This window comes from Dokdonella sp., assembly GCF_019634815.1.
In the GTDB taxonomy this organism is placed as follows: domain Bacteria; phylum Pseudomonadota; class Gammaproteobacteria; order Xanthomonadales; family Rhodanobacteraceae; genus Dokdonella_A.
Genome location: NZ_JAHCAP010000002.1, coordinates 112,487 through 169,088, shown reverse-complemented (window position 1 = coordinate 169,088; position 56,602 = coordinate 112,487). Strand labels below are relative to the sequence as shown.

At 65.0% G+C, this 56,602-nt stretch carries 53 protein-coding genes, 1 tRNA gene and 1 pseudogene (2 of these 55 cut by a window edge); 19 read left to right on the top strand and 36 right to left on the bottom strand.

Annotated elements, in window-relative coordinates; genetic code table 11:
- From bamB to ndk, 6 genes are all read right to left on the bottom strand, one after another.
- Positions 1 to 751, bottom strand: the 5' portion of a protein-coding gene (gene bamB / locus KF759_RS02210; RefSeq protein ID WP_291222765.1) for an outer membrane protein assembly factor BamB. 449 nt of this gene lie to the left of the window's left edge; 751 of the gene's 1,200 nt are visible here — the first part of the coding sequence; the start codon lies at positions 749 to 751; its stop codon lies off the left edge, out of view.
- On the bottom strand, positions 748 to 1,410 hold the full coding sequence (locus KF759_RS02205) for a tetratricopeptide repeat protein (protein ID WP_291222763.1): 663 nt from the start codon (positions 1,408 to 1,410) through the stop codon (positions 748 to 750). The genes bamB and KF759_RS02205 overlap by 4 nt, the downstream gene beginning before the upstream one ends.
- Before the next feature lie 126 nt (positions 1,411 to 1,536).
- The gene (locus tag KF759_RS02200) at positions 1,537 to 2,514 is read right to left on the bottom strand and encodes a helix-turn-helix domain-containing protein (RefSeq protein WP_291222761.1); all 978 of its coding nucleotides are present in this window, start codon (positions 2,512 to 2,514) and stop codon (positions 1,537 to 1,539) included.
- A 156-nt stretch (positions 2,515 to 2,670) separates the two neighbouring features.
- The gene (pilW, locus tag KF759_RS02195) at positions 2,671 to 3,447 is read right to left on the bottom strand and encodes a type IV pilus biogenesis/stability protein PilW (protein ID WP_291222760.1); all 777 of its coding nucleotides are present in this window, start codon (positions 3,445 to 3,447) and stop codon (positions 2,671 to 2,673) included.
- Entirely contained in the window at positions 3,437 to 4,570 is a 1,134-nt protein-coding gene (gene rlmN, locus KF759_RS02190; protein ID WP_291222812.1) for a 23S rRNA (adenine(2503)-C(2))-methyltransferase RlmN, read from the bottom strand. The genes pilW and rlmN overlap by 11 nt, the downstream gene beginning before the upstream one ends.
- Positions 4,571 to 4,625: 55 nt before the next feature.
- The gene (gene ndk / locus KF759_RS02185) at positions 4,626 to 5,051 is read right to left on the bottom strand and encodes a nucleoside-diphosphate kinase (protein ID WP_291222758.1); all 426 of its coding nucleotides are present in this window, start codon (positions 5,049 to 5,051) and stop codon (positions 4,626 to 4,628) included.
- A 217-nt stretch (positions 5,052 to 5,268) separates the two neighbouring features.
- On the opposite strand from ndk, the gene KF759_RS02180 reads away from it, so the two are divergent.
- The 4 genes from KF759_RS02180 to KF759_RS02165 all read left to right on the top strand — a co-directional run bounded on the left by KF759_RS02180 (position 5,269) and on the right by KF759_RS02165 (position 10,579).
- Positions 5,269 to 5,892, top strand: a complete 624-nt coding sequence (locus KF759_RS02180) for a TetR/AcrR family transcriptional regulator (protein ID WP_291222756.1) — start codon at positions 5,269 to 5,271, stop codon at positions 5,890 to 5,892.
- Between the two features lie 54 nt (positions 5,893 to 5,946).
- The gene (locus KF759_RS02175; RefSeq protein ID WP_291222755.1) at positions 5,947 to 8,322 is read left to right on the top strand and encodes a 3-hydroxyacyl-CoA dehydrogenase/enoyl-CoA hydratase family protein; all 2,376 of its coding nucleotides are present in this window, start codon (positions 5,947 to 5,949) and stop codon (positions 8,320 to 8,322) included.
- Between the two features lie 114 nt (positions 8,323 to 8,436).
- Positions 8,437 to 9,633, top strand: a complete 1,197-nt coding sequence (locus tag KF759_RS02170; protein WP_291222754.1) for an acetyl-CoA C-acyltransferase — start codon at positions 8,437 to 8,439, stop codon at positions 9,631 to 9,633.
- Between the two features lie 13 nt (positions 9,634 to 9,646).
- Positions 9,647 to 10,579 carry an MBL fold metallo-hydrolase gene (locus tag KF759_RS02165; protein WP_291222753.1) on the top strand — a complete coding sequence of 311 codons (933 nt, stop codon included), beginning with the start codon at positions 9,647 to 9,649 and terminating at the stop codon, positions 10,577 to 10,579.
- A 3-nt stretch (positions 10,580 to 10,582) separates the two neighbouring features.
- Here the strand turns inward: KF759_RS02165 and KF759_RS02160 are convergent, their stop codons facing one another.
- Positions 10,583 to 10,915 (bottom strand): tRNA-binding protein, encoded by a 333-nt coding sequence (locus tag KF759_RS02160; RefSeq protein ID WP_291222752.1) that lies wholly within the window; start codon positions 10,913 to 10,915, stop codon positions 10,583 to 10,585.
- 65 nt (positions 10,916 to 10,980) lie between these two features.
- Positions 10,981 to 11,886, bottom strand: a complete 906-nt coding sequence (locus KF759_RS02155) for a hypothetical protein (RefSeq protein ID WP_291222751.1) — start codon at positions 11,884 to 11,886, stop codon at positions 10,981 to 10,983.
- A gap of 112 nt (positions 11,887 to 11,998) precedes the next feature.
- Here KF759_RS02155 and KF759_RS02150 point away from each other — a divergent pair, with 112 nt between their 5' ends.
- Positions 11,999 to 12,424, top strand: a complete 426-nt coding sequence (locus KF759_RS02150) for a hypothetical protein (protein ID WP_291222750.1) — start codon at positions 11,999 to 12,001, stop codon at positions 12,422 to 12,424.
- 4 nt (positions 12,425 to 12,428) lie between these two features.
- On the opposite strand, the gene KF759_RS02145 is transcribed toward KF759_RS02150, so the two are convergent.
- The 14 genes and pseudogenes from KF759_RS02145 to serC all read right to left on the bottom strand — a co-directional run bounded on the left by KF759_RS02145 (position 12,429) and on the right by serC (position 28,109).
- Entirely contained in the window at positions 12,429 to 13,649 is a 1,221-nt protein-coding gene (locus KF759_RS02145; protein WP_291222749.1) for an aminotransferase class V-fold PLP-dependent enzyme, read from the bottom strand.
- Positions 13,603 to 14,100 (bottom strand): hypothetical protein, encoded by a 498-nt coding sequence (locus KF759_RS02140; protein WP_291222748.1) that lies wholly within the window; start codon positions 14,098 to 14,100, stop codon positions 13,603 to 13,605. Before KF759_RS02140 ends, KF759_RS02145 begins: the two co-directional genes overlap by 47 nt.
- Positions 14,097 to 14,978, bottom strand: a complete 882-nt coding sequence (galU, locus tag KF759_RS02135; protein ID WP_291222747.1) for a UTP--glucose-1-phosphate uridylyltransferase GalU — start codon at positions 14,976 to 14,978, stop codon at positions 14,097 to 14,099. The genes KF759_RS02140 and galU overlap by 4 nt, the downstream gene beginning before the upstream one ends.
- A 15-nt stretch (positions 14,979 to 14,993) precedes the next feature.
- A complete protein-coding gene (locus KF759_RS02130; RefSeq protein ID WP_291222746.1) occupies positions 14,994 to 16,871 on the bottom strand; it encodes a nucleoside-diphosphate sugar epimerase/dehydratase in 1,878 nt (625 codons plus the stop codon).
- The gene (locus tag KF759_RS02125) at positions 16,858 to 17,934 is read right to left on the bottom strand and encodes a glycosyl transferase family 4 (RefSeq protein WP_291222745.1); all 1,077 of its coding nucleotides are present in this window, start codon (positions 17,932 to 17,934) and stop codon (positions 16,858 to 16,860) included. The genes KF759_RS02130 and KF759_RS02125 overlap by 14 nt, the downstream gene beginning before the upstream one ends.
- A gap of 3 nt (positions 17,935 to 17,937) precedes the next feature.
- A complete protein-coding gene (lapB, locus tag KF759_RS02120; protein ID WP_291222744.1) occupies positions 17,938 to 19,116 on the bottom strand; it encodes a lipopolysaccharide assembly protein LapB in 1,179 nt (392 codons plus the stop codon).
- 165 nt (positions 19,117 to 19,281) lie between these two features.
- Positions 19,282 to 19,575, bottom strand: coding sequence for an integration host factor subunit beta (locus tag KF759_RS02115; protein WP_291222811.1), 294 nt, complete (start codon positions 19,573 to 19,575; stop codon positions 19,282 to 19,284).
- Between the two features lie 100 nt (positions 19,576 to 19,675).
- Positions 19,676 to 21,343: a 30S ribosomal protein S1 gene (gene rpsA / locus KF759_RS02110; RefSeq protein ID WP_291222743.1), complete on the bottom strand. Its 1,668-nt coding sequence runs from the start codon at positions 21,341 to 21,343 to the stop codon at positions 19,676 to 19,678.
- A 121-nt stretch (positions 21,344 to 21,464) separates the two neighbouring features.
- Positions 21,465 to 22,169, bottom strand: coding sequence for a (d)CMP kinase (gene cmk / locus KF759_RS02105; RefSeq protein ID WP_291222742.1), 705 nt, complete (start codon positions 22,167 to 22,169; stop codon positions 21,465 to 21,467).
- A 71-nt stretch (positions 22,170 to 22,240) separates the two neighbouring features.
- Positions 22,241 to 23,575: a 3-phosphoshikimate 1-carboxyvinyltransferase gene (gene aroA, locus KF759_RS02100; protein WP_291222741.1), complete on the bottom strand. Its 1,335-nt coding sequence runs from the start codon at positions 23,573 to 23,575 to the stop codon at positions 22,241 to 22,243.
- On the bottom strand, positions 23,565 to 24,686 hold the full coding sequence (hisC, locus tag KF759_RS02095; protein WP_291222740.1) for a histidinol-phosphate transaminase: 1,122 nt from the start codon (positions 24,684 to 24,686) through the stop codon (positions 23,565 to 23,567). Before hisC ends, aroA begins: the two co-directional genes overlap by 11 nt.
- A pseudogene (pheA, locus tag KF759_RS02090) lies at positions 24,683 to 25,747 on the bottom strand (prephenate dehydratase); the annotation flags it as partial. The gene hisC and the pseudogene pheA, both read right to left, overlap by 4 nt.
- 30 nt (positions 25,748 to 25,777) lie before the next feature.
- A complete protein-coding gene (locus KF759_RS02085; protein WP_291222738.1) occupies positions 25,778 to 26,944 on the bottom strand; it encodes a phosphoglycerate dehydrogenase in 1,167 nt (388 codons plus the stop codon).
- An 85-nt stretch (positions 26,945 to 27,029) separates the two neighbouring features.
- Positions 27,030 to 28,109 carry a 3-phosphoserine/phosphohydroxythreonine transaminase gene (gene serC, locus KF759_RS02080; RefSeq protein ID WP_291222736.1) on the bottom strand — a complete coding sequence of 360 codons (1,080 nt, stop codon included), beginning with the start codon at positions 28,107 to 28,109 and terminating at the stop codon, positions 27,030 to 27,032.
- A gap of 154 nt (positions 28,110 to 28,263) precedes the next feature.
- Between serC and KF759_RS02075 the strand changes: the two genes are divergently transcribed.
- A complete protein-coding gene (locus KF759_RS02075; protein WP_291222735.1) occupies positions 28,264 to 29,412 on the top strand; it encodes a thioredoxin family protein in 1,149 nt (382 codons plus the stop codon).
- Between the two features lie 116 nt (positions 29,413 to 29,528).
- On the opposite strand, the gene KF759_RS02070 is transcribed toward KF759_RS02075, so the two are convergent.
- Positions 29,529 to 30,338, bottom strand: a complete 810-nt coding sequence (locus KF759_RS02070) for an FHA domain-containing protein (RefSeq protein WP_291222734.1) — start codon at positions 30,336 to 30,338, stop codon at positions 29,529 to 29,531.
- A gap of 123 nt (positions 30,339 to 30,461) precedes the next feature.
- On the opposite strand from KF759_RS02070, the gene KF759_RS02065 reads away from it, so the two are divergent.
- Positions 30,462 to 30,737 (top strand): polyhydroxyalkanoic acid system family protein, encoded by a 276-nt coding sequence (locus tag KF759_RS02065; protein ID WP_291222733.1) that lies wholly within the window; start codon positions 30,462 to 30,464, stop codon positions 30,735 to 30,737.
- 22 nt (positions 30,738 to 30,759) lie between these two features.
- On the opposite strand, the gene KF759_RS02060 is transcribed toward KF759_RS02065, so the two are convergent.
- A complete protein-coding gene (locus tag KF759_RS02060) occupies positions 30,760 to 32,652 on the bottom strand; it encodes an aromatic amino acid ammonia-lyase (RefSeq protein WP_291222731.1) in 1,893 nt (630 codons plus the stop codon).
- Positions 32,653 to 32,697: 45 nt separating this feature from the next.
- Positions 32,698 to 34,086, bottom strand: a complete 1,389-nt coding sequence (hisS, locus tag KF759_RS02055) for a histidine--tRNA ligase (protein WP_291222729.1) — start codon at positions 34,084 to 34,086, stop codon at positions 32,698 to 32,700.
- A 137-nt stretch (positions 34,087 to 34,223) separates the two neighbouring features.
- Here hisS and KF759_RS02050 point away from each other — a divergent pair.
- From KF759_RS02050 to KF759_RS02040, 3 genes are all read left to right on the top strand, one after another.
- Positions 34,224 to 34,300 (top strand) — tRNA-Pro (locus tag KF759_RS02050).
- Between the two features lie 125 nt (positions 34,301 to 34,425).
- Positions 34,426 to 36,312 (top strand): peptidase M61, encoded by a 1,887-nt coding sequence (locus KF759_RS02045; protein WP_291222727.1) that lies wholly within the window; start codon positions 34,426 to 34,428, stop codon positions 36,310 to 36,312.
- Positions 36,312 to 37,169, top strand: a complete 858-nt coding sequence (locus KF759_RS02040) for an SAM-dependent methyltransferase (protein ID WP_291222725.1) — start codon at positions 36,312 to 36,314, stop codon at positions 37,167 to 37,169. The genes KF759_RS02045 and KF759_RS02040 overlap by 1 nt, the downstream gene beginning before the upstream one ends.
- On the opposite strand, the gene KF759_RS02035 is transcribed toward KF759_RS02040, so the two are convergent.
- The 4 genes from KF759_RS02035 to KF759_RS02020 form a co-directional block, all read right to left on the bottom strand.
- A complete protein-coding gene (locus KF759_RS02035; RefSeq protein WP_291222723.1) occupies positions 37,156 to 38,604 on the bottom strand; it encodes a tetratricopeptide repeat protein in 1,449 nt (482 codons plus the stop codon). The two genes, KF759_RS02040 and KF759_RS02035, sit on opposite strands and share 14 nt — an antisense overlap.
- Positions 38,605 to 38,694: 90 nt before the next feature.
- Positions 38,695 to 39,615, bottom strand: coding sequence for a M14 family metallocarboxypeptidase (locus tag KF759_RS02030; protein WP_291222721.1), 921 nt, complete (start codon positions 39,613 to 39,615; stop codon positions 38,695 to 38,697).
- Positions 39,616 to 39,762: 147 nt separating this feature from the next.
- Positions 39,763 to 40,140, bottom strand: a complete 378-nt coding sequence (locus KF759_RS02025) for a DUF488 family protein (RefSeq protein WP_291222719.1) — start codon at positions 40,138 to 40,140, stop codon at positions 39,763 to 39,765.
- Positions 40,137 to 40,775, bottom strand: a complete 639-nt coding sequence (locus KF759_RS02020) for a uracil-DNA glycosylase family protein (protein ID WP_291222717.1) — start codon at positions 40,773 to 40,775, stop codon at positions 40,137 to 40,139. Before KF759_RS02020 ends, KF759_RS02025 begins: the two co-directional genes overlap by 4 nt.
- 189 nt (positions 40,776 to 40,964) lie before the next feature.
- Between KF759_RS02020 and KF759_RS02015 the strand changes: the two genes are divergently transcribed.
- Positions 40,965 to 41,135, top strand: coding sequence for an oxidoreductase-like domain-containing protein (locus tag KF759_RS02015; protein WP_291222810.1), 171 nt, complete (start codon positions 40,965 to 40,967; stop codon positions 41,133 to 41,135).
- 107 nt (positions 41,136 to 41,242) lie between these two features.
- On the opposite strand, the gene KF759_RS02010 is transcribed toward KF759_RS02015, so the two are convergent.
- On the bottom strand, positions 41,243 to 41,392 hold the full coding sequence (locus KF759_RS02010) for a hypothetical protein (RefSeq protein WP_291222716.1): 150 nt from the start codon (positions 41,390 to 41,392) through the stop codon (positions 41,243 to 41,245).
- 21 nt (positions 41,393 to 41,413) lie between these two features.
- Here KF759_RS02010 and KF759_RS02005 point away from each other — a divergent pair, with 21 nt between their 5' ends.
- Both KF759_RS02005 and fabV read left to right on the top strand, forming a co-directional pair.
- Positions 41,414 to 42,502, top strand: coding sequence for an ionic transporter y4hA (locus KF759_RS02005; RefSeq protein WP_291222714.1), 1,089 nt, complete (start codon positions 41,414 to 41,416; stop codon positions 42,500 to 42,502).
- Positions 42,503 to 42,643: 141 nt separating this feature from the next.
- Positions 42,644 to 43,852: an enoyl-ACP reductase FabV gene (gene fabV, locus KF759_RS02000; protein ID WP_291222712.1), complete on the top strand. Its 1,209-nt coding sequence runs from the start codon at positions 42,644 to 42,646 to the stop codon at positions 43,850 to 43,852.
- 80 nt (positions 43,853 to 43,932) lie between these two features.
- On the opposite strand, the gene KF759_RS01995 is transcribed toward fabV, so the two are convergent.
- From KF759_RS01995 to rimO, 6 genes are all read right to left on the bottom strand, one after another.
- A complete protein-coding gene (locus KF759_RS01995) occupies positions 43,933 to 45,135 on the bottom strand; it encodes a DUF4340 domain-containing protein (protein WP_291222711.1) in 1,203 nt (400 codons plus the stop codon).
- On the bottom strand, positions 45,132 to 47,009 hold the full coding sequence (locus tag KF759_RS01990) for a Gldg family protein (protein WP_291222709.1): 1,878 nt from the start codon (positions 47,007 to 47,009) through the stop codon (positions 45,132 to 45,134). Before KF759_RS01990 ends, KF759_RS01995 begins: the two co-directional genes overlap by 4 nt.
- Before the next feature lie 13 nt (positions 47,010 to 47,022).
- Positions 47,023 to 47,757: an ABC transporter permease subunit gene (locus KF759_RS01985; protein WP_291222707.1), complete on the bottom strand. Its 735-nt coding sequence runs from the start codon at positions 47,755 to 47,757 to the stop codon at positions 47,023 to 47,025.
- Complete coding sequence (locus tag KF759_RS01980) at positions 47,754 to 48,695, bottom strand: ABC transporter ATP-binding protein (RefSeq protein ID WP_291222705.1); 942 nt, start codon at positions 48,693 to 48,695, stop codon at positions 47,754 to 47,756. Before KF759_RS01980 ends, KF759_RS01985 begins: the two co-directional genes overlap by 4 nt.
- A gap of 186 nt (positions 48,696 to 48,881) precedes the next feature.
- Complete coding sequence (locus tag KF759_RS01975) at positions 48,882 to 49,760, bottom strand: DUF3025 domain-containing protein (protein ID WP_291222704.1); 879 nt, start codon at positions 49,758 to 49,760, stop codon at positions 48,882 to 48,884.
- The gene (gene rimO, locus KF759_RS01970; protein WP_291222702.1) at positions 49,714 to 51,039 is read right to left on the bottom strand and encodes a 30S ribosomal protein S12 methylthiotransferase RimO; all 1,326 of its coding nucleotides are present in this window, start codon (positions 51,037 to 51,039) and stop codon (positions 49,714 to 49,716) included. Before rimO ends, KF759_RS01975 begins: the two co-directional genes overlap by 47 nt.
- A 115-nt stretch (positions 51,040 to 51,154) precedes the next feature.
- Between rimO and KF759_RS01965 the strand changes: the two genes are divergently transcribed.
- The 6 genes in view from KF759_RS01965 to KF759_RS01940 are tightly spaced (at most 55 nt apart) and all read left to right on the top strand, a layout consistent with a single transcriptional unit that may run on beyond the window.
- Entirely contained in the window at positions 51,155 to 53,275 is a 2,121-nt protein-coding gene (locus tag KF759_RS01965; protein WP_291222700.1) for a diguanylate cyclase, read from the top strand.
- A gap of 55 nt (positions 53,276 to 53,330) precedes the next feature.
- Positions 53,331 to 54,008, top strand: a complete 678-nt coding sequence (locus tag KF759_RS01960; RefSeq protein WP_291222698.1) for a dienelactone hydrolase family protein — start codon at positions 53,331 to 53,333, stop codon at positions 54,006 to 54,008.
- On the top strand, positions 54,005 to 54,421 hold the full coding sequence (locus KF759_RS01955) for an HIT family protein (RefSeq protein ID WP_291222696.1): 417 nt from the start codon (positions 54,005 to 54,007) through the stop codon (positions 54,419 to 54,421). The genes KF759_RS01960 and KF759_RS01955 overlap by 4 nt, the downstream gene beginning before the upstream one ends.
- The gene (gene pxpB, locus KF759_RS01950; RefSeq protein ID WP_291222693.1) at positions 54,421 to 55,149 is read left to right on the top strand and encodes a 5-oxoprolinase subunit PxpB; all 729 of its coding nucleotides are present in this window, start codon (positions 54,421 to 54,423) and stop codon (positions 55,147 to 55,149) included. The genes KF759_RS01955 and pxpB overlap by 1 nt, the downstream gene beginning before the upstream one ends.
- Positions 55,146 to 56,117, top strand: coding sequence for a biotin-dependent carboxyltransferase family protein (locus KF759_RS01945; RefSeq protein WP_291222692.1), 972 nt, complete (start codon positions 55,146 to 55,148; stop codon positions 56,115 to 56,117). Before pxpB ends, KF759_RS01945 begins: the two co-directional genes overlap by 4 nt.
- Positions 56,114 to 56,602, top strand: the 5' portion of a protein-coding gene (locus KF759_RS01940; protein WP_291222690.1) for a 5-oxoprolinase subunit PxpA. 276 nt of this gene lie beyond the right edge of the window; 489 of the gene's 765 nt are visible here — the first part of the coding sequence; it begins with the start codon at positions 56,114 to 56,116; its stop codon lies off the right edge, out of view. The genes KF759_RS01945 and KF759_RS01940 overlap by 4 nt, the downstream gene beginning before the upstream one ends.

The following is a 56,602-nucleotide window of genomic DNA, read 5'->3' as shown; positions in this document are numbered from 1 at the left end:
CGGACAGGCGTTCGACTTCGGTACGTCCTTCGCCGGTTGCCAGCAACTGGGTCCACTGCTCGTTGCCATCATCGAGGCGCACCGCAGTGACGCGGCCGCTGTCGGTGCCGTCGTAGACGATGCCATTGAGAATCAGCGGTGCCGAATTGCCGCGCAGGCTCAATGACGGCACCGACTGGTCAAACAGCCACTTCGACGTACCAGTCGCCGCATCGAAGCCATGCAAACGCCCATCATTGCCGCGCACCACCACCACGCCGCCGCCGATTGCGGGCGCGGAAATGATTTCGGAGTTGACCTGCGCCGTCCAGCGCGGGCTGCCGTCCTGGGTCGACAGAGCGGCTATCTGGCCATCGAGGCCGCCGACGACCAGCAGGTCGCCGTCGACCGCGGGGCCGCCGGACCAGCGCAGCGTGTCTGCCCGGTTCCACAACCAGCCCTTGCGATCGCCGAGCTTGCGGCTCCAAACTGTGCGGCCGGTGCCGGCATCGATGGCTTCGATCACGCCGTCGACCGCCGCAACGTACAGGCGTCCATCCGCACCGACTACAGGCGCCATACGCGCACCGCTGCGGCCGGCGCCATCGCCAATGCCTTCGCTCCACAGCTTGTCGACCTGCGCGCTCGGCACGAACTCGGTCAGCGGAGTCGGCGGTTCGACGTTGTCCTTGCGGCCCAGGGTCTTCATCCAGTTGCAGCCGCCCAGCGCCAGACTCAGCGCAACCAGGGTGAATACGGTAACGCGCTTCATGTGGCGGGCTTCCCTGCCGCGGGCGCGCTCGCACCCAGATGGTCAAGCTTCATCTGCAACAAGCTGTGATCCACGCCTTGTGTGTCGCCTGCGGCAAGTACCGCCTCATAAGCCTTGCGCGCCTCGTCCGCACGACCGAGCTTGACCAGCGCGTCGCCGCGCAGCTCGCCCGCCATCGCCACGTAATTGTCGGCGCCGATGCCTTCGGCAAGCTTGAGTGCGCCGGCCGCATCACCCAAGCCAAGCTTTACCCGGCCAAGGCGCAGGTCGATCAGCCACTGCAGCGGCGAAGTCCTGGCATGTTCGCGCGCCCAGGCCAACTGCTCGGCGGCGTCTTTCAAGTCGTTCTTCTGCACCGCCAGATCGGCTTGCTGCAGCGCGGCCAATACGGCATAGGTCGACTTCGGATACTCGCTGCGGATCGCAGTGGCGACCTTTTGCGCGTCTTCGGTCTTCTTTTCCTGGATTGCCTGGGTAAGCGCCTGATATTGCGCGGCAGCGGCGGCCGTGGCGGTGGCCTTGTGCGTCTGCCATTGTTGCCAACCGAAGATCAGCGCCAGACCAAGGCCGATGCCGACTGCGATCGCCATCGCGTTCTCGCGCAACCACTTCTGGACCAATTCACCTTGCTCGTGTTCGTCAAGAACGTCGAAAGCCATGAAATCACCTGCAGGAAGAACACGACACCACACGCCGAAACGACGCGGCGGCCAAAGATGCCAAGATTAACAGGAAACGCCGGCCGGGCGCGCCAGAGGTGGCTGCCTGGCGCACCTGTTCAGGCGCTATTGCTGGGCGCGTGCGGCACTTGCCTCGCCACTGCCGAAAAGCTGCAGATGCGCGACATTGCCACGCCGGAATGGCGCCAGATCGATTGCCTTGCCATCCGCCGCAACCTGCGCGCCCTGGGCGTTGCCGATTCGCAGGAAAAGGCTGCCGTCGCTGCGATATTCATGCTCGGAATCGGCCGGCAACATGCTGTATTCGAGCTTGTGGCCATCGGAAGTCAGGACCTCGACCCAGCTCGCTTGCGCAATCCTGAGCTTGAGCACATGGGCACCTTCGCCAGTCGCGGCGGTCTCCGCTTCGGCGGGGCGTGGCGGTTCGGCGACCTGAAACGGCGTCATCGAAGCGACGATCGGAGCCTGCCCGACAGACGACGGCGCCAGGTTCGGTGTGGAGGCATCGGCGGCAGCCGCAGCCATTGCCGGCGTCGAGGTGTCCGCTGCATGCGCGTCCAAGCCTGTCCCACTGCCCGCCGTGGTCGCCACCGGCACCATCACGCGTGCGGGCGGATCCAGCGGCGTGACCCGAGCGAGTTCCTTGCGCAAGCCGCCGTGGGTCGCCAGCCACACCGCCGGCACGACGATGATCGCGGTCAGCACCAGATAAGTGGCGCTGGCCGAATAGCGTTCGAACAGATAGCGCGAGCGGGAAATCGTGCCGGTGGCAACCAAGGGCGCGACATGGGCATGTGCGGCGATCACTTCGCGGGTTTGCTCGATCGGCACGCTCACCAGACGCGCATAGCTGGCCAGATAGCCGCGCAGGAATACCGCATCGCTGATACCGGCGTAGTCATCATTCTCGAGCCGTTCGATCAGGCGCGCCGGGAGATGCAATTCGGCGCCGATTTCGGCCACGCTCCAACCGTAACTCTCGCGCGCAGCGCGCAGGCGTGCGCCCAATGTACACGCGCCGGCAGCGGCTTCAGCCGGCGTCGCCGTTTCAATCCGGGTCGGACAATTCTCGGTACTCGTCACAGAGTGTTCCTCGCGCAGCGGCAGCACCATCTGGTGTCCCGCGGCCTTGCATGATTCTGTCTGCTTCGGCACCCCCGCCGAAGCCGGTTGTGTGCATACCCTTGCCGTCTCCGCCACAGTCGCTTCGATGGATCGAAACTCGCCTTCGCGCATTGCTCAGCCCTTGCTGCCGAGCGATAGCGCTTCCGCCGACTTGGGAAAATCGCGGATCAGCTTGCGCGAATACTCGCTCGCGCCCGCTGCATTCTTCAGTTGCAACTCGATATTGCGGCCGAGCATGAGCGCGGCAGGCTGCGGTGCGCCGATCGATTCGTAACGCTGCAGGAAGCCACGCGCGTTGAAGTAGTCGCCCTTGGCGTAGAGCACGCTGCCCATCGCCAGCAGCGCCGAGGCGTCGTGCCCATTGAGCGCCAGCGCCTCGCGCAGCATTTTCTCGGCCGCATCGGTCTTGCCTGCACGCGCGAGGCAGGTGCCGGCATTGCTCATCGCCAGCGCCGGCGTGTCGTAGAACGGATCGGCAAGGGCCTTGGTGAAATAAGCCTGCGCATCGTCATAGCGGCCACGCTCGCAGAGGAAACGGCCGTAGTTGTTGTTCTCGGCGCCACCCTTGGGCTTGAGTTCGACCGCGCGGCGATAGTGTTCCTCGGCCTTGGGCAGATCGTTGATGCTTTCGTAAAGCACCGCAATCACGGTATGTGCGTTGACATAGTCGGGGTCGAACTGCAGTGCCTTCTGCAGTTTTTCCAGCGCCACTTCGGCCTTGCCCTGCTGCAGATACTTCTGGCCGAGTTCGGTGTGAATGCGCGCAGCCTCGGTCTTCTGCGTCTGGGCGCTCTCCTTGCGCACCGGGCTCGAGCCCGATTTGCCGCAGCCTCCCAGCGCAAGCGCCGCCAAGGCAATCGATACGCCGAGCAGGAGTCGGTCAAGCGACATGCGAAATCCCCTGTTCGAGCTTGCGTCGGAACTCGGCCTGGCGACGCGTGCGATCGACGACCTGTCCCTTGAGCTGGCCGCAGGCCGCATCGATGTCGTCGCCGCGGGTGCGGCGCACCATCGTGAGCACATCGGCATCGAGCAGGATCTTCTGGAACGCGCGGATCACGGTTTCCTCGGAACGCTCGAAGCGCGTGCCGAAGAACGGATTGAATGGAATCAGATTGACTTTCGAAGGAACCTTGCGCATCAGCTTGATCAGCTGGCGCGCATGCTCGGGCTGGTCATTGATGCCCTTGAGCATGGTGTACTCGAAGGTGATCGTGGTGCGCGCCTTGCGTTGGGTGTAGCGCACACAGGCATCGATCAGGTCCTTGATCGGATACTTGCGGTTGATCGGCATCAGTTCACTGCGCAATTCATCATTGGGCGCATGCAGCGACACCGCCAGCGACACATCGCTGGCTTGCGCAAGTTTGTCGATCATCGGCACCAAACCTGCGGTCGACAGCGTGACGCGCTTGTTGGCGAGGCCGAATCCGAGATCGTCCCGCATCACGTTCATCGCGGTGACGACATTGTCGAAATTGAGCAACGGCTCACCCATGCCCATCATCACCACATTGGTGAGCTTGCGCTGGTGATGCGGTACGTTGCCCAGATGACGCGCCGCGACCCACACCTGGCCGGTGATCTCGGCGGCGGCAAGATTGCGATTGAAACCCTGCGCTCCGGTCGAACAGAACTGGCAGGCGAGCGCGCAGCCCACCTGCGAAGACACGCACAAGGTGCCGCGCGAGGTTTCCGGAATGAATACCGACTCGATCGCGTTGCCACCATCCATGCCAAGCAGCCACTTGTAGGTGCCATCGTTGGCCTGCTTCTCGAACAAGGCCTTCGGCGGCACGATCTCGAAGGCTGCATCGAGCTTGTCGCGCAAGGCCTTGCCGATGTCGGTCATCTGCGCGAAATCGGTGACGTGACGGTGGTAGATCCACTTCATCACCTGATCGGCGCGGTATGGCTTCTCGCCGAGCTGCGCGAACAGTGCGCGCAGCCCGTTGCGATCGTGTTCGAACAGGTTGACCTTGGCGCCCACGCCAGCAGCAACCGGCCGCACCACGGTCGGGGCGTCGGTCGTCGCTGGCGGGAGTGCGGACTGGTTCACGATGTCGACCTTAACGGGCGCACAGTTCCGAATCGGTGAAGAAGTACGCGATTTCGACTTTTGCCGTATCGGCGCCATCGGAGCCATGCACCGCATTGGCGTCGATCGATTGCGCGAAATCGGCGCGGATCGTGCCGGGCGCCGCGTCCTTCGGGTTGGTCGCACCCATGAGTTCGCGGTTCCTCGCGATCGCGTTCTCGCCTTCAAGCGCCTGGATCATCACCGGTCCGGAGATCATGAAATCGACCAGCGGCTTGAAGAACGGACGTTCGCGATGCACGGCATAGAAGCCTTCGGCATCGGCACGCGAGAGCTGCTTCATCTTGGCCGCGACAATGCGCAAGCCGGCCTTCTCGAAGCGGGAATAGATTTCGCCGATCACGTTCTTGGCAACGGCATCGGGTTTGATGATGGACAGGGTGCGCTCCAGCGCCATGGGCCGGTGTCTCCGAATGGTAGGTTGTCAGGGGACCGCCCGGGTGGGCGGAGCGGGCAAACCTGCGCCAATCCGCAGGCTTAGACCACATTATCGTGGTGGATTCTAGCGAATTTGCCGACAAGATGGCAGCCCGCCGCGGGACTCGCGTTTGACCATCGCCAGGGCCACGCCTATGATTCAAACGATCGTTTGAGCCAGATCCAGTCGCCCGCCGATGGCACAGACCAATTTTTCAACCCGCGAGCGAATTCTCGGCGTCGCCGAAGCGCTGTTCGCCCGTCACGGATTTGCGGGCGCTTCGCTGCGCCAAGTCACCGCCACGGCCAAGGTGAACCTGGCCGCTGTCAACTACCACTTCGGTTCCAAGGACGGACTCATCGAAGAGGTTTTTCGCCGCCGCCTGGACGAACTCAACCGCGAGCGCCTTGCAGCACTCGCCAAGGCCGCGAATACCGACCTCGAAACCGTGCTCGATGCCTTCATCCGCCCGGCGCTCAACCAGTCGCTGCACAGTCAGGGCGGCGCTGCCTTCGTGCGCGTGCTGGCGCGCGCCTATGCCGAGCACGACGAGCGGCTGCGCCGCTTCCTGTCCGACAACTACGGCCACGTGCTGCGTGAATTCGCCCAGGTTTTCGCGCGCCTGCTGCCGCATCTGGGCAAGGAAGAGCTGTATTGGCGCCTGGACATCCTCGCCGGCGCGGTGACCTATGCGATGGCAGATTTCGGCATCATCAAGCGTCGCGCTGCCACCAGCGAGGAGAGCCATCGCCGCCAGGCGGTCAGCCACCTCATCACCTTTGCCGCCGCCGGGCTGCGCGCCCCGCCGAGCCCCGGCTGAGCCCCCCGTTTTCCGATCCTGAGTTTTCCGCAAATCGCTACCGGAGCCCTTCCGATGACCAACCCCCGCTTGAACATCCGCCAAGTCGCCGTGCTCGGCGCCGGCGTCATGGGTGCGCAGATCGCTGCCCATTTCGCCAATGCCGACATTCCCACCTTGCTGTTCGACCTGCCTGCAAAGGAAGGTGACAAAAACGGTATCGCCCTCAAGGCGATTGCCCATCTAGGCAAGCTCTCGCCGGTACCGCTGGCCGACAAGGCCAAACTCGCCGCGATCACGCCCGCCAACTACGACGAGCATCTGGCGCAGCTGCGCGGCTGCGATCTGGTCATCGAGGCCATTGCCGAACGGCTCGACTGGAAGCTCGATCTTTACAACAAGATTGCTCCGCATCTATCTGATTCTGCAGTGATTGCGAGCAATACCTCCGGCCTGCACATCGAAGCACTCGCCCAGGCCCTGCCAGCCGCATTGCGGGCCCGCTTCGCGGGCGTGCACTTCTTCAATCCGCCGCGCTACATGCATCTGGTCGAACTGATCGCCGACAGCCAAACCAACCCCGGCGTGCTCGACGGTCTGGAAAGCTTTCTCACCACCACGCTCGGCAAGGGCGTTGTGCGTGCCAAGGACACGCCCAACTTCATCGGCAACCGCATCGGCGTGTTCTCGATCCTCGCCACCATGCACCACACGGCCCAGTTTGGCCTGCCCTTCGATCTCGCCGATGCCCTCACCGGCCCAGCCATCGGCCGGCCCAAGAGCGCCACCTATCGCACCGCCGACGTGGTGGGCCTGGACACCATGGCGCATGTGATCAAGACCATGGCCGATACCCTGCCCGACGACCCCTGGCATGGACACTTCCAGTCGCCGGCATGGCTCGCTGCCCTGATCGACAAGGGCGCACTCGGCCAGAAGAGCGGCGCCGGCATCTACACCAAGCGCGGCAAGGACATCGTCGTGCTCGATCTGGCCAAGCAGGACTATGTCGCCTCGGGCGCCAAGCCTTCCGACGAAGTCGCGGCGATCCTCGCACTCAAGAACCCGGCCGAGCGCTTCGCCAAGCTGCACGATTCGCACGACACGCAGGCGCAGTTCCTGTGGGCGGTGTTCCGCGATCTGTTCCATTACTGCGCCTGCCAGCTCGCTGCCATTGCCGAAACGGCGCGTGATGTCGATTTCGCGATCCGCTGGGGCTATGGCTGGAAGCAAGGCCCCTTCGAAACCTGGCAGGCAGCCGGCTGGGCACAGATCGCACGCTGGATCGAAGCCGACATTGCCGCAGGCAAGGCCATGAGCAAGGCGCCACTTCCCGAATGGGTCGCCAAGGTCGATGGCGTGCACCACGCCGAAGGTTCATGGTCACCCCAGCGCGAACAGTACCTGCCGCGTTCGGCGCACCCGGTCTACGCGCGTCAGCTGTTCCCCGACCCGCTGCTCGGCGAGCGCTTCGACAGCGGCAAGACGCTGTGGGAAAACGAGGGCGTGCGACTGTGGTCACTCGGCAATGACGGCGTCGGCATCCTCTCGTTCAAGACCAAGATGAACACCGTAAACGATGCCGTGCTCGATGGCATCCAGCAGGCGATCGACTTCGCCGAGCAGCAGCTCAAGGCCGTGGTGATCTGGCAAGACAGCGACAAGGCGTTTTCTGCCGGCGCCGATCTCAAGGGCATGCTCGGTTTCGTCCAGTCCGGACAGATTGCCAAGCTCGAATCGATGATCGCCAACTTCCAGAAGACCAGCCTGCGCATCAAATATGCACAAGTGCCGGTGGTCGCCGCGATCCGTGGCCTCGCGCTCGGCGGTGGCTGCGAGTTCCAGATGCACTGCGCGCGCACGGTGGCGGCGCTGGAAAGCTACATCGGCCTGGTCGAGGCCGGTGTCGGTTTGCTCCCGGCCGGCGGCGGGCTCAAGGAGATCGCGGTACGCGCGTCGCAGCGAGCGGCCGATGGCGACGTGTTCCCAGAGATCAAGCGCATGTTCGAGGTCGTCGCGCAGGCGAAGGCCTCGGGCAGTGCCTTCGAGGCCAAGGCCCTGGGGCTGTTGCGTCCCGACGATGTGATCGTCTTCAACGGCTTCGAACTGCTGCACGTGGCCAAGGCGGTCGCCACGGCAATGGCCGAATCCGGCTATCGTCCGCCGCTGCCTGCCCATCAGGTCAACGTCGCCGGCGATGTGGGTCTGGCTACGCTGAAGATGGCCCTGGTCAACATGCTCGAAGGCCGCTTCATCTCCGAGCACGACGACGTCATTGCCAGCCGCATCGGCGACGTGCTGTGCGGCGGCGCGATCGAGCGCGGCGCTCAGGTCGACGAGCAGTGGCTGCTCGATCTGGAGCGCAAGCACTTCTTCGAACTGGCGCAGATGCCCAGAACCCAGGAGCGCATCGCGCACACGCTTGCCACCGGCAAGCCGCTGCGCAACTGATGTCGATGGGAATCGTGCACTGCGAGTGAACCGGCAGCGGGCGCTTGCGCCGGTGATGTCCAAATTCCCCCACGCGATTCCCCATTCCCGATTCCCGCTTTACCGGAGCAAGTCATGACCAAACAGATCCAGGACGCCTACATCGTCGCCGCCGTGCGCACACCGGTCGGAAAGGCGCCGCGTGGCGTGTTTCGCAACACCCGCCCCGACGACCTGCTCGCCCACGTGCTCCGCCACGTGTTGGCCAGGGCGCCGGGCATCGACCCGGCGCAGATCACCGATGCGGTGATCGGTTGCGCGATGCCCGAGGCCGAGCAAGGCATGAACGTGGCGCGCATCGGCGTGCTGCTCGCGGGTCTGCCCGACAGCGTGCCGGCCGTCACGATCAACAGGTTTTGCTCGTCGGGCCTGCAGGCGATCGCAATGGCGGCCGACCGGATCCGCTTGGGCGAAGCCGATCTCATGCTCGCCGGCGGCACCGAATCGATGAGCATGGTGCCGATGATGGGGCACAAGATCGCGATGAATCCGATCGTGTTTGAAAGCGAGCATCTCAACATCGCCTACGGCATGGGCATCACCGCCGAGAAGGTCGCCGAACAATGGAAGGTCAGCCGCGAAGCCCAGGACCAGTTCGCACTGACGTCACACCAAAGGGCACTCGCGGCCACCGCAGCGGGTGAATTCGCCGACGAGATCGCGCCGTTCACGCTCGACGACCACTACCCGGATCTGGCCACGCGCGGCACGCAGACCGATGCGCGCGTGATCAGCCACGACGAAGGCCCGCGCAAGGACAGCAGCCTCGAAGGACTGGCCAAGCTCAAGCCGGTGTTTCGCATGGGCGGCAGCGTCACTGCGGGCAATTCCTCGCAGATGTCCGATGGTGCAGGCGCCCTGCTGCTCGCCAGCGAAAGCGCGATCAAGCGCTACCAGCTCACCCCGCTGGCGCGCTTCGTCGGTTTCTCGGTGGCCGGCGTACCGCCGCAGATCATGGGCATCGGTCCGATCGCGGCGATTCCCAAGGCGCTCGCGCAGACCGGCATCCAGCGCGACCAGCTTGACTGGATCGAACTCAACGAAGCCTTCGCCGCGCAATCGCTGGCCGTGATCCACGACATCGGCCTCGATCCGGCCAAGGTCAACCCGCTCGGCGGCGCGATCGCGCTGGGTCATCCGCTGGGCGCAACCGGCGCGATCCGTGCGGCGACCCTGATCCACGGCCTGCGCCGGCGCAAGCAAAAGTACGGCATGGTGACGATGTGCATCGGCACCGGCATGGGCGCTGCCGGCATCTTCGAGGCCCTGTGATCGACGCCGCGCGATGACAGCCCACGGCATCCACACCATCGATACCGGCTTTCACCGCCCGGGCTTCGATGCCGCCTACCTCGTCGTCGAAAGCGGACGCGGCGCCTTCATCGATTGCGGCACCAACCATTCGGCGCCGCGCCTGCTCGATGCACTCGCGCAGGCTGGCCTGGGCAACGCCGATGTCGACTGGCTGATCCTCACCCACGTGCATCTGGATCATGCCGGCGGTGCCGGCAAGTTGATGGCGGCCTTGCCCAATGCGCGCCTGCTCGTGCATGCGCGCGGCGCGCGCCACATGATCGACCCTGCTCAACTCATTGCCGGCGCGACAGCGGTGTATGGCGAGGCCGAGATGCAGCGCAGCTACGGGCAGCTCTTGCCGATTGATGCCGCGCGTGTCGTCGCCGCGACCGACGGCCAATCCGTCGACCTGGCCGGACGCGCGCTGGTCTGCATCGACACGCCAGGTCACGCGCGCCATCATCATTCGATCTGGGACGAACGCAGCCGCACGTTTTTCAGCGGCGACAGCTTCGGGCTGTCCTACCGCGAACTCGACAGCGCCAATGGCGCCTTCGTCATCCCCACCACCTCGCCCGTTCAGTTCGAGCCCGATGCGATGCATGCCTCGATCGAACGCATGCTCGCGCTATCGCCCGATTCCGTGCATCTCACGCATTTCGGTCGCATCGCGCAACCGCGTCGCCTTGCTGATGAACTGCACGCACAAATCGAGGCAATGGTGGCGATTGCGCAGCGCCACGCTGCCGACCCCGAGCGGCATGCAGCAATCCGTGCCGCTCTGGCTGCGTTGTATCTCCAACGCGCACAGCAGCATGGCTGCGCCCTGTCACCCGAACGCATCAAGGACCTGCTTGCGATCGACATCGAACTCAATGCGCAGGGTTTGGGCGTCTGGCTCGACCGCTCGATCAAACCCTGAGACTCACGCCATGCGCGTGCCATCGGGCACGCGGCGCTCGATCGTGGTCAGCACGACGCCTTCGGCGGTGGGAAATCCGGTGAGCAGGAACTCGGAACGAAACGGACCGATCTGCTTCTCCGGGAAGTTGATCACGCCCACGATCTGACGCCCGACGAGTTGTTCGGGCGTGTACAGGCTCACCACCTGCGCACTCGTCTTCTTCTGGCCATAAGGCCCGAAGTCGGCCCGGATCTTCCATGCCGGCTTTCGCGCTTGCGGGAATGGTTCAACCTGCAGCACCGTGCCGGCCACCAGCAGCACTTTCTCGAAATCATTCCAGCTGATCTGCTCCATCACCGGCTCCAAGCTTGTCATCACGGTGTACGCGACCTGCAGTCCTTCGGTGGCCGCACCGGCATTCAAGGCGCCGGCGTTACCCGGTCGAGCCCGATCTGGACCCAACCGAGGTTGAGGCCGATGCGCGTCGCCTCGGGATTGGCCCAAGCATAGGCAAGCACCTGACCGCTGGCGTCCTCGATCAAGGACAGCTTGAGCACTGGTACGTTGCCGTCACGATAGGTGAGCCGCTCGAGTCCGAGCGAATAGCCGGCAACCGCGCCATCGCGCCAATGCAGGCGATAGCGCCCGCCTTCATTCTCGATGCGTATCCTGCGGTCCATGTGCCAGTCACGGTTCTCCGCGGTCGCCTTTGCTCCGGCGCCGTTGATCGCCGCCCAGCCGGAGAACTCCTGCACGCGGCGCAGGTCCTCGCGCGCATCTGCGCCACGCGCCTGATCGGACATCAGCCGCAGGTGCAGCCACTCGCCCGACTGCTCGATTGCCAGCGGCAACATGGCCATCTGCGCGCCGACACCGGGAGCGAGCACGGTACAGCTGGCTGCATCACCGCTGTAGCTGCGCCCCGACTTGTCCACCTTCAAGGTGCAGGCATCCAGCGGCGCCCATTGCGCGGGATCGAAGTCCTTGCCTGTGCCAGGAACCGCCACCAGTGCCCGATGAGGCACGAAACCGGCGTTGGCGCCGACCTCTTCGCGCAAGGCCCAGATCGCATCACCGGGCTGCGCGCCGTCCAGATGCACCTGCCAGAGCGTCCAGTCGCGTTTGTCGGTCGGCAGGATTGTCACCCGCAGATGCGGTGCGGCGACTGGCGATGCGTTCTCCCCCGCCGCCCAGACCTGTTCGTGATTGTCGAACACACCCGCAGACGGGACGGCCGCGCCGACCGGACGCGCAGCGCGCGGCGCAAACGTCTGGCATCCACCCAGCACGGCGGCGAGCACGCAAGCAATGACAAATCGTTTCATCGGCCAAGCATAGCAGTCACGACCGGCGCAGCGTTTGTGCGACGAACGGCTTCCCCCACACGCAGCAAGCTGCCTATCATCTTGCCGACCCCTGTTGTGGATTCGATCCGGCATGAATGAAGAAATCCAGCGCGCCGATCCGCGTTACCGGCGACAGACACTCGCCGTGCTCGTCATTGCCGTGGTCATCGCCGTCGCCGCCCTGTTCGCGATCCAGCACTGGATGCGCAATCAGGCCATCGTGTTGACGCCCGAGCAGGCACTGCGTCAGATCCGGCTGTGGACGGCCATCACCGTCTTGCTCAGCGGCGTGTGTCTGCTCAGCCTGGCTGCCTACTTCTGGCAGCAGGCAGCGAAGACCCTGCGCGCGCGCCGCTGGCCGCCGCCCGGGATGCGTCTGCTCCGCGATCACCGCATCCTGCATGGAGACACCGCGCAGCCCGTGGTGCTGCGCCTGCGCCTTTCCGCCGTGGTACTCCTGGTCCTCACGGTCGGCTTCGGCCTGATCGCCTGGCGCCTCGTCGCCGTGCTCGGCTGAGGCTTCAAATCTTTCGCAAGGCCTGCTCGAGATCGGCGATCAGCACATCCGGTTCTTCCAGACCAATAGACAGGCGCACCAGACGCAGGCTGGGCGTGGCCGCACCGGACATCGGTGTCGTGCGCGGAAATACCGCGCACACCGGCATCGCCAGCGACTCGTAACCGCCCCACGACACCGTCATCAGGAAACGTTGCAGCGCGTTGCAGAAGCGCTCGACCGCAGCGACCTCGTCCACATCGAGTTCGATCGTGATGAGCCCGCTCGCACCGCGCAACTGCGCCTGCGTGAGCGCGAGCTGCGGATTGCCATCGGCATGCGGACTGTAGACCTTGCGCACCAGCGGATGGCCTTGCAGAAACGCAAGCACTTCGGCCGTGGTCGTGGCAATCTGCCGCAAGCGGATCGTCAAGGTGCGCAAGCCGCGCAACATGAGCCATGCATCGTGCGGCGCGAGGATCGCGCCGAGCGTCATGTACGGCCCCTTGAACACCGCACGCAACAATTCCTCGCTGCCGCACAGCGCGCCGGCCACCACGTCGCTGTGGCCGTTGAGGTACTTGGTCGCCGAATGCACGACGAGGTCGATGCCAAGCGCGATGGGCGACTGGTTGAGCGGCGTGGCGTAGCTGTTGTCGCAGATCGTGCGAATGCCGCGCGCACGCGCCAGTTGCGCCACGCTCGCCAGATCCTGCTGCTCGAAGGTCATCGAATTCGGGCTTTCGAGCACGATCAGGCGCGTCCTGTCCTCGATCGCTGTCGCGAAATTGTCCTCATGCGTGCCGTCGATGAAGCTGGTGCGCACCCCCAGTCGCGCGAGCAGATCGCGCAGCAGTGCCCGTGTCCAGCTGTAAGGCTTGGCCACGCACACGACATGGTCGCCGGCAGCAAGGCAGGCAATCACGCCGGCGGCCATTGCAGCCGCGCCGCTGCCGAACATCAGGCAATCCTCGGCACCCTCCAGCGCGGCGACCTTCTTGCGCAGGATCGCCACGGTTGGATTGTTGCCGCGTGTGTACAGGTGCCCGCCGTACTCGTCGGCAAAGCCCGCGCGCATCGCCTCGACCGTCGGAAACGCGAAGATCGAGGACTGCATGATCGGCGGCACCACGGCGCCGAAATAGCGCTCGCGGTCTTCGCCGAGATGGTTGAGGATGTAGCTGAGATCCACGTCGCCTTCAGGGCTTGGCCGCGACACGACGCAGGCGCAGATGACTGGTTTCATCACCCGATGCACCGCGATAGGTTTCGTCGCGCTGCAGACCGCCCTCGGCAACAGGCGCCAGCACGAGTCCGTGCAAATGCGAAGTGCCTTCCACCAGATTGGTCGCATCCAGATAGTCGAACGCGAAAGCCTTGCTGGATCTCTCAGCCAATACGAGTCGTGGCTGGTTGCCTTGCGCACAGTAATGCGTTGCGAGCACACGCTCCCCATCCCGATGGAAGACCGTCATGGTCTCGGCGCGCGTGCCCGGTTGCCAGACTTCAACCAGCACGCTGCCGCGCGAGATCGTCCGATAATTCACACGCACGCTCTCGCCACCGTCGGTCGTGCCTTGCCACTCGCCGACCGCAAGCTGCTTGAGGCGCTCGAAACGCTCAACGGCAACCGAATCGGCGGCCTGTGCCGAGAACGAACACAGGCTCGTCAGCAGCAGAATCAGCAGACGGCTCATGCGCACGAGTTCTTGACCAACTCGCGTGTCGCTGCACCGATCTGAGGATCGGCCAGTGCCATCGCCAGCGTTGCCTTGACCAGACCGAGCTTGTTGCCGCAGTCGAAGCGCGTGCCTTCGAAGCGATAGGCAAGCACGGATCGCTCGCCGAGCAGACTTTCGATCGCATCGGTGAGCTGGATCTCGCCCCCCGCGCCGGGCTTGGTCGTTTCGAGCAAGTCGAAGATACGTCCCGGCAGCACGTAGCGGCCGACGATCGCGAGGTTGGAGGGCGCTACTTCGGGCTTGGGCTTCTCGACCACGAGATTGATCTTGGCCGCTCGCTCGGACAAGGGGCTGGCATCGACGATGCCGTACTTGTCGGTTTGCGCATGCGGCACTTCCTCGACCGCGATCACGCCGGCGCCATTCTCGCGTGCCGACAGCTCGGCCATCTGGCGCAGCGCGCCCGCGCCGGCGCCATTCCAGATCAAGTCATCGGCGAGCACCACGCCGAAGGGCTCGTCGCCAACCACGGCCTTGGCGCAAAGCACGGCATGACCGAGTCCGAGCGCTTCGGGCTGCGTCACGAACACGCAGCGCACGTGTTTGGGCAAGGTGCCCTGCACCATCGCCAGCAGTTCCTTCTTGCCCGACTGCGCAAGCTTGCTTTCGAGCTCGTAGGCCTTGTCGAAATAGTCGGCGATCGCATGCTTGTAGCGATTGGTCACGAACACCAGGGTGTCGGCGCCGGCATCGACCGCTTCATCGACCGCGTACTGGATCAGCGGTCGATCGAGCACCGGCAACATCTCCTTGGCCACGACCTTGGTGGCCGGCAGAAAACGCGTGCCGAGGCCAGCCACGGGAAATACGACCTTGCGCAAACGTTGGCTCATGAAGGAATCCGGATATCAGGCGGAACGAAGGGGAATGACATTGTTTTCCGCTGCCTGCGCGGCAACGAATTCGGGCAACAGTTGCTCGAGGATACGCCGCAGCGCTTCCTCATCGAAATCCCGCGCCGCGACTTCGGCCTGCGCAAGCTGGGTTTCCAGCAGCGTCCAGGACATCGAGCGCGGCTGGGCGAGGAAGATCTTGGCGTGCGCGGTCTGGCTGTAGCGCTCCTGCGGATGGAACAGTTCCTCGAACAGTTTTTCGCCCGGACGCAGGCCGGTGTAGACGATCGCGATCTCGCCTTCGGATGGGTGCCCGGCAAGCCGGATCATCTGCTCGGCCAGATCACGGATCTTCACCGGCTCGCCCATGTCGAGCGCGAAGATCTCGCCGCCGTGTCCAAGCACCGAGGCCTGCAGGATCAACTGGCAGGCTTCGGGGATGGTCATGAAATAGCGCGTGATTTCCGGATGCGTGACGGTCACCGGCCCGCCGCTGCGGATTTGTTCGCGAAACAACGGCACGACCGAGCCGGCCGAGTCGAGCACGTTGCCAAAACGCACCGTCATGAAGCGCGTGCGCGACTCCTTTGCGAAGGTCTGGCAGAACAGTTCCGCCACGCGCTTGCAGGCGCCCATCACACTGGTCGGATTGACCGCCTTGTCGGTGGAGATCAGCACGAAGCTGTCGACGCCGAAGCGATCGGCAGCCTGCGCGACCATGCGCGTGCCGAGCACGTTGTTGCGAAAGGCCTCGCGCACCTGCGCCTGCAACAGCGGCACGTGCTTGTAGGCCGCGGCGTGGAACACGATCTGCGGGCGAGATTGGACGAACACACGTTCGCAGGCCCGCTCGTCGCGACAATCACCCAGCACGACCTGCAACAGGAGATCCGGGTAGTCACGCCGCAACTGCTGCTCGATCGAATAGAGGTTGTATTCGGACTGGTCGAACACGGTCAGCGACTCGACGCCCAGCCGTGCGACCTGCCGGCACAGTTCCGAGCCGATCGAGCCGCCACCGCCAGTGATGAGCACGCGCCGTCCGGACAGGCGCGTGCGAATCGCGGTCCAGTCCAGTTGCACCTGCTCGCGCCCGAGCAGGTCATCGATCGCGACTTCCTTGAGTTCATTGAATGCCGAGCGTCCGGCGACCACGTCTTCGAGCCGCGGCACCGTGCGGAACGGCAGACGTGCTTCTTCGCACAGATCGACCGCGCGCCGCATCTGCGCCTTGTTGGCCGAGGGAATCGCGATCACGATCATTTCGGCCGCGGTTTCGCGCGCCACGTTCGGCAACTGATCGAGCGGGCCGAGCACCGGCACCCCATGCACGCGCGCGCCACGCAGGCTGCGATCGTCGTCGAGAAAGCCCACTGGCAGGTAGCGCCGTTCGCGCCGCAGGTCGCGCACCAGGGCTTCGCCGGCCTTGCCCGCGCCGAGCACGAGCACGCGTTCGCTGGGTGCACGTACGAGGTCAAGCCGGCTGTCCTTCCAGTAGCGGTAAACCAGCCGTGGCAGCGCCAGCAGAATCGCCAGGACGAACGGATAGACGATCAACACCGTGCGCGGCACATGCGCGAGGCGGTTGTATAGAAACAGCGTCACCGCCACAGCAACGGCGCCGACGATGCAGGCGCGCAGGATGTTCCACATGTCGGGCATGCTGGCGAAACGCCACAGTCCGCGGTACAGGCCCGTCCACCAGAACACCAGCGCCTGCGCACCAACCACCAGCAGGTCCTGCACGCCAAACAGCGCTACCGGGGCAGCATCCGCCTCGAGTGACCAGCGCAAGGCATTGACCACGTTCCAGGCCAGCCAGACCATGAAGACGTCATGAGCAACCACCGCCAGTCGCGGATGGATGCGGGCAATCGCTCTACGCGGCTTCATGCCTGGTCTCCATGACTGCATGTCGCAGGCACCACTGTTTGCCGCAAACCCACGTGAACACACCGAGCGCGAACAGCGCCGTGGCGGACGGCACCTGACTGCCCTGCCCGCCCGCGCGGTTGATCCACAGCAGTGTCGGCACCACGATCAGCATGTTCCAGCCCATGTAAAACGCCACGACTCGCGCGTGCGAAAACCCGCTGCGAAACAGCCATTGGTAGAGGTGCTCGCGGTGCGCACTATACCAACGACGTCCGGCAAGGATGCGCGAGACCAGGGTGCAGGTGGCATCGATGATGAAGGCCGAGCCGGCGATGACGCCGGTCGTGGCTGCAAGTCCGGGATGCAGGGAAAGCCCCAGCATCACCAGCCCGAGCAGTAGGCCGAGCACGCCGCTGCCGACGTCCCCCATGAAGACGCGCGCGCGCGGAAAATTGAATGGCAGGAAACCACAGGTCGCGGCCAGACACGCCGCGCTGGCGAGCGCATCACGTGCTGTGCCGGCATGCGCGAAGGCAACCACCGCAAGGGCGAACACGAACACGGCCTGCATGGCGAGGATGCCGTCGATGCCATCCATGAAGTTGTGCAGGTTGATCGACCAGACCAGCCACAGGCCGACCGCGATGGCCAAACCGAGGCCGATGAGCGCTCCCGTTGCGTCAATGGCGCCGGGCGACCAGCTGGCCACGTGTGCGGCGAAATCCCCGCCGAAGGCAACCAGCAGGAGCGCCACCGCCACCGCGTGCGCCAACAAACGCCACGACGCCGCGAGGCCGCGATGATCGTCGACCCACCCGACACCGCCGACCAAGGCGATCGCGCCTGCGAGACACAGCGCTTGCTGCGGATCGGGCCAGCACGTCAAACCCGCCAGGATCAGGGAAACCGCGATGCCAATGCCGCCGCCTCGCGGCGTGGCTTGGCGGTGCGAGCGTCGACGACCGGGCAGGTCGAGCAGCTGGCGCCGCCGTGCATAACCGATCGCGGCCCAGGTCAACAGCATCGACAGCGCCGCGACCGAGACCAGCATTGCCGCAATCTGCCAACTGGTCACGGCCACGCGCTACTCACCCGCGGCGCCGTGAATCGGCCGCACCGTACCCCAACTCTTGCAGCTCGGGCACTGCCAATGATGCGCCTTGGCGCCGAATCCACAGCGGTTGCACCGATACAGTGCCTTGCCTTCGACCAGCTGCTGCGTGAGGTCACGCAGGATGAGATAGTTGCCGCGCGCTTCATCGCTGACGTTGCGCAGATTCATGTCGATCAGCGCCATCAATGCGCGCACCGACGGTCGTTGACGCAGGCTTTCGTTGAGGAACTCAACCGCCTTGTCTTCACCACGGGTCGTCGCATACAAGCGCGCCAAGGCCAATACCGGCGTCACCCCGCGATGCCGTTCGATCGTGCGCAACAGGAATTGTTCGGCGCGCTGCATCTGCTGCGTGCGCGCATAGCAATCGAGCAGCGGTGGCAGGAATTCGGGCAAATAGTCGAGATCAAGCTGCGCCACGCGCTCGAAAGCCTCGATCGCCGCCGCGTGATTGCCCTCGCTACTTTCGAGATGGCCGAGGATCATGCTGGCGCGCACGCAGTCGCTGTTGACCAGGAATGCATCGCCGATGTGCGCGCGCGCAGCGTCGCGATCGCCCTGCGCCCTCGCCTGTTCGGCCAGTTCGCAATGGAACTGCGAGATCATCATGGCCTTTGATTCGCCGGTGAGCCTTTCGAGTCGGCGCGCATGCTCGATCGCCTTGTCCCAATCCCGTTCATGCTGATAAATCGCGATCAGGTGCCGCAGCGCCGAAGGCGCCAGCGCCTCCATCGCCACCAGATCGGCAAACAGAACTTCGGCTCGATCGAGAAGGCCGGCGCGCATGTAGTCCTCGCCCAATTCGAGCAGGGCGATCGTCTTCTCTTCATCGCTGAGGTTGGGCCGCGCGATCAGGTTCTGGTGCACGCGGATCGCGCGATCGACCTCGCCGCGGCGTCGGAACAGATTGCCGAGAGCGAGATGGGTCTCGACCGTATCGCGATTGATTTCGGCGAGCTTGAGGAACAACTCGATCGCCTTGTCCTGCTGCTCGTTGAGCAGGTAGTTGAGTCCGCGAAAGTAGTTGCTCGACAGCTCACTCACGCGCGCACCCGAGGTGCGCTCGCTGCGCCGGCGCCCGAGGATCCAGCCCGACAGCGCTGCCACCGGCAACAGCAGGAACAGCAGCGGCAGGAATTCATTCAACATGCCGCGCCCCGAATCGTGAGACGCGAGTTCGCGACATTGCGGAATGACAAGCAGCAGGCAGGCTGACCCATGGACTGGAAAAGGACAGGGAGATCGGAGCGATCATAGCCGCTCAAGCCAGGCTTTCGATCATCGCTGCGGCAGTGTGGCTGCCGCTCGCGCGGCTCATTCCTCGCCGGCGTCTCCGTTGACGCGTTCACGCAGTTCCTTGCCCGGCTTGAAATGCGGCACGTGCTTGCCCGGCAGGGCGACCGATTCGCCGGTTTTGGGGTTGCGCCCCATGCGGGCGGGACGAAAATGCAGGGAAAAACTGCCGAAACCGCGGATCTCGATGCGCTCACCCACCGACAGTGAATGACTCATCTGCTCGAGCACGCTCTTGACCGCGAGTTCGACGTCATTGGGCGCAAGGTGCTTTTGCCGTTGCGCGAGGGCGTCGATCAACTCGGATTTCGTCATTGCCATCAGCGTTGCCGTCCGCATCGAAAAAAACGCGCACCGTCACCGGTGCGCGCAGGTTGTCGCGATGCGTCCGTGCGGACGCATCGCCTGATCGCCTTCAGCGATTGAGCTGCTCCTTGAGCAGGGCACCCAGCTTGGTGGTGCCACCCGAAGCACTCTGATACTCCTCGAGCGTGCTCTGCAGTTCCTCTTCGTCCTTGGCGCGAATCGAAAGTTGCAGGCTGCGACCCTTGCGGTCCATGCCGACAAATTTCGCTTCAACGCTGTCGCCGACCTTGAGGTGCTGGGTTGCATCGTCGATGCGCTCCTTGGCGATGTCGTTGGCGCGCAGATAGCCTTCGACGCCGTCGCCGAGGTCGATCGTTGCACCCTTTGCATCGACTTCGCGTACCGTGCCAGTGACGATGCTGCCGCGCGGATTGGCCGCCATGTACTGGCCGAACGGATCCTGCTCGAGCTGCTTGAGGCCGAGCGAAATGCGCTCGCGCTCCGGATCGACCGCGAGGACCACGGCTTCGATCTCGTCACCCTTCTTGAAGTTGCGCACGAGGTCTTCGCCGGTGGTCTGCCAGGAGATGTCGGACAGATGCACCAAGCCGTCGATACCGCCGTCGAGGCCAACGAACACGCCAAAGTCGGTGATCGACTTGATCGCGCCGGAAACCTTGTCGCCCTTCTTGTGGATCGCCGCGAAGGCTTCCCACGGATTGGCGCGGGTCTGCTTCATGCCCAGCGAAATGCGGCGGCGCTCTTCGTCGACGTCGAGCACCATGACTTCGACTTCGTCGCCGACCTGCACCACCTTGGCCGGGTTGACGTTCTTGTTGGTCCAATCCATTTCCGAGACGTGCACCAGGCCTTCCACGCCCGGCTCGAGCTCGACGAAGCAGCCGTAGTCGGTGACGTTGGAGACCTTGCCGAACAGGCGGGTGTTGGCCGGGTAGCGGCGAGCGATTGCCACCCACGGATCTTCACCGAGCTGCTTGAGGCCGAGCGAAACGCGATTGCGCTCGCGGTCGAACTTGAGCACGCGCACTTCCAGCTCATCGCCGACATTGACGACTTCGCTGGGGTGACGCACGCGCTTCCACGCCATGTCGGTGATGTGCAACAGGCCATCGATGCCGCCCAGATCGACGAACGCGCCGTAATCGGTCAGGTTCTTCACCACACCCTTGATCACTGCGCCCTCGACCAGCTTGTCGAGCAGCTGCTCGCGCTCTTCCGAATGCTCGCTCTCGACCACCGCGCGGCGCGAAACCACCACGTTGTTGCGCTTGCGATCGAGCTTGATGATCTTGAACTCGAGTTCCTTGCCTTCGAGGTAGGACGGATCGCGCACCGGGCGCACGTCGACCAGCGAACCGGGCAGGAATGCGCGCACGTCCTTGATGTCGACGGTGAAGCCGCCCTTGACCTTGCCGGAAATGCGGCCGGTGATGGCGGCATTGGCGGTTTGGGCTTCTTCGAGCTCGTCCCACACCAGCGAGCGCTTGGCTTTCTCGCGCGAGAGCATGGTCTCGCCGAATCCGTTCTCGATCGCGTCGAGCGCGACCTTGACGTCGTCACCGACGTGGATTTCGAGTTCGCCCTTGTCGTTTCGGAACTGCTCGATGGGGATGATGCCTTCCGACTTCAGGCCCGCGTTGACCACCACCACGTCGGAGCGGATCTCGACGATGGTGCCGGTGACGATGGCGCCGGAACGCAGCTTGGTGAGCGCAGTCTGGCTCTGTTCGAACAGTTCGGCAAAACTTTCTGTCATGTTGAATTCCAAGGAAAGAAACAGGCGCTCGGCCACATGCCGACGCCCACCTTCAAATGATGCGAATGACGCCGCATCGACGCGTCGCCGACACCGTGCCGGCTTGCCCTTGCGGGCAATTTCACTGATTCGTGCCCCGACCTGCGATGGCAGCGCGTGCCACCTCGAGTACCCGCGCCACCACCTGCTCGACCGGCAGCGCCGTGGAATCGATGACGATCGCGTCAGGCGCGGGTCGCAACGGCGCCACCTTGCGCGTCGCGTCACGCTCGTCGCGTGCCTCGATCTCACGCAAAAGGGATGCGAGAGTAACAGCTAACCCCTTGTCCTTCAACTGTTTATAGCGCCTGCGCGCGCGTTCCTCGGCGCTTGCGGTGAGGAATACCTTGCAGCCGGCGTCCTTGAAGACCACCGTGCCCATGTCGCGCCCGTCGGCCACCAAACCGGGCGCTCGCTGGAACGCTCGCTGCTTGTCGAACAAGGCCGTGCGCACCGCGGGAATCGCTGCGATCGCCGACGCCGCGGCACCGCAGGTCTCGGTGCGGATCTCGTCAGTGGCATCGTGGCCATTCACGATCACGCGCGTCTCGCCGCCGTCTCTGGGGTCACGGAAACTGATCTTTGCACTCTGCGCGCAGCGCGTGACTGCCGCCGCATCGGACAGGTCGAGCCCGGCCATGCTCGCGGCGTAGCCGACCGCGCGGTAGATCGCGCCCGAATCAAGCATGTGCCAGCCCAGGGCATCGGCGACCATCCGACTGACCGTGCCCTTGCCGGAGCCGGAGGGGCCGTCGATCGTCAGAACGGGGATGATTCTTTCGGGCATCGGCGCATTTTAGCCGATGCGCTGCCTTCATCGGCAGTGCCGCCACCGCACAGACCGACCCCGCAACGGGCTCAGATCGATTCGAGTCGCAAGCCGCAACTGCGTGCGAGCTGGTCGAATCCCGGGAACGAGGTCGCCACATTGGCGCAGTCGCGGATGCGCACCGGCGCGCCGGCCAGCGCCCCCGCGACCACGAAGCTCATTGCGCAGCGATGGTCGGTGGCGGAATCGACCTCGGCACCGGTCATCGCGCCACCTTCGATCACGGCACCATCTGGACGCTCCTCGATGCGCACGCCGAGCCTGCGCAGACCCGCGGCCATCACCGCGATGCGATCGGATTCCTTGACCCGCAGCTCGGCCGCACCGCGAATCGTGGTCACGCCCTTCGCAGCCGCGGCGGCGATGAACAGGATCGGGAATTCGTCGATCATGTCGGGCACGAGTTCGACCGGCACCTCGATGCCATGCAGGGGCGCGTGGCGGATCTCCAGATCCGCGACCGGCTCGCCGCCCTGCTCGCTGCGCGCATGCTCGCGGATGTCGGCGCCCATGAGGCGCAAGGCCGCCAACAGCCCGGTACGGCGCGGATTGAGCCCGACCGCACGCAGCAGCAGGCGCGACTCCGGAACCAGACTTGCGGCGACGATGAAGAACGCGGCCGAGGAAAAGTCGGCAGGCACGCTCACCGTACAGGCGCGCAGGCGATGGCCGCCGGACAAACGCGCATGACCGGGCGCGAAATCGATCGGATAGCCGAATGCCTGCAACATGCGCTCGGTGTAGTCGCGGGTCGGATGCGGCTCGCGCACGATCGTCTCGCCCCGCGCGTAGAGTCCTGCGAGCAGCACGGCGGATTTGACCTGCGCGCTGGCAATCGGCAAGGCATAGTCGATGCCATGCAAGGCGCAGCCACCCTTGATCCGCAGTGGCGGCAAGCCGCCCGCTTCGGCTTCGATCCGCGCCCCCATGGCCGTCAGCGGCTCGATCACGCGGCGCATCGGGCGTTTGTGCAGGGATCCATCACCGCTGAGCACACTGTCGAAGGCCTGACCCGCGAGCAGGCCGGAAAGCAGACGCATGCCGGTGCCGGCATTGCCGCAGTCGAGCACGTCGCTGGCAGCGCGCAGGCCGTCCACGCCCACGCCATGAACGATGCGCCGCGAAGCCGAGGGTGTTTCGATGCGCACGCCCAGCGCAGCGAAGATTCGCGCGGTCGCGCGCGTGTCTTCACCTTCGAGGAAGCCGTCGATCTGCGAGATGCCATCGGCGAGCGCGCCGAGCATGATTGCGCGATGCGATACCGACTTGTCGCCGGGAATCACCAGCTCACCCCGCAAGGAATCTGCATGCGAGCAGATCCAGTCGAGGCGCGTGTCGTTGACGCTTGCGGCTTCAGTAGCCATCAGCAGCATCCAGTGCGGCAAGCAGTTGCGCATTTTCGGCGCGACTGCCGATGCTGATGCGCAGCGTCTGCGCCAGGCCATAACCGCCCATCGGACGCACGATCACGCCACGCTCGAACAATTGCCGCTCCAGCACCGCCGTGTCACGTCCCAGATCCACCAGCACGAAATTGGTCTGCGACGGCAGGCACGTCAGACCGCGCTGCGCGAGCTCAGCAATCAGCCACGCGCGTTCGCTCGAATTGAACGCGCGTACCTTCTCGAGGTGCCGGATGTCGCCAAGCGCCGCCTCGGCGCCGGCAAGCGCAAGGGTGTTGACGTTGAACGACTCGCGCATGCGCTCGAGCACCGCGACCACGCTGGCATCGGCGATGAAATAGCCCACACGCGCACCAGCCAGTGCGTAGGCCTTGGAAAACGTGCGCGACACGATCAGGTTCGGATTCTGCGCACGCAGAGTCAGCGCCGAACTCAGGCCCGGCGCATCGACGAATTCGTTGTAGGCCTCGTCAACCACCACCAGCACTTCGCGCGGCACGCGCGAGAGGAATTCGGTCAGTTCCGCATCACCAAACCAGGTGCCGGTCGGATTGTTCGGGTTGGCGAGATAGACGATGCGCGTATCGACCCGGACGGCGGCCGCGATCGCAGCGAGATCGTGTCCGAATGGCGCCAGCGCATGCGTGCGTGGCAAGGCCGGTACGCAGATCGGCTGCGCACCCGCGGCGGCGGTCGCGATCGGAAACACGGCAAAACCATACTGCGAGAACACCACCGAATGCGCGGCGTCGGCAAAGCACTGCGCGAGCATCATCAGCAGCTCATGCGAGCCATTGCCGAGCACGATGTGCTCGACTCCAACGCCATGCGTGCGCGCGAGCGCCGCCTTGAGCGCCGCGCCGCGCGGATCGGGATAACGATGGATGTCGGCCAGCGCGCGCTGCATCGCAGCGAGCGCCAGCGGGCTCGGCCCGAGCACGTTCTCATTGGATCCGAGCTCGGCAATCTGCGCGCCAAAGCGCAAACGCAGGGCCGGCAAATCATGACCGGGATCATAGGCACGCAGGGCAGCGGTCGCGGCATTGGCCAGCCGCGTTGCGTCGAACGTCACGGTACCGCCACCGGATAGGAGCCCAACACCTTGATTTGCGCCGAGTGCGACTCGAGTTCGGCCAGCGCCGCCTTCATGCCCTCATCGTCGATGTGTCCCGAGAGGTCGATGAAGAAGGCATATTCCCACTTGGCCTGATGCGAGGGCCGCGACTCGATGCGGTTCATGCTGATGCCGTGGCGCGCGAACGGGCTGAGCACGTTGAACAGCGCGCCCGGTTGATCCTTGATGAAGACCAGCACCGAGGTGCGATCGTGCCCCGAAGGCGGGAACACCTGGCGGCCGAGCACGAGGAAGCGCGTGGTGTTGTCGGCACGATCCTCGATCGATTTCATGATGACCTTCTTGAGGCCATACACGTGCGCGGCCGAGTCACTGCCGATCGCGGCGGCATCCTCGGCATTGCGCGCGCGACGCGCGCCCTCGGCATTGCTCGATACCGGTACCTTTTCGACCTTGGGCAGGTTCGTGCGCATCCAGCCCACGGTCTGGGCGAACGCCTGCGGATGCGCGTAGATGCGCTCGATGTCCTCGATGCGACCAGTGCGCGAGAGCAGGTACTGGTGCACGCGCAGCTCGACTTCACCGCAGATCTTGAGATTGGACGTGAGGAACATGTCGAGCGTGACCTGGATCGTGCCCTGCCCGGAATTCTCGACCGGCACCACGCCGAAATCGGCATTGCCCGCCTCGACTTCCTGAAACACTTCCTCGATGCTCGCCATCGGCAAGCCATGCGCCGAACGACCGAAGTGTTTGTGCACAGCCTGCTGGCAGAAGGTGCCCTCGGGACCGAGATAGCCGACCTTGAGCGGCTCCTGCTGGGCGAGGCAGGCCGACATGATCTCGCGGAACAGGTGCACCAGCACCTCGTCGTTGAGCGGGCCGTCGTTGCGATCGACCACCATGCGCAGTACCTGCGCCTCGCGTTCCGGCCGGTAGTAATCCACCGCAGCGGCGAGTTTGCCCTTGGCCTTGCCGACCTGATGGGCGAATTGCGCACGCTCGGCGATCAGGGCCTGGATCTGGCGGTCGATGCCGTCGATGCGACTGCGTACCTCACCCAGATCGGGCTTGCCCTTGCTCATCGTTCAGTCCTCGATCACACGCACGGAAAGGATCCCATCGATCGCCGCAATCGAACTGACCAGTGCGGATGGCACCGGTGAGTCCACATCGATCAGGCTGTAGGCAAGATCGCCACGCGAAGCATTGTGCATCTGCGCGATGTTGACACCCGCCTCGCCGAGCACGTGCGACAACTGGCCGATCATGTTCGGTCGATTGCTGTTGGCAACGCATATGCGCGCACTGCCGCCCCGCGCCATGCGCGTCTCCGGGAAATTGACCGAATGGCGCACGTTGCCATGTTCGAGGAAATCACGCAGTTGATCGACCACCATGTAGGCGCAGTTTTCCTCGGCTTCGGCGGTCGATGCGCCCAGATGCGGCAACGCGATCACGCGCGCGTCGCCCTGCAGGTCGGCATCGGGGAAATCGCAGACATAGCGACCGATGCGCTTTTCGGCGAGACCTCGCCGCAGCGCCTGCGCATCGACGATGCCCTCGCGGGAGAAATTGAGCACCACCACGCCCGGCCGAACCAGTTCGAGCGCCTTTTCACCGAACACACCACGGGTCTTGTCGTTGAGCGGTACGTGAAACGTGAGGTAATCGGCCGCCGCGAACAGCTCGTTGAGTGAGCCGGCGCGCGCGACATCGGAGGACAGCTGCCAGGCACCATCGATGGTCATGTGCGGATCGAATCCGGTCACACGCATGCCCAGCGCATGCGCCGCGTTGGCCACCTTGACGCCGATCGCGCCCAGGCCGACCACACCCAGCGTCTTGCCGGCCAGTTCACTGCCGACGAAGCGCTTTTTCTCGGCCTCGACCTTGGCATGCAGATCCTCGCCCGCAGGCAGCTCGTGCACGAAACTGAGCGCCGCGGGCAGATTGCGCGCCGCCAGCAGCATGCCCGCGACCACCAGCTCCTTGACCGCGTTGGCATTGGCGCCGGGCGCGTTGAACACCGGAATCCCGCGAGCCGACAGCGCCGCCACCGGTATGTTGTTGGTGCCGGCGCCGGCGCGGGCGATGGCCTTGACGCTGGGCGCGAGCGCGAGCGCATGCATGTCGGCCGAGCGCACCAGGATGGCATCGGGCGCGGCAACCTCGTTGGCAACCTTGTAGAGCTTGTCGGGCAGGCGCTCGATTCCATTGCGCGAAATGTTGTTGAGAGTCTGGATCGTGAACATGGAAGAGACCGGAATGGAGTTTGGAAAGCGTTCTTGCGGCCGCATCACCCGGATCGGGGCGGTTCAGGCACGGTCGGCGAATGGTTCAGGGATTGCGCTGGGCGAAATCGCGCATGAAGTCCACCAGTGCCTGCACGCCATCGAGCGGCATCGCGTTGTAGATCGAGGCACGCATGCCGCCGACCAGACGGTGGCCCTTGAGCGCAAGCAGGCCCGCGGCCTCGGCCTGCTTGAGGAAGGTCGCATCGAGTTCCTCACGCGGCAGGGTGAAGGGCACGTTCATCCACGAACGCGCGGACACCTCGACCGGATTGCGGTAGTAGCCAGACTGGTCGATGTAGCCATACAGGAGTTCGGCCTTGGCACGATTGCGCTGCGCCATTGCGGCCACGCCGCCTTGCGCCTTGACCCACTTGAACACGAGGCCGGCCAGATACCAGCCCCAGGTATTGGGCGTGTTGAGCATCGAACCCTGCGCCGCGTGCTCGGCATAATTGAAGATCTTGGGGATGTCCTTGGGGCAGCGCTCGAGCAGGTCATCGCGCACGATCATCACCACGAGACCCGAGGGACCGATGTTCTTTTGCGCACCGGCATACAGCAGGCCATAGCGCGACACGTCGAGCGGTCGCGAGAGGATGGTCGAGGAGACATCGCCGATCAGCGGCACCGCGCCGGCCTCGGGGACCTCATGGAACTCGACGCCCCGAATCGTCTCGTTGGGCGTGATGTGCAGATACGCCGCTTCGGGATCGAGCTGCCACTGCGCGCGCGGCGGGATGCGGTCGTGATGGGTGTCCGCCGCGCTCGCGGCAATCTGCACCCGGGTCCACGGCTTGGCTTCCCTGGCGGCCTTCTCGCTCCAGTCGCCGGTGAGCACGTAATCGGCCTTGGCGCCGCGCGCGAAATTGAGCGCGATCTGGGCGAAGTGCTGGCTCGCGCCCCCCTGCAGGAACAAGACCTTGTAGTTGTCCGGCACCGCGAGCAAGTCGCGCAGGTCGCGTTCGGCTTCCTCGGCCAGCGCAATGAAGGCCTTGCCTCGATGGCTGACTTCCATCACCGAGGCGCGCGCGCCGTTCCACTCGAGCAATTCGGACTGCGCCTGGCGAAGGACTTCCTCGGGCAGCACGGCCGGACCCGCGCTGAAGTTGTAGGTGCGGCTCACGCATTTCCTCCAGTTGGACGAATCACTGTATGCCGCAACGCAACATCCATGCAATAACCAAAGTGCATATCGCGCTCCCAATTGCACGGATACAGGCGCACCATGGCGCCCACGCCGGCCCCCGCCCTCGCCGGCCCGAGGAAGGAGCAGCCCAATGCACAAGGCGTGGTTCCGGTCCAGCGCGGACACATCGCGCGGCAGCGGCAGTGCGCGCATCGCGGCGCTGGTCGCCCTGTTGATCGGCCTCGCGGCGGGCGCCTTGTGGTGGTCACGAACGATGCAGGCGGCCGATGTCGTCCCGCAGGCCCTGCCGCCAGGCGCCAAGGCCTCGGGCTTGCCGATCGAAGGCAAGGCACCACCGCTCGATGGCGCGGTGGCCTGGCTCAACTCGCCGCCGCTGGGCGGCGACGCCCTGCGCGGCAAGGTCGTGCTGGTCGATTTCTGGACCTACACCTGCATCAACTGCCTGCGCGCCCTGCCGCACGTCAAGGCTTGGGCCGAGCACTACCGCGACCAAGGGCTCGTCGTGGTCGGCGTGCATACGCCCGAGTTCGACTTCGAAAAGGAACTAGCCAACGTGCGCCGTGCCGTGACCGACCTCGGCATCACCTATCCGGTCGCGGTCGACAGTCGCTACCGGATCTGGAACGCCTTCGACAACCACTATTGGCCCGCGCACTACTTCATCGATGCGCAAGGCCGCATCCGGCACCACCATTTCGGCGAAGGCGATTACGCCGGATCCGAGCGGATCATCCGCGCCCTGCTCGCCGAAGCCGGGCAGCGGGTCGATGCGCTGCCGATGTCACACGCCGATGGCAGCGGCGCACAGCTCGCGCCCGACATGGCGCAAATCGGTTCGCCGGAGACCTACCTCGGTCATGCGCGTGCCGAACACTTCGCCTCGCCGGGTGGCTTCTTCCCCGACCACGCCAAGACCTATCGCTTGCCCGAAAGCCTCGCGCTCAACCGCTGGGCGCTGGCGGGTTCATGGACGGTGAGCGAGCAATCCGCGAAGCTGGATGCTGCCGAGGGCAGCATCGTGTTCCGCTTCCGCGCGCGCGATCTCAACCTCGTGCTCGGCCCCGGGCGCGATGGCAAGCCGGTGCGCTTCACGGTCACGCTCGACGGGCAGCCCCCCGCCGGCAATCACGGCACCGATACCGATGCGGGCGGCCACGGCAGCGTCACCTCGCAGCGTTTGTACCAGTTGATCCGCAGCCGCGATTCGGTGCGTGAGCGCAACTTCGAGATCCGTTTCGAGGACCCGGGCGTCGAGGCCTTCGCCTTCACCTTCGGCTGAAGCCGGGCACGGCTTCCAACCCGAGCTCATTGCGAAATTCGTCCAAATGTTCCTTCCCCCTCGGGGGAAGCCGCCCTGCAAGCGGCAGTCGAGGGGTTTCGTGCTGTCGCTTCCGCTCAGAACCCGCCCTGCAACAGCAGGTACAGCGCGATCGCGATCACGCTGGCGCCGCCCAGCAGCCACCAGACCGCCGCCCCTGCCGGCGCAGCAGCAGCATCAGGATCCTCGCCAGCGGCCGGCTGCGCGGATTCGCCGCTCGACACCGGCACCACTTCGGTGTCGCCGCCTGCGCCACCGATCATGCCCGGCGCTTCGATCAAGAACCGTTGACGCGAGAAAGCGAGCTGGTCCCCAGGCCGCAGGCGCGCATCCAGCACGGCGATGCCATTGACCGCCGCGCCCTGCCCGGCCCCCAGACTGTGCAACCAGATTTCGCGTCCGACCAATTCGATTGCCGCGTGCCGAGGCGCAACCCGCGCATCCTCGACGAACACATCATTTGCGCTATCGCTGCCGATCACCGCGCGTGCGCCAATCGAAATCGCCTTGCCAGCTTGGGCCCCGGTGAGGCCACGCAGGACCACGCAGCCACCCGCGGCCACGGCGCCGTTGGAAGGCGGCGGCGCCTTGGCTTCGATGCGGTCGCTGTCGGCCTTGATCGTGAGCGTGGCCTGGCCCAGATGCACGGCGTCGCCCAGATGCAGCAGGGCCTTCTCGCGCACCGGCCGCGCATTGACATGGGTCTGCGCTGCCGGATCGAGCACTTGCAGCACGATGCCACGTGCGTCGATCGAGATTCGCGCATGCCACGGCGACACGTCGCTGCGCTCGAGCACGACATCATTGCCATTGGCACTGCCGAGGTTGACCCCTCCGGCGGTCACGACAAGGTCGCTGCGTTCTCCATTGGCAAAGCTCAGCCGCATCGTGTGGATTCGAAAACAATTGGCGCACTCTAGCATAGGGCCGGTACCCGGCCGGGCGCCCGGCTTGTACCGATTCCGACCGCTCGGGCATGATGCGCGCCTGATTCACGGCGCGAGGCGCACATGGCAGTCATCGACATCAAGCGCACGCATGGCGGCACCCTCAAATCGACCAAGACCGCAGTGACCCGCGTGGCCAAATCCCTGGGCAAGGAATACGGCGTCGATTACGCCTGGGAAGGCCACGAACTGCATTTCGAGCGCAGCGGCGTGCGCGGCGCCATCTCGATCACCACCACGACCTTGCACGTGCGTGCCGAACTCGGCTTCCTGATGAGCGCGATGAAGGGCGCGATCGAGCGCGAAATCGAGCGCCTGCTCGACGAACACCTCGACTGAGACCGGATCCACCGGCGGACCTTCAGGCACCAGCCAGTCGTGCCAAGACCCAGTCGCACATCGTCTTGACGTCGCCGTCCATCGCACGGTCACGGGCCATGAACTGCACCTGCTCGCGGATCTGCCCATGTACCGCGCGCACCGCCGCGCCGGCATGGAAATCCGCCGCCTGCGCCAGCGACTGCGCCAGTTGCCGCACTTCGCTCTCGAATTGCGCACGCTGCGGGCTGCCGCTTTCGGGGGCATTGCTGATCTTGCCGGCCAGCGCCTGCCAGTCGCCCTTGCAGGCAAGCCGTCGCGCGGCGTTGAGCATGTCCTGGCGGTAGTCGAGCGCCTGCGCAGCGGTGTACAGCTCGAGCGCGATGACGTGGGCGAGATCCTCGGTCATCTCCAGCACATGCCGCGCCTCGTTGGCGCCCATCGAAACATGATCTTCGGCATTGGCACTGGTCGGCACCGAGTAGACGCTGGCCGGATGCGCGCGCGTGGCCAGATCATTGACCAGCGCCGCGGCGGTGTATTGCACGATCATGAAACCCGAGTCGGTCGCATCCTCGTTGCCGATCAGGAACGCGGGCAGGCCGTCGTTGGTCGCCGGATCGACCAGCTTGTTCAGACGCCGCTCGGAAATCGAAGCCAGCACCGGAATCGCGGCCTTGACGTAACTCATCGCCAAAGCCAGCGGCATGCCGTGGAAATGCCCGGCCGAGATCACCTGCTCCTCGATCACCTGTGCGCTCTGCGCAACGGGGAAGATCAGCGGATTGTCGGTCACTGCATTGAGCTCGATGTCGATGACCCGACACGCCTGTGCCCAGGCATCGCGCACCGCGCCATGCACCTGCGGCATGCAGCGCAGGCAATAGGCGTCCTGCGGCTGGTGCTTCTTGCCGCCCTTGAACGGCAGGAAGCGCGAATAGAACGCCTCGCGCCCGTGACGCTGCGACGGCGGCACCCAGTCCCAACTGATGTCGAAACCCAGCGCCTGGTCCTGCGCATCCTCCCAGGCCTGCGCCGACCAGCCGCGAAAACGCGGCACCAGGTGATAGGCAATATCAACCAAGGTCGAGCCGGCGAGCAATTCGCGCACGTGCCGCGCAGTCTCGACCTGGCCGGGATGCGGGCGCAAGGCGTGCACCTCTTCGCGCAAGGCACCACTGCGTCCGGCAAAGGCGTCGAGCGTCATCGCCGCGGCAAGGTCGGCGCTGTCGAGCAATGTGCCGAGGCGATCGAGCGCGAGCACCGCAGTCGCCAACATCTGCGCGGTGCCGTTGTTGAGCGCAAGGCCTTCCTTGAACGAGAGCTTCACCGGCTCGAGACCGGCCAGCTCGAGCGCCTGCGCACCCGGCATGCGTTGGCCCTGGAAGAAGGCCTCACCGCCGCCGAGCAGCACGAGCGCCAGATGCGAGAGCGGCGCTAGATCCCCGCTTGCACCGACCGAGCCCTTCTTCGGCACCACCGGCACGACGCCGCGATTGAGCAGGTCGGTGAGCGACTGCAGGGTCGACACGCGGATGCCCGAGTGACCATGCATCAAGGTATTGATGCGAATCGCAAGCATCGCGCGTACCACGCGCGGCTCGAATGGCTCACCCACGCACACCGCATGGGTGATGATGAGGTTGTGCTGCAATTCCTCGAGCAGGGTTTGCGAATGCGCCTGTGCCTTGCGGCCGGGCAGTTCGTCACGCAGTCGATGCGAGCCGAGCAGCTTGTCGGCATTGCTGCCGAAACCCGTGGTCACGCCATAGATCGGTTCGCCGCAACGAACCTTTTCGCTGAGAAAATCGGCAGCGCGCTGCACCCGGTCGAGCTGATCCGGGTCGAGTTCGACCTGCGCGGCGCCGCTGGCGATTTCGACCAGTTGGGCGCGGCTCAGACTGTGGCCGTCGAGTCGAATCACCTTGGCGTGCATCGTGACACCCTGCCTTGCATGCAATGAGCGGAAAATACCGGGGTTTCAGGCGCGCGGCGTCGCCGCCGACTGGGCGAGCTCGACCCGCAGCGTCTGCGCAAGTTCGCTGCGTGCGACCTCGAATTGATCCTGCTTGCGCAGGTCCTTGACCGTGACCGTTCCCTTGGCGATCTCGTCGGAGCCGAGCACGAGCACGAAGCGGATGCCGGCACGGTCGGCGTATTTGAACTGGCGCGCGAGCTTGCCCGGCTCGACCACGACCTCGGTGTTGATGCCGGCCGCACGCAACTCGCTGGCCAGCGCGAGGGTGCGCGGCAGCTCGGCCTCGTCCATCTGCGCGACCAGCGCCTGCACCGTGCTGCTGCCGCCCTTGAGGATGCCGGCCTCGCGCAACTGCCAGTAGAGCCGTGTCGCGCCGATCGAAATGCCCACGCCCGGGAGCCTGGACTTGGTGTAGTGGCTGGCGAGGTTCTCGTAGCGCCCACCGGAACAGATCGAGCCGATCTGCGGGTGTTCGTTGAGCGTGGTCTCGTAGACGGTGCCGGTGTAGTAGTCGAGGCCGCGCGCAATCGAGAGATTGAGCGCGAAATGAGATTCGGGCACGCCGAAGGCCTTGACCATCGTCAGCACTTCGCGCAGTTCGGCGCGGCCCTCCTCCAGCGCCGTGCTGCCGGCGCCCAGCGCATCGAGCTTGGCCAGTGCGGCGGCCAGCGAATCCGAGCGGAAGGCGACGAAGTCGAGCAGGCGCGCGATGGCGTCCGCGGCGAGGCCGAATTCCGCACCAGCCAGTGTCTCCCGCACCGCATCCACGCCGCGCTTGTCGAGTTTGTCGACCTCGCGCAGCACCGCAGCTTGCGCCCCGGCGTCGGTGAGTCCGAGCCCTTCGAGGAAGCCGCGCATGAGCTTGCGGTTGTTGATGTGGATGGTGAATGGGCCGATGTCCAGATCACGGAACACCGCGTGGATGACCGCGGGCAATTCGGCGTCGTGGCGCACCGATAGCTGATCCTTGCCGATCACGTCGATGTCGCATTGGTAGAACTCGCGGAAGCGCCCACGCTGGGCGCGTTCACCGCGGTAGACGCGCTGCATCTGGTAGCGCCGGAATGGAAACACCAGATCGTGCTCGTGCTCGGCGACATAGCGCGCGAGCGGCACGGTGAGATCGAAACGCAGCGCCAGCTCCGGCAAATCGCCCGCTTGCGCCGCCTGCAGATTGCCGGTCGATTGCACGAAATAGACTTGCCTCTCGGTTTCACCGCCCTGCTTGGTCAAGAGGATGCTGGAAAACTCCATCACCGGCGTCTCGATCGGCAGAAACCCGTAGCGCTCGAAGTTGCGCCGGATCGCATCGAGCATCGACTGGAACGCCACCTGGTCGAGCGGAAGCAATTCGAGCACGCCGGGCATGGTGCGGGCTTGGGTGAGAGCCATGGGTGTCCTTGCGAGTCGGCCGGCGCGAACGCGCGCGCAGGGCGGAAAAACGGGCCGCAAAGCGTAGCAGATGCGCGCGGTTGCAAGGCCCGCATGCTCCCCGATAGAATGCGCGCCCCGCCACGGCGGGCCCGGATCGGGGTGTAGCTCAGCCTGGTAGAGCGCTACCTTCGGGAGGTAGAAGTCGCAAGTTCGAATCCTGTCACCCCGACCACTCATGCACAGCACAAGCCGGCCACGCGCCGGCTTTTGTTTGTCCGCCCCCGCACGATCTGCGTGCCGGCCCGGCGCGCACGGGCGACCGCTATCATGCGACCGAAGTCACTCGGGAATGCACGCATGCTTGCTTGGATTGGGCGCCGCCGGTGGGTACTCCTGCCCGTGCTTGTGTTGGCAATCACGGCGCCGTTGCGGGTCCTTGCCGCGCCGTCAAACACGATCGACCTGCGCGTCGATGTCAGCGACATCGATCGCAACATCCAGCGCGTGCACGAACGCATTCCGGTCAAGGCCGGCCCGCTCACCCTGCTCTATCCACAATGGATTCCAGGCAATCACGCACCGACCGGGCCGATCAACCAGATCGCCGGGCTCACCTTGCGCGCCGGCGACCACCGCCTGCCGTGGCGACGCGACGCGGTCAACATGTACGCCTTCCACGTCGAGGTACCCGAAGGTGCCAGCACCCTTGACCTCGAGTTCCAGTATTTCTCGCCGACCGCATCCAATCAGGGCCGCATCGCCACCACGCCGCAGATGCTGTCGCTGCAATGGCACCGCGTATTGATGTATCCGCAAGGTCGCGCGGCGCGCGAGATCGCAATCAGACCGGCTGTGCGCCTGCCGGCCGGCTGGTCATACGCCAGCGCGCTCGAAGGGGCGCAACGCGAGGGCGATGAACTGCGTTTCGACGTGACCACACTGGAAACGCTCGTCGATGCACCGCTCTACACCGGACAGTACCTGCGCAGCTTCGCGCTCGACGCCAACGCCAAGGCCCCGGTGCGCCTCAACGCAATCGCCGATGCGCCCGAATTGCTCGAAGCCAAGCCCGAAGTCCTTGCCGCGCACAAGGCGCTGGTCGCTCAGGCCGATCACGTATTCGGCGCGCGGCCCTACGACCACTACGACTTTCTGTTGGCCGTGTCGTCGCAGTTTTCGGGCATCGGCCTGGAACACCAGCAATCGAGCGAGAACGGCCAGGCCGCGGGCTATCTGCTCGGCGAATCGCCGTTCGTCGACAACGACCTGCTCGCCCATGAATACGTGCATGCCTGGAACGGCAAGTTCCGGCGCCCGCAGCCAAGCGCAACCCGTGACTACAACACGCCGATGCGCAATGACCTGCTCTGGCTCTACGAGGGTCAGACCCAATACTGGGCCTGGGTGCTGTCGGCACGTTCGGGCCTGCGCACGCGCGAGCAGACGCTCGCCGTGCTGGCGATGGTCGCCGCCGCTGCCGAACACCGCGCCGGGCGCGTTTGGCGCAACCTGCAGGACACCGGCAACGAAGGCATCATCGAGTTCAATGACGCGCCGCAGGCCTGGGAGAACTGGCAGCGCGCCTACGACTTCTACGACGAGGGCAGCCTGCTCTGGCTCGACGTCGATGCGCGCCTGCGCGAGCTCTCGCGCAACCGCCGCTCGCTCGATGATTTCGCCCGCGCATTCTTCGCCAGTCCCGGCGGCCTGCAGCCGGTATCCACCTATGCCGAAGCCGACATCGTCGCCGCGCTCGCGCGCCTTGAGCCCGGCGAGGATTGGCAGCAGTTCCTGCGCAGCCGTCTCGATGCCCATGCCGGTTACTTCGGCAGCGCGCTCGCCCGCGCCGGCTGGAAGCTCGAATACACCAGCACGCCCAACGCCGCGGTCAGTGATGCCGAGAGCGCACACCAGATGCACGATTTCAGCTATTCGCTCGGCCTGCGCGTCGCCCAGGCCGACGGCCGTCTCGATCAGGTGCTGTGGGACAGCCCGGCCTGGCGCGCCGGTCTCGCCCGTGACATGCAGATCATCGCGATCAACGATGCCGCCTGGAGTGCGCAGCGCCTGCAGCGCGCAGTGAGCGCGGCGCAGCGAGATCGAACGCCGATACGCCTCATGGTTCGTCGCGGCGATGCCTTCCGCAGTGTCACCATCGACTACCACGACGGCATCCGTCAGCCGCATCTGCTGCGCATTCCAGGCACGCCCGACCGTCTCGCCGCCATCCTCAAGGCGCGGTGATGACCACGGTTTTCCCGCCATCACGCGGGCCGTTGCTGACGCAGGAAATGCTCACCGCAATGCGTGCGGCGCGCGATGCCGGGCTGTCGCACTGGCAGGGCTCGTTCGATCTGGGCCGCAGCGAAGAAACTGTCGAGGTGTTGCGTGAGTGCTGGCGTTGGCGCAAGGCCGAATTCCCATGGCCCGCCGAACTCAAGCCGCGCACGATCCACTACTGGGACGGCGGAGCGTTTGCGCCCGTGCGACGTTTTTCCGAATCACTCATCAAGCTTGTGCCCACGACTTGGGGTGCGCCGACCTTTGAGATCGACGGCATCAAGATGTTGCCGAGCGCGCAGTGCTCGCCATGGGACGACGCGCAGCGCAAGGTCGCGCTGATCGAACCGCGCGGCAAGCGCATTCTCGATACCTGTGGCGGCCTCGGCTATTTCGCCCGCGCCTGCGTCGAGGCCGGAGCAAGCCACGTGCTGTCCTTCGAAAAGAATGCCGACGTGCTGTGGTTGCGCGGTCTCAATCCGTGGTCGCCGGACCCGCACGATCCAGTCACCGCGCGCGTGCTCGAATTGCGTCATGGCGATGTCGGCGAGGCGGTCGCCACACTGCCCGCCGCGGGTTTCGATGCGGTCCTGCACGATCCGCCGCGCTTCGGCATCGCCGGTGAGCTCTACGCGCAGCGCTTCTACGATGAACTCGCGCGCGTGCTGCGACCGCGGGGAGCGCTGTTCCACTACACCGGCGCGCCCAACCGCAACTCGCGCGGCCGAGATCTGCCCGCGGAAGTGATGCGTCGACTCGCAAAGGCGGGATTCGCTGCGCATCGTGCGCTCGATGGCGTGCAGGCGATCAGGCTTGCTTGAGCGGACGCTGGGCTAGCAGCAGGCTGCCGGCAACCGGATGACCCGATTCCTTGCGGATCACGAGGTCCTCCAGGCATATCCCGGTGAAGCCGGCCTGCTCCAGCGCCGCGCGCAATGCCTGCACGTGGTGTCGATAGCGGCCGGTCTCGGCGATCAATTGCGTTTCCGCTCCCTCGCTGCGCTCGATCGAGAACACGAAATGACCGCCTGGCCGCAGGCGTTGCCATGCCGCGGCAAAGATCGGCTCGAGCGCGCGGATGTAGATGAACACATCGGCAGCCACGATCAGATCCCATTGCTGCGGCGCTGTCTGCAGGAAAGCCAGCACCTCGCCCTCGTGCAGTTCCCGGTAGACGTCCTTTTCACGGGCAACGGCCAGCATGCGCCCGGACAGATCCACACCATCGATCCGGCGGCCGGCGCCCGCCAGCTCCGCGCCCATCAAACCGGTCCCGCAGCCAAGGTCGAGAATATCGGTGAATGTCTCCACGCCCTGCTCGGCGAGGAACCTCGGCAGGCGCTTGGGCACACCGTAGCCGAGGTTGTTCACCAGGGTCGATTCGAAGCGATCGGCAAAATCATCGAACAGGCCGCGGATGTAGTCGCTTTCGATACCCTCGGGCAACTCGCCCGAAAGCGCGGCGCGGAAGTGCCGCACGTACGGACTGTCCGGTTCCAATGCATGTGCCCGTTCGAGTGCCTTGCGTGCGCCCTGCACATTGCCTTCACGCAGCAGCGCCTGACCGAACATCAACCAGGCTCCGCCATTGCCGCCGCCGCGCTCGAGGAACTGTTCCGCCTCGGCGGTCCGGCCCGCGCGCAACAAGGCGACGGCATATTCGAGCAGGACCTCGCTGTCGGCCGGCGCGAGGTTGCGCGCCTGGGTCGCACTCGCCAGTGCCGGCCCGACCATTCCCAAGCGGGCCTGCACCACGCCGAGATCGCGCCAGGCCTCGAGCATGCCGGGATCCACCTTCACGATGCGCTCGAAAGCCGCCAAGGCATCGCGCAAACGCCCGAGATTGCGCAGCGCCTTGGCCCGGTGCAGCTCCAATGGCACGTTCCCCGGCGCCGACTTGAGTCCCGCGTCCAGGGCCGCAAGCGCTTCTTCGTTTTCATCCAGCGCCAGCGCGGCCAGTCCACGCGCATTGCAGGCGCTGGCCTCTCCGGGCCTGAGCTCACAGGCACGACGCGCGTATTCGAGCGCACGCTCCGCCTCACCTTGTTGGCGCAGGGCAATCGAAAGGTTCACCACAGCCGCGAAATTCTCGGGCTGTGCCGCCACCACGGGCTCGAGTTCAACGATCGCCTCGGCGTTGCGGCCTTGCTGCAACAACAATGCCGAGAGGGGAATGACGACATCGATGCCGGCGCGCCTGCAGTCCCGGTAGCCGGCCTCGGCTTCAGCGAATTTCCCGGCCCGGTGCAGGGCCATGAAGGTTTGAAGTCGGGGACTGAGCATCGTCTTGATCGGATTCCGGAAAGTGGGTCCTGGGTGCGGTCGGCGTGAATGCCGCCTGGCGCTTCAGTGAGGTGGGTGGGCGAGCGCGAAATCGAGCGCGGCACGCACCGCGGCAACCTGCGCGTCGTTGCATTGCGCCGGATTTGCGCGTGGACTGTCGGGATAGACCTCGGTGGTGGTCCTGTACGGCGCGCTGGTGATGCCACTGCACAGGCCGAGCTTGCGCAGTGCGTAGCGGATCACGCCGGGCGCAACCATCTGCGAGCCGATGATCTCGCCGCGGACATCGGCGGCAGCGATGTGGGTGATCCTCTCGACCGCCGCGATGATCGCGCTCTGAAACGCCGGTTGCGGCTGCGCGACATCGTCGACCAGATAGAAGCCATCGGGAATCGTGCCCGGCTCGAATGGTTTGCCGTCGCGCGCCGCGAGTGCAGGCCGGAACTCCGACTCGTCGCTGTCCGTGGTTTCATGCAGGTCGATGTGCACGATGAAGCGCCCGCGCCACGCCTCCACGAACGCCATCAGTGCCGCCGACTCGGGCGCGGGACTGTGCTCATGGAACGCGCGATTGGGATCGAGCGCCTGCGGGTTCCAGCGCTGGATGCGCTCGTAGCCCCACGGACTCACGCAAGGCACCACCAGCACGTTGAGCCGGCCCGCGTACTCCTCGAGATGCCGTTCGGCGAACTGCAAGGCGCCATGCACGCCGCTGGTCTCGTAGCCATGCACGCCGCCAGTGACCAGAGCCAACGGCAACTCCTCGTGCCATTGCCGACTGCGCAGCGCCAACAGCGGGAAACGCTGCGGCGGATAGTCGAGATGGCCGTATTCGATCACCTCGCAACGCTCGCGCAGGGCGTCGATTCGTGCCAGCACATCCTCGGCATGACTGCGCCGCACCTGCAAACCAGCGCGCCAGCGTGCCGTCTCCGCTTCTCCCCAAGGCTGGCCGGGGGTACCGATCGGGAAGGCATGCGTCATTGCGGATTCCAGTTCGAGTGAAGGCTGCGCACTCTAGCAGCCAGCCAGCGCGATGTCGTGGCGAACAATGCATCATCGGCGCGAACATCGCGCAAGACAGCAACGGCGCCCACGTGCCTCGCCACCCTGCGCCACGGGCTTGCGCACTCACAGTTCCAGCAAGACCTCGCGCAGCACCACCGCCTGATTCTCGGTTTCGCTGCGTGCGCCGAACACCAACGTGATGCGTCGCTTGCCCGCGGCCTCGAGCAAGGCCTGCATGCGCTCCTGTTGCGCCGGCTGCGCCAGTTCCCTGCGATAGCGCTCTTGAAACTCGGGCCAGCGTTCATGCACATGGCCGTACCAGTGGATGAGCTCGGCACTGGCGCCGAGCTCGCGCGCCCATGCATCGAGCTTGAGCGCGTCCTTGCTGCGGCCACGCGGCCAGAAATGATCAACCAGCACGCGGTAACCGTCATGCGCGCCCGGATCCTCATAGGCACGCTGCAGGCTAATGTCGCGATGGGCGTTCCTGTGCTTGTTCATGGGCTTGCTCCTTGTGGAAGATCAAGGACCGTCGCCACGCGTGAACGCAATTCCGGCAGCACGTCATGTTCGAACCATCGGTTGCGCTGCATCCACGCGGTGTTGCGCGGTGAGGGATGCACCAGCGGGATGTAGCGCGGCGCGTAATCAGCGAATGCGGCAACCGTGCGGGTCAGGTTCGCCTTCTGGTCCTTGCCCAGATACCAGGCCTGCGCGTAGCGGCCGATCAGCAGGATCAGTTCGATCCGGGTGAGATGCGCATGCACGCGATGAAACCACAGCGGCGCGCATTCCCTGCGCGGTGGAAGATCACCGCCCTTGCCGCGTCCCGGATAACAAAAACCCATCGGCATGATCGCGACGCGGCTGGCGTCATGGAACACGCTCTCGTCAATGCCCAGCCATTGGCGCAACATGCGGCCGCTCGCGTCGTTCCACGGTATCCCGGTTTGGTGCACCTTGAGGCCCGGGGCCTGCCCAACGATCAACAGCCGCGCGCGTGGATCCAGTTGCACCACGGGCCGCGGCCCGAGCGGCAGATGCGCCGCGCACACCGTGCAGGCGTGGATTGCCGCGAGCAGGCTGTCGAACGATTCCCGTTCGACCTGCGGAAAACTGCCGACCTTCACATCCATGACTGCTTGCGTATCGACTCCGATCAGGGCGCCGACGCCCTTGATCCCGCCATTGTGCGCGCATGGACCGCGCCGGGCGAAGCGGGCGCGCGTTTGATTCAGCCAACGCTGTGTTTGGCACGGGTGACAACATTGGAACCGGCGGCGACAATCTCCATCTGCATCCGTGTGCCACTTGAACCTGCCTGCATGAACCCGCTCGAGACAGACCCACGTCCGCTGCCACCCGAGCCACCGCTGCCCGGCGATTGCTGCGACAGTGGCTGCGATCGCTGCGTCCAGGATGTCTATGCCGAGGAGCTGGCCGACTATCGTCAGCGGCTTTCAAGTTGGCAGGACCGTCATCGCGACGCCTCGTGAGTTCCGCATCGGCACGGTCGCACGCAACGGTTCCGCGGCAGGCATTGCGAGCCCTTGACCATCGCGCCACGGCCGAGTCGGACACACGACCACGGCTGCGCCGGTCATCAGGCAAGCAGGGATGCGCGCTTCGCCAAATCCATGCCAGTGGCTATAGTGTCGATCAAGACTTCCTCTTCTGCTGACGGCTGCGCGGCAATGCCGTGATGAGCTTCGAAGCCGCCGGAACGGGAAGTCTCTTTTTTGCCCGTCGCCACCGACCGCCATCCCGATCCCGCATGAACGCAGCCGTCAACCACAATCCGCCGTGGACCTATGCCCTCCCCCTCGCGGGAATCGCCGCGCTCGTGCTGTCCTGGGCAGCGCCAGGCATTCCCGGCATCATGGTGGTGCTGGTGCTCGGCTTGGTCGGCAGCATCATTTCCGCAGTCCATCATGCAGAGGTGATCGCGCATCGCCTTGGTGAACCCTTTGGCACCCTGGTGCTCGCGCTAGCGGTCACCGTGATCGAAGTCGCGCTGATCGTCTCGATGATGCTCAGCGGCGGCGAAGCGGCAGCGGGGCTTGCCCGCGACACCGTGTTTGCAGCGGTGATGATCATCCTCAACGGCCTGATCGGAGCCAGCCTGCTGGTCGGCGGCCGCAAGCACCACGAACAGGGCTTCAAACTGGAAGGCATCAACGCCGCGCTGGGCACGCTCACCGTGATCGTGACCTTCACCCTGATCCTGCCCAATTACTCTTCGAGTGCGCCGGGGCCGGTCTACACGAACGGCCAGCTGATCTTCGTTGCGATCGTCACCTTGCTACTGTTCGTCGCATTCACGCTGTTCCAGACGGTGCGCAATCGCGACTATTTCCTGCCCGCCGAAGACGAATCGGAGGACGACGACAGCCACGCCGCGCCCGCCAACCGCGAAGCGGTCATCAGTCTTGTGCTGCTGCTGATTGCCCTGCTCGCGGTGGTACTCAGTGCCAAGGGCATCTCGCCCGAGATCGAACGCCTGGTCGCTGCGCTGAACGCACCAGCAGCCACGGTCGGCATCTTGATCGCGACCATCGTGCTGCTGCCGGAAAGCGTTGCCGCGATCCGCGCGGCACATGCCAATCAGTTGCAGAAGAGCCTCAACCTCGCGGTCGGTTCGGCGATTGCCAGCATCGGCCTCACCGTGCCGGCCGTGGCCCTGCTCGCCGTGATCATGGGCTGGCCACTCGCGCTGGGCATCGATGCCAAGGCCACGGTGATGCTCCTGTTGTCGTTGTTCGTGGTTTCGATCTCGCTGCGCACCGGTCGCACCACTACCCTGCCCGGCATCGTCCACCTGGTGGTTTTCGCTGCCTGGATGTTCCTCAGTTTCGTGCCCTGAGCCGACAGCATCCGCGCGGGGTGGGCCAGCATTTCGGCGGCAGCACACACTGGCCCGCGCGGAGTCGCCGGCGCGACGATTGTGCGACTCGACCGGCGTTGCCCTAAAATCCTCGGCCCGACAACGATCCGGTGAACGAGCTTGATCATCCATCCCAAGGTCCGCGGCTTCATTTGCATCACCACGCATCCGACCGGCTGCGCGCTCAACGTGCGCGACCAGATCGCTGCCACCCGCGCGCGCGGCGTGCGCACCGATGGGCCGAAGAACGTGCTGGTGATCGGCGCCTCGACCGGCTACGGCCTCGCTGCGCGCATCAGTTGTGCGTTCGGCTTCGGTGCCAACACGCTCGGCGTCTTCTTCGAACGCCCGGGCAGTGTCAGCAAGCCGGGCAGCGCCGGCTGGTACAACAGTGCCGAGTTCGACCGTCTGGCCAAGCAAGAGGGCCTGTACAGCCGATCCATCAACGGTGATGCGTTTTCCGACGAAGCACGCGCCAAGGTGATCGAACTCATCAAGACCGAGATGGGCGGACAGGTCGATCTGGTCGTCTATTCGCTGGCGGCGCCGGCACGCAAGCTGCCGGGCAGCGGCGAGGTCAAGCGCTCCTCGCTCAAGCCCATTGGCGCGCCCTACACGTCGACCGCGATCGACACCAATCGTGACCTGATCGTTGAAGCAACCATCGAGCCGGCCACCGCACAGGAGGTCGAAGACACGGTTGCGGTGATGGGTGGCCAGGACTGGGAACTGTGGATCGACGCGCTCGAGCGCGCGGGCGTGCTTGCAGCCAATGCGCGCAGCGTCGCCTTCAGCTACATCGGCACTGAAATCACCTGGCCGATCTACTGGCATGGCGCGCTCGGCCGCGCCAAGGTCGATCTCGACGCGACCGCGCGCAGGCTCGATGCGCGCCTGTCCGCGCGTGGCGGCAGCGCCAATGTCGCCGTGCTCAAGTCGGTAGTGACGCAGGCGAGCGCGGCGATCCCGATGATGCCGCTGTACATCGCGCTGGTGTTCAAGATCATGAAGGAAAAGGGGCTGCACGAAGGCACCCTGGACCAACTCGATCGTCTCCTGCGCGAAAACATGTACCGCAGCGATCACCAGGCGCCGGCGCTCGACGAGGAGCAGCGCTTCCGCCTCGACGACTGGGAACTGCGCAGCGACGTGCAGGATGCCTGCAAGGCGTTGTGGCCCCAGGTCACCACTGACAACCTCTTCCAGCTGACCGACTACGCCAATTACAAGCGCGAGTTCCTCAAGCTGTTCGGCTTCGAGCGCGCGGATGTCGACTACGACGTCGAGGTGGATCCCGATGTGCGCTTCGACTGCATCGAATTGGGCTGAACCGCATTGCGGCACGGGTATCGACCCGTGCCCTTGCTCGTTGACTTGACTCACGCGGCGCGCAAGGCGCCGCGCGATCTTCATTTGCCCCTTGCTTTTGCCTTCGTTGGCTTGGCTTCGGCCGGCTTGAGAAGCTCGGAGATCGACTTGTCGAGATTGGCGGCCTTGTAGGCCGGCAGCACGAAGGTCCAGCCATGCAGGCGCGCTTCCAACCTCGCAACCTCCTCATTGAGCGCGGCCAGGCGATTGACGCGATCCTTGCCCGCATCGGTCTCGGCAAGCGGCTTGATCGGCATGTCCTTGCCCTCCTTGCTCCCGCCTTTTTCAGCATCGGCGAGCGCCTTGGCGTATTCCGCCTTGACCTTGCCCTGCGCGGCGTCGATACCTGCGTTGGCCTTGGCCGCATCGAGCCGGACCCCGATCTGCGCGTAGTGCTTGCCGTCACTGCTCCAGTTCGTGAGCACGAACACCAGGCCATCGCTGGTTTCGAATTGCGCATTGCGCGCATCGGCGGGCACCTTCACGCCGCTGCTCGCAAGCACATCGTCCAAACGCAGACCGTCAAGCGTGCCGGCAATGCCGTTGATCGTGTAGGCATCGCCCGCCTCGCGCCCCGCAGGAACATCGAGCAGGCTGAAATCGGCATCGCCTTGAGCCTTTTTCGCAAGCCGTACACCCGCACCATCGGTCCGCCCCAAGCTGACACTGGCGATGCGCGAGGCCGGAATCGACAACAGGTCCTTGTGCAACCAATTCACGGGATTCTTGTCGACACCGAGCGCGGCCAGCGTCAACCAGCTCTGCGCATCACCCACGCGCCGCACGTACGTGCCGCCATGCGGATTGGCATCGCCGATGATGAGCTGCAGCGGTTGCGCCAACCCCTTCAGGTCAAGCTCGACGCCCTTGGCATCGCTGGCGCCAATGTCCTGCACGCCCAGCACCGCGTACTTGTCCTTGTTCGCGGTCTTGGGCTCGACCAGTCTCGCATCGGCGAGCTTGAGCAGCAGCTCGCGCAGCTTGCCGCCATCGACGGGATAACCACCCTTCTCGGCCAGCGTCCAGTCCTTGTCACCGCGCACCAAGGTCGCCAAGGTCTTGTTGCCGGCCCCCTTGATCACCACACTGCCGACGTCGTTGAGGTGTTCGCCCAGGCCCGGCGCCAGCAAGGCATCGCGTTGCGCTGCCTCGCGTTCGGGCTGGTTGCCGTAATGAATCACCACGGCAGCGAGCAAGGCCAGCAGCGCCGCGATCAACAGGCCGATGAAAGTGTTCCGGTTCATGCGCGGGCTCCCCGCGCAGCGCGCCGACGTTGCGCACGCCACCAGGCAAAGGCCAATGCCGCCAGGGTGACCAGCAGCGGCATCAACAGGATGTTGATGATCTTCAGGCGCGCGCCCAGGGATTCAATCTGCGCATCGAGCTGACGCCGCACCCCGCGCAGCTCCTTGCGGATTTCCACCTTGCGCTTGAGGAATTTGTCGAGCTCGCCCTTCTGTTCGGGCGAAAGGATCATCGCCTGATCCTGGGCCTTGGCCGATTGCAGCTCGGTGAGCTTGCGTTCGGTTTCCGACAACTCCCGCTGCAGGTCCTGCTCCTTGGCGCGGAAACGCTCGTCGGCGCTGCGCTTGATCGCCTCCACGGTGGTGAATGGCCGCTGCGAGGTGGCGCGACCACGGATGCGGATCAAGTCGCCAGAGCCGGCAAGGTTGTCAACCAGATTGACCGCGAAATCGCCATTGTTGGCGAAGGCGTTCATCAGCGACTGGCCGAGGAAGGAACGCACCTGCACCCACATGCGATCGGACAGAATGTCGGTGTCGGCGACCAGCACCACTTGCGCCGGCTCTTTCGATTGCGCCAGATGGCCGTCCCCCTTGCGCTCGGGGAAAGCCGTGGCAAGCGTGCCGGTGAGACGACCGGCAATCACGAACGGCGTACCGCTTGCCGTGTAGTTGGCCAGCATACTCGAAGGATCGCTGAGCATGCGCAAGCGATCGCTGGCCACGCTGCTCGCGTCCGACGAGGTCTGCACCAGCGGTTCGAGTTTCTCGTCCTTGGCGTCCTTCGCCAGCTCGATGAAGCCCGCGCTGCTGACATTGATCGTGGACAGGCTCGCCGTGACCACGTCGTCGTGATTGAAATCGGTATCGCCCAAACCAAGAATCGCCGGATGCCGAACCGGCGCCTGCGCTTCACCCATGCTGATCGCCAGTGCGCGCGAGCGATCGAGCACCACCTTGTGCGGGTCGTAGTCGACGTGCCAGGCCTTGAACAGTTTTGGCAGGTCTGACGATTTGTCAGCCATCATCGCCGCCATCGGATTGTTCGGATCGGCGCCGGTCTGGTCCATCTGCGCATCGGGGTCGACGAAGGCGAGCAGATGACCACCACGCAGCACGAACTGATCGATCGCATACTGCGCGTCATCCGACAGGTTTTTGGGTTGCACCAGGATCAGTACCGACACGTCCGCATCGATGCTCTTGAGCGTGCCCGCATCGAGCTTGCGCACGTCGAACAGTTGCCGCCACTGCTGGTCGATCGCCCACGCCGGGCGCATCTGGCGCGTGGCCTGGTCGAATTCCGCCTCCATCGGCAGGCCCGACAGCAGACCCACGACCGGCTTCTTCGGCACTTCAAGCTCGTGAATCAGTTTGGCGATGTCGTATTCGAGGAAGGCTTCCTTGTCCGGCTGCAGGAAAGGAATCGCCGCCTGTCCATTGGTCGAATTGGTGCCGGCGATGCCGAGGAAAATCTTGTCGCCTGCGGCCGACACCGGAATCGCTTGCAAACCCATGCTCGATGCGCGGTCCTCGTCCTCGGAAAACGGCAAGGGATCGATGAACTGCAGGTGCAGTTTGCCACCCGAGTGAGATGCCATTTCCTGCAGCATCTCGCGCACACGCGTGGCATAGGCGCGCACCTGCGGAATTTCCTGGCTGCCCTTGTCGGAGTAGAAGAAATACAGGCTGATTGGTTCGTCGATCGACTTGAGAATGTTGCGCGTGCCTTCGGACAGCGTGTACAGGCGGCCTTGGGTGAGATCGACGCGCGCGCCACGCAGCGCCACATTGACAACCAGCAGCACCGCCACGAACAACACGCCGAGCACGACCAGTGCGGAACCGGAAATCGCCTTGCGATTGAATGCCATCGTCGGTTCCTCCTCAGGCCGCTTTCTTCATGTCGATCACGAGCGTGCTGGCATACAGCCAGACCGCGATCGTGAGCACGAAATATACGAGGTCACGCAAATCGATCACACCCTTGCCGATCGCCTCGAAATGAGTGAGGAAACTCAAACCTGCAACTGCATCGACCACGCCTTGCGGCGCGATCGAACCAATCGCACCGAGCACCAGCGGGTAGCCGGCGAGCAGCAACACGAAGCAGATCGCGACGGTGAGGATGAAGGCGACCACCTGATTGCGGGTGGCTGCCGACAGGCAGGAGCCGATCGCGAGAAAAGCCCCGGCCATCAGCAGCGAACCCAGATAGCTGGCGAAAATCACGCCGTTGTCGGGCCTGCCCAGGTAATTGACCGTCAGCCAGATCGGAAAAGTCAGCGCCAGGGCAATGGCGATGAAGGCCCAGGCGGCGAAGAACTTGCCAAGCACCGCCTGCCACAACGTCACCGGCAAGGTCAGCAGCAATTCGATCGTGCCGCTCTTGCGTTCTTCGGCCCACAGGCGCATCGACACAGCCGGCACCAGAAACAGGTACAACCAGGGATGGAAGGTGAAAAACGGCTGCAGGTCGGCCTGGCCACGTTCGTAGAAGCCGCCAAGATAGAACGCGAAGGCACCTGCAAGCAGCAGGAAGATCACGATGAAGACGTAGGCCACCGGCGTGGCAAAGTAGCTGCGCAGTTCGCGCTTGAAAATCGTCAGCGTCAAGCTCATGTGCGCACTCCCTTGCCACCCGCGCCCTGGGTGATGCTGCGAAAGACCTCGTCGAGACGTCCGGCTTCGAGCGCGAGCTCGCGCACCGCGACATTTTGCGCCTTGAGTGCATCGCTGACCGCCACGAAGATCTGCCTTCCAGGCTTCGGAAAAGCAGTGATGCGCTGGTCCTGCGGATCGACTTCGATCGCGGCGACATCGGCGACGCGCGCCAGCGCCGCCTTCGCCTGCTCCACGTCGGCGGCACTCAGTGACACCGCCTGATGGTAACGCGAGCGCGCCTCGAGTTCGGCCGGCGTGGCGTCGGCAAGCAGGCGGCCACCGGCGATGATGATCGCGCGCGTGCACACCGCATGGACCTCTTCGAGCAGATGGGTCGAGATCACGATGGTCTTGTCGCGCGCCATCGAGTTGATCAGGCTGCGGACCTCCTGCTTCTGGTTCGGATCCAGGCCGTCGGTCGGTTCGTCGAGAATCAGCACCTGCGGATCGTGCAGGATCGCGCCTGCGAGACCGACACGCCGCTTGAAACCTTTCGACAGGGTATCGATCGGCTGTTCGAGCACGGCCTCCAGATGCAGCCGGCCGACGGAATCGTCGATGCGGCGCTCGGCGGCGTCACCGGCGAGGCCGCGCATCGCTGCCATGAAATCCATAAACTCGCGCACCGTCATCTCGCCGTAACTGGGCGCGCCTTCCGGCAGATAGCCGAGCACGCGACGTGCCGCCAGCGCCTGCGTTTCCACATCGAAACCGGCCACGCTGGCACGCCCCGAGGTCGGCGCAAGGAAGCCGGCGATCATCTTCATCGTCGTCGATTTGCCGGCGCCGTTGGGGCCGAGGAAACCGAGCACCTGTCCGGGCTCGACCTTGAAACTGATGGCATTGACAGCCGTGAAACTGCCGTAGCGTTTGCTGAGTTCGCGGGTTTCTATCATCGTCGTCCAGTCAAACCCTTGTCAGGAAAAAAAAACAGGTCCGCGCGGATCGCCATGCGCAGGCCTCGAACCATCGGGATGTCGCCGGCGACGCTTCGAGGCAGACGCAAGCTGCCGCGCGGGACGCGAAAAGATACCGCAAGCCATGCAAAAAGTTCCGCCGTCGAAGTTCACATTCGCCGCTTGTCAGCTTTCCGCAAGCTGCAATGACCACGGCGCGGGATAGCCGCGTCCCGCGCGCACCGGCTGAAAGCACGGCGTGCACGCGAAGAAATCCTGTTGAGCGCCGCGCGCATGCCAACCGGGAATGCCCGCGAGCGGCAAGGGCCGCAATTCCTGCGGATCGGCCAGCAAACGGCCGGCAACGATTTCGGCTGCAACAGCAGCTTCGGCCACGGGCCAAAGCACGTTGGCATGTCTGTCCGAATGGGCCGCAAGCAAACCGGCGTCGACCGCCACCACCACGCACTTGGTCACCGGCAGCGCAAAGCCGCTCCAGAGATGCTCGAGCACGGCATGACCGAACACCGTGATGCCCAGCTCACGACCCCACGCCGCGGCATTTGCACGAAACAGCACGGGCCAGTCGTGCCCGTCCCAGGCAGGCAGCAGGGCCGGATCGGCAAGCCAGACAATCGCACCGGCTTCGTCGAAGTGCGTCAGCGCACACTGGCCGCGCGTTCGCTGGCGCGAACCGACCTTGGCGATATCGGCGATTTGACGCGCGTTGATCGCCCATTTGAGCCGCGGATGACGCGCCCACGCGCGGGCATTGAATGCATCATGGGCATTGTCGCGGCGCGTGGCCAGCTGGCCGGTGGCGGCAATGCGCGCCTCGTAGTGAAAGCCATCGGCGAGCAGCGCCGGATCCTGCGCGCTGATGCGGGGTCGCGCAATGCCATCCGCGCATTGCGCCGCGAGCCGCTGTTGTTCCAGCAGTTCGAGGTCCGGCAGGTGCTCGCCCGGCTGAAACCACCCGGAGAGCGCCGGATGCGGATCACGCACGCGCGCCTGGCTCTCAGTCGAGGCGTGCGAGCCGCCCAATGAGGTCGTGCTGGTCGGCATGGACAATCTCCACCTGCGCGAACTGGCCGGGCTTGAGCTTGTGGCCATCGTCAATGCGCACGATGCCATCGATCTCGGGGGCATCCCCCATCGAACGGGCGATCGCACCGTATTCGTCGACTTCGTCGACCAGCACGCTCTGCACGCTGCCGAGCTTGCGCGCCAGCCGCGCCGCCGAGATCTCCGCCTGCACTTCCATGAAGCGCTCGAGGCGTTCTTCCTTGAGCTCCTCGGGCACCGGATCGGGCAAGTCATTGGCGCGCGCGCCCGCGACCGGCGAATAGGCGAATGCACCGACCCGGTCGAGCTGCGCCGCACGCAGAAAATCGAGCAACTCCTCGAATTCCGCATCGGTTTCGCCCGGAAAACCAACGATGAACGTGCTGCGCAAGGTCAGCTCCGGACAAGCCACGCGCCAGCCCTGCACGCGAGTCAGCACCTTGTCGACATCGCCCGGACGCTTCATCAGCTTGAGGATGCGCCGGCTCGCGTGCTGGAACGGGATGTCCAGATACGGCAGTACCTTGCCCTCGCACATCAGCGGAATGACATCGTCAACGTGTGGATAGGGATAGACATAGTGCAGGCGCGTCCACGCACCGAGCTCGGACAAGCCCTTGCAAAGATCGGTCATGCGCGTCGAGTAATTGCTGCCACGCCAACTGCCGGCGGCATATTTCAGATCGACGCCATAGGCGCTGGTGTCCTGCGACACCACCAGTAGTTCACGCACGCCGCCCTTGACCAACTTCTCGGCCTCGTCGAGCACCTCCCCGATCGGGCGTGACACCAGATCACCACGCATGGAGGGAATGATGCAGAAGGTGCAGCGGTGGTTGCAGCCCTCGGAAATCTTGAGATAGGCGTAGTGTTTGGGCGTGAGCTTGATGCCCTGTGGCGGCACCAGATCGAGAAATGGGTCGTGCTTGGGCGGCAGCACGCCATGCACCGCATTCATCACGCTGGCGTAGTCCTGCGGCCCCGACACCGACAGCACCGCCGGGTGCGCCTCGCGGATCAGCGAGGCACGCTTGCCCAGACAGCCGGTGACGATGACCTTGCCATTTTCCTCCAGTGCCTCGCCGATCGCATCGAGCGATTCGGCAACCGCGGCATCGATGAAGCCGCAGGTATTGACCACCACCACATCGGCGCGGTCATGTCCGGGAATGATCTCGTAGCCCTCCACGCGCAACTGGGTGAGGATGCGCTCGGAATCGACGAGCGCTTTCGGACAGCCGAGGCTGACGAAACCAACTTTGGGATTGCGGCGCGACATGGGCGTCCGGACAGCTGAATGGAATCATCAATTCTAGTGACGGCGGCCGCCACGGTCACGTGGCAATGCTAAGATCGCCCGAGCTGCAACGCGGCCTTTCCACATCAGGGACACCATGCGCACGCTCGACGGCGCGGCGGAAATCCGGACACGCAAACGACCCTGCGGGCTGCTCGTCCGACTTGGACTGTGCCTGCTCCTGTGCGTCAGCGCAGGCGCTGCCGGCGCCAATCCGTATCCGCGCGCCGAGCTGGCCGTGAGCAGCCGCCAGCTCGCACAATCACTCGCGGCTGCACTTGGCAGCCCGTTCTCGCTCGAACTCGCCGATGTATTCGGAGGAGCGCCGGCGCGCCAGCATCTGCTGGGCTTCATCGGCGACTGCGCCGCAGCGCTCGATGTGCCGCCGGTCGCCGACGCGTTGTGGTCGCGCGCCTTGCATCTGGCGGTGGCCCGCGGTGACGCACGCGCCGAGCTCGACCTGAACAAGATGATCGCGCGCAGTGCCACCATGCTCGGCGACTATGATCGCGCCCGCGCCGCCGCCCAGCGCGCCGCGCAATTATCGCTGCGCCTGGACGACCACGATGCCCTCGCCCAGGCCGAGAATGCACTCGGCATTGTCGAACGCCGCCGCGGCCATCTTGACAAGGCCACCAAACACCAGTTGAAGGCGATCGCGCTGTTTTCCGCCAGCGGCAACCAGGCCGGCGAGATTCGCGCACTGACCGACCTCGGCACCGTCTGGCGCGACCGCGGCGAGTTTGCCAAGGCCCTGCAGGTGCAACTGGATGCTGCCGCCAAGGGCCATTCCGACACCGATCGCCTCGAATACCTGTATCGAAACCTCGGCTTGCTTTACCGCGACATCGAGGACGCCAGCGCCTCGCGCCAGTATTTCGATCGCGCGCTCTCCGAAGCGATCGAGCGCGGCTCGCCGACCGCCTACTCGACCGTGATTGGCTCGTATGCAAGCCTGCTCAATGACCTTGGCGACTTTGCCGGCGCGCGCGACGCCTCCTCCGAGGCGCTCGCCATCGACAGCGCGCTCGATGATCGACCGCATCAGGGACTGGACTTGCTCGAACTGGGCCGCGCCTTGCTCGGCCTGCATGAGAATGACGAGGCCGAGCGCCACCTCGAACATGCCCTCAAGCTCGGCCGTGAACTGCAGCAACGGGAAATCGTCGCCCGCTCGCTGCTGCACCTGACCCAGGCTGCGATCGCCGATGGTGACACGCTGCGCGCCCGCGGCTCGATCGACGAGGCCATTGCCGGCCTCGAGGCCGCCAATCTGCGCCAGCAGCTGGCTCAGGCTTACGCGATGCGCGAGCAGCTCGCTCAAAGTGAAGGCAACTCGCAAGATGCCTTGCGCTACGCGCACAAGTATCTGCAGGCGCGAGAGGAAATGATCGGCGTTCGCACCAGTCGCCAGCTCGCGGCACTCGAGGTGCAGCACGAACGCGCCAACGCCGAGCAACGCGTGTCGATGCTGGCCAAGGACAACGAATTGCAGGCCGCGCGCATCGAGCGCCAAACGCTGGTGCGCGATACCGCACTCATCGTCATCATCGGCTTGAGTCTCACATTGGGCGCCCTCGTTTTCCGTCACCGCAGCATGCGCCGCTTCAACCAGGCCTTGGCCCAGCGCAATCAGGAGATTCTCGAGGCCAGCGCCAAACTTGATTCCGCCAATGCGGCGTTGCGCGCGCAGGCAGCCGAACTCGAACGCGCGGCCACCATCGATTCCCTGACCCAGATCGCCAACCGCCGCCACCTGCTCACCAAACTGGCCGACCGCATCGTGCAAGCGAGCGAGCAGGGACGATCACTGGTGTTGATGCTCATCGATTTCGATCATTTCAAGGCGATCAATGACGAGCATGGTCATTTGTTCGGCGACCAGGTGCTTGCGACGGGCGCGCGCGCGATCAGTGAACGTCTCTCGCGCAGCGACCTGCTCGGTCGCTACGGCGGCGAGGAATTCGTCGCCGTGCTGGAACAGTGCCCAGCCGATCAGGCGCTCGCATTCGCCGATGGCGTACGCGAGCACGTCACCCAGCGCCTGACATCGACTCTGCCCGTGCTCGGCGCCAAGGGTTCGGTCAGCATCGGCGTCGCCTGCATGGCCGACCTGTCGCCGCCGGTGGACATGTCCGGTTTCCTCGACGCGGCCGATCAGGCGCTGTATGCCGCCAAGCATGCGGGCCGCAACTGCGTGCGTCGCTACCCGACCTGAACATTGACACGCCACGGCCGCTGCATACGCTGTAGCGTTCGCGACGGAGAAGATGATGGGCCGCACGATCCAGATCAATACCTCGCGCATGCAGTGCATCGGCGCCTACATGGCCACGGCACAAGGCGCAGCCAAGGGCGGCATCGTCGTGGTGCAGGAAATCTTCGGTGTCAACGCCTGGGTGCGCTCGGTGGTCGATCGCTTTGCCGCAGCGGGCTACACGGCGATCGCACCGGCGTTTTTCGACCATGTCGAGCGTGATGTCGAACTCGCCTATGACGCCGCCGGCACCGAGCGCGGGCGCGAACTCGTCGGCGAAGTCGGCCTTGATCTGGCCGTCGAGGATGTTGCCAGCGCCGCGGAATCGATCGCCTCCGCCGGCCGCATCGGCTGTGTCGGATTCTGCTGGGGCGGCACCGTTGCCCTTCTTGCGGCAACACGCCTGGGCATGCCCGCGGTGAGCTATTACGGCAGCCGCAACGTCGGCTACTTCGCCGAAGCGGCACACGCGCCACTCATGTTCCATTTCGGCGCGCGCGATCGCTCGATCCCACCCGCCGCAATCGAGCGCCATCGTCAAGCCTGGCCGCAGGCGCAGATCCATGTCTACGAAGACGCCGGCCACGCCTTCGATCGCGATGCCGAGCCGCACGACTACCGTGCCGCAAGCTCCCGGACATCGCGCGAACGCACGCTCGACTTTCTTGCACGCCATCTCGGGAGCGCAACATGAGTTTCAGCCTGGACCCCCGGCTTGCGGGCGACAGCCATCTGGTCGGGGAACTGTTGCTGTCGCAACTGCGGCTGATGGATGATGCGCGCTTCACCTGGCTGATCCTCGTGCCGCGCATCGCCGGCGCGCGCGAACTGATCGATCTCGACGCCAAGGATCGTGGCCAGCTGCTCGAGGAAATCACGCTGGTCGGCCGCGCGCTCGAAGTGCTGGTGTGTCCCGACAAGCTCAATATCGCCGCGATCGGCAACGTCGTCGCGCAATTGCATGTCCACATCATCGCGCGCTTCACGGGCGATGCACTGTGGCCCGATCCCGTCTGGGGCCGCGGCGAGCGCATCCCGTTCACCGCTGATGCGCGCGGACAGCAACTGGCGCGCCTGCGCGAGGCACTCAAGGCGGAATTGGCCTGATGAGCGCGGGTGCCGATCCCGGCTTCTCGATCGAGCCGCTCGGCGAAACCATCCTGCTCATGCGCTTTGGCACACAGGTCGATGCCGCAGTCAATGCGCACGTGCATGCGGCCGCTGCGATGCTGCGCAAGGTCGAGATGCCCGGCCTGCTCGATCTCATCCCTGCCGGCGCCTCGCTCGCCCTGCACTACGACGCGGTGTTCTGGGCCGGCAGCAACGGCGAGCCGCCCTGGCAACATCTGGCCGGTTCGCTGCGTGCCGTGTTCGCCAGCCCGCCAGCGCAAACCACAGACAAGGGTCGCGTGATCGAAGTCCCGGTCTGCTACGGCGGCGAGTACGGCTGCGATCTCGACACCGTGGCCAGCCATGCGGGCATCGATGCGGCTTGCGTGATCGAGCAGCACTGCGCCGGCCACTATCGCGTGGCGATGCTCGGGTTCGCACCGGGATTTCCCTACCTGCTCGGGCTCGCTCCGCTCCTGCACATGCCGCGCCGGGCGCAGCCGCGGCTGCGCGTGCCGGCCGGTTCGGTGGCGATCGGCGGCGCGCAGACCGGAATCTATCCACGCGAGCTACCCGGCGGCTGGCACCTGATCGGCCGCACGCCCGCAACATTGTTTGACGCCGAGGCGCGACCTCCAAGCCTGCTCGCGCCAGGCGATCGCGTGCGCTTTCGTGCGATCGACGCCATTGAATTCGCGGCGATCGTCGAGCCGAACACACGATGAGCGTCGCCGTGCTCAAACCGGGTTGGCTCACCACGGTGCAGGATCGCGGCCGCTACGGCTACGCGAATCTGGGCGTCGGCAATGCCGGGCCGATGGACGAAGTCGCACTGCGGCTGGCCAATCTGCTGGTCGGCAATGACGAAGGCGCGGGTGCGCTCGAGTACACCGCCAGCGGCCCGTGCCTGCGATTTGCGCAAGCGGTGCGCGTTGCACTGACCGGCGCCATGTTCGAGGTGCGCGCAAACGGTGCCGCCTTGCCGATGTGGCAGAGCCATGTGCTGCCGGCAGGCGCCACGCTCGAGATCGGTGCCACCACGCGGGGGCTGCGGGGCTACCTCGCGGTCGCGGGCAGCTTTGCGCTCGCCCCCGTGCTTGGCAGCGTCGCCACCGATCTCAATGCCGCGCTCGGCCCGTTCGGCGGCCGCGCGCTGCGCACGGGCGACAGCATCGATCTCAATGCCCTGCCCGGTGTCGATCTCGACCCGGACACCAAGCCGCGCTGGTCCCTCGATCCACGGCCCTGGTTCGACTTCGATCCCGCGCATCCGATCCATCTGATTGCGGGCACCCACGCCGATGCACTGGATCCGGCTTCACGCATGGCGCTGCATCAGGCCGAGTTCCGCATCGACCGCGACTCCAATCGCGTCGGCCTGCGTCTCGACGGCCCGCGGCTCGCACTGTCCGCACCGCTGGAGCTGGCGAGCGAAGCGATTGCATTCGGCACTGTGCAACTGCCGCCGGGTGGGCAGCCGATCGTGCTCATGGCCGAGCACCCGACCACCGGCGGCTATCCGCGCATCGGCCAAGTCGCGGCATTCGACCTGCCACGCCTGGCCCAACTTCGACCCGGCGACACCCTGCGCTTCATCGCCATCGATCAGGACGAGGCACAATCACGCTATCTTGCGCGCGAACGCGAACTCGCCCGTCTCGCCGCGGCCATTGCCCAACGCCTGCAGCCATGAACCTCCGCATCGACCTCAACAGCGACATCGGTGAATCCTTCGGTGCCTGGACGATGGGCGATGATGCCGGCGTGCTCGCGCACGTCACCTCGGCCAACATTGCCTGCGGATTCCACGCCGGCGATGCACTGACCATGCAGCGCACGGTCGCGCTGGCGCTCGAACACGGCGTGGCGATCGGCGCGCATGTCGGCCTGCCCGACTTGCAAGGCTTCGGACGCCGTGAAATGAAGATCAGCGCGGCAGAGGCCCATGCCTTCACGCTCGGCCAGATTGGCGCGCTCGACGCTTTCGCCCGCGCAGCCGGCACACGCCTGCGTCACGTCAAACCGCATGGCGCGCTCTACAACCTGGCCGCACGCGATGCGAGCCTCGCCGACGCGATCGCGCAGGCGATCCGCGGTTTTGATCCCGAACTCGTGCTGGTGGGGCTGGCCGCGAGCGAACTGCCACGCGCGGGTGTGCGTGCAGGCCTGCGCGTCGCC

Excerpts from the sequence above, each read along its gene's own strand:
- KF759_RS02205 (WP_291222763.1), bottom strand. The coding sequence starts at position 1,410 with ATGGCTTTCGACGTTCTTGACGAACACGAGCAAGGTGAATTGGTCCAG.
- pilW (WP_291222760.1), bottom strand. The coding sequence starts at position 3,447 with ATGTCGCTTGACCGACTCCTGCTCGGCGTATCGATTGCCTTGGCGGCG.
- ndk (WP_291222758.1), bottom strand. The coding sequence starts at position 5,051 with ATGGCGCTGGAGCGCACCCTGTCCATCATCAAACCCGATGCCGTTGCC.
- KF759_RS02180 (WP_291222756.1), top strand. The coding sequence starts at position 5,269 with ATGGCACAGACCAATTTTTCAACCCGCGAGCGAATTCTCGGCGTCGCC.
- KF759_RS02175 (WP_291222755.1), top strand. The coding sequence starts at position 5,947 with ATGACCAACCCCCGCTTGAACATCCGCCAAGTCGCCGTGCTCGGCGCC.
- KF759_RS02170 (WP_291222754.1), top strand. The coding sequence starts at position 8,437 with ATGACCAAACAGATCCAGGACGCCTACATCGTCGCCGCCGTGCGCACA.
- KF759_RS02165 (WP_291222753.1), top strand. The coding sequence starts at position 9,647 with ATGACAGCCCACGGCATCCACACCATCGATACCGGCTTTCACCGCCCG.
- KF759_RS02160 (WP_291222752.1), bottom strand. The coding sequence starts at position 10,915 with ATGGAGCAGATCAGCTGGAATGATTTCGAGAAAGTGCTGCTGGTGGCC.
- KF759_RS02155 (WP_291222751.1), bottom strand. The coding sequence starts at position 11,886 with ATGAAACGATTTGTCATTGCTTGCGTGCTCGCCGCCGTGCTGGGTGGA.
- KF759_RS02150 (WP_291222750.1), top strand. The coding sequence starts at position 11,999 with ATGAATGAAGAAATCCAGCGCGCCGATCCGCGTTACCGGCGACAGACA.
- KF759_RS02145 (WP_291222749.1), bottom strand. The coding sequence starts at position 13,649 with ATGAAACCAGTCATCTGCGCCTGCGTCGTGTCGCGGCCAAGCCCTGAA.
- KF759_RS02140 (WP_291222748.1), bottom strand. The coding sequence starts at position 14,100 with ATGAGCCGTCTGCTGATTCTGCTGCTGACGAGCCTGTGTTCGTTCTCG.
- galU (WP_291222747.1), bottom strand. The coding sequence starts at position 14,978 with ATGAGCCAACGTTTGCGCAAGGTCGTATTTCCCGTGGCTGGCCTCGGC.
- KF759_RS02130 (WP_291222746.1), bottom strand. The coding sequence starts at position 16,871 with ATGAAGCCGCGTAGAGCGATTGCCCGCATCCATCCGCGACTGGCGGTG.
- lapB (WP_291222744.1), bottom strand. The coding sequence starts at position 19,116 with ATGTTGAATGAATTCCTGCCGCTGCTGTTCCTGCTGTTGCCGGTGGCA.
- KF759_RS02115 (WP_291222811.1), bottom strand. The coding sequence starts at position 19,575 with ATGACGAAATCCGAGTTGATCGACGCCCTCGCGCAACGGCAAAAGCAC.
- rpsA (WP_291222743.1), bottom strand. The coding sequence starts at position 21,343 with ATGACAGAAAGTTTTGCCGAACTGTTCGAACAGAGCCAGACTGCGCTC.
- cmk (WP_291222742.1), bottom strand. The coding sequence starts at position 22,169 with ATGCCCGAAAGAATCATCCCCGTTCTGACGATCGACGGCCCCTCCGGC.
- aroA (WP_291222741.1), bottom strand. The coding sequence starts at position 23,575 with ATGGCTACTGAAGCCGCAAGCGTCAACGACACGCGCCTCGACTGGATC.
- KF759_RS02085 (WP_291222738.1), bottom strand. The coding sequence starts at position 26,944 with ATGTTCACGATCCAGACTCTCAACAACATTTCGCGCAATGGAATCGAG.
- KF759_RS02075 (WP_291222735.1), top strand. The coding sequence starts at position 28,264 with ATGCACAAGGCGTGGTTCCGGTCCAGCGCGGACACATCGCGCGGCAGC.
- KF759_RS02070 (WP_291222734.1), bottom strand. The coding sequence starts at position 30,338 with ATGCGGCTGAGCTTTGCCAATGGAGAACGCAGCGACCTTGTCGTGACC.
- KF759_RS02065 (WP_291222733.1), top strand. The coding sequence starts at position 30,462 with ATGGCAGTCATCGACATCAAGCGCACGCATGGCGGCACCCTCAAATCG.
- KF759_RS02060 (WP_291222731.1), bottom strand. The coding sequence starts at position 32,652 with ATGCACGCCAAGGTGATTCGACTCGACGGCCACAGTCTGAGCCGCGCC.
- hisS (WP_291222729.1), bottom strand. The coding sequence starts at position 34,086 with ATGGCTCTCACCCAAGCCCGCACCATGCCCGGCGTGCTCGAATTGCTT.
- KF759_RS02045 (WP_291222727.1), top strand. The coding sequence starts at position 34,426 with ATGCTTGCTTGGATTGGGCGCCGCCGGTGGGTACTCCTGCCCGTGCTT.
- KF759_RS02040 (WP_291222725.1), top strand. The coding sequence starts at position 36,312 with ATGACCACGGTTTTCCCGCCATCACGCGGGCCGTTGCTGACGCAGGAA.
- KF759_RS02035 (WP_291222723.1), bottom strand. The coding sequence starts at position 38,604 with ATGGCCCTGCACCGGGCCGGGAAATTCGCTGAAGCCGAGGCCGGCTAC.
- KF759_RS02030 (WP_291222721.1), bottom strand. The coding sequence starts at position 39,615 with ATGACGCATGCCTTCCCGATCGGTACCCCCGGCCAGCCTTGGGGAGAA.
- KF759_RS02025 (WP_291222719.1), bottom strand. The coding sequence starts at position 40,140 with ATGAACAAGCACAGGAACGCCCATCGCGACATTAGCCTGCAGCGTGCC.
- KF759_RS02020 (WP_291222717.1), bottom strand. The coding sequence starts at position 40,775 with ATGGATGTGAAGGTCGGCAGTTTTCCGCAGGTCGAACGGGAATCGTTC.
- KF759_RS02015 (WP_291222810.1), top strand. The coding sequence starts at position 40,965 with ATGAACCCGCTCGAGACAGACCCACGTCCGCTGCCACCCGAGCCACCG.
- KF759_RS02005 (WP_291222714.1), top strand. The coding sequence starts at position 41,414 with ATGAACGCAGCCGTCAACCACAATCCGCCGTGGACCTATGCCCTCCCC.
- KF759_RS01995 (WP_291222711.1), bottom strand. The coding sequence starts at position 45,135 with ATGAACCGGAACACTTTCATCGGCCTGTTGATCGCGGCGCTGCTGGCC.
- KF759_RS01990 (WP_291222709.1), bottom strand. The coding sequence starts at position 47,009 with ATGGCATTCAATCGCAAGGCGATTTCCGGTTCCGCACTGGTCGTGCTC.
- KF759_RS01985 (WP_291222707.1), bottom strand. The coding sequence starts at position 47,757 with ATGAGCTTGACGCTGACGATTTTCAAGCGCGAACTGCGCAGCTACTTT.
- KF759_RS01980 (WP_291222705.1), bottom strand. The coding sequence starts at position 48,695 with ATGATAGAAACCCGCGAACTCAGCAAACGCTACGGCAGTTTCACGGCT.
- KF759_RS01975 (WP_291222704.1), bottom strand. The coding sequence starts at position 49,760 with ATGCCGACCAGCACGACCTCATTGGGCGGCTCGCACGCCTCGACTGAG.
- rimO (WP_291222702.1), bottom strand. The coding sequence starts at position 51,039 with ATGTCGCGCCGCAATCCCAAAGTTGGTTTCGTCAGCCTCGGCTGTCCG.
- KF759_RS01965 (WP_291222700.1), top strand. The coding sequence starts at position 51,155 with ATGCGCACGCTCGACGGCGCGGCGGAAATCCGGACACGCAAACGACCC.
- KF759_RS01960 (WP_291222698.1), top strand. The coding sequence starts at position 53,331 with ATGGGCCGCACGATCCAGATCAATACCTCGCGCATGCAGTGCATCGGC.
- KF759_RS01955 (WP_291222696.1), top strand. The coding sequence starts at position 54,005 with ATGAGTTTCAGCCTGGACCCCCGGCTTGCGGGCGACAGCCATCTGGTC.
- pxpB (WP_291222693.1), top strand. The coding sequence starts at position 54,421 with ATGAGCGCGGGTGCCGATCCCGGCTTCTCGATCGAGCCGCTCGGCGAA.
- KF759_RS01945 (WP_291222692.1), top strand. The coding sequence starts at position 55,146 with ATGAGCGTCGCCGTGCTCAAACCGGGTTGGCTCACCACGGTGCAGGAT.